The following is a 57,671-nucleotide window of genomic DNA, read 5'->3' as shown; positions in this document are numbered from 1 at the left end:
CGGGGGGCTGGCGGCGGCTCCGACACCCGGTTCCGGTCCGCCGGCACCAGGCGGCAATACCGCGACATCCCGCAACACGGTGTACACGCGCGACTCGATACATGGATGAGCTGACGGCAGCAAAGCGAACGCAAGGCCCCGGTTACCGATTCGACCCATACCGATTCGACCCAGGTCTCGACGAAGACCCGCTTCACCGGCAACACGCAACAGGCAAGACGCGGCACGCACGACCCTGACAGACACCGGCTTCAGACAGACCCCGGTTACCACGTACAAAAAGAAACCACCGATGGCGGGCGCAACCGAACGGCCCGCCGTCAAGATTCAGGAGACGAAACAGGCATGAGCACGGTGCGCCTCGAGGCGGTCAAGAACGCGGTGGCAGATAAAGACATCGCCCTGCAACCCGCGTCCCAGGACATCTGGGACAAGAAATACCGCCTCAAGACCAAGAGCGGCGAAGCGGTCGATAGCGATATCGACGCCACCTACCAGCGCGTGGCACGCGCCCTGGCCGACGCCGAGCCCAGCGCCGAGAAGCAGCAGTACTGGTACGAACGCTTCGTCTGGGCGCTGCGCCGCGGCGCCATCCCGGCCGGCCGCATCACCTCCAACGCCGGCGCGCTGGAGCACAAGCCCGCCACCTCGACGATCAACTGCACCGTCTCGGGCACCATCGAAGACTCGATGGACGGCATCCTGGAGAAGGTCCACGAAGCCGGCCTGACCCTCAAGGCCGGCTGCGGCATCGGCTACGAGTTCAGCACCCTGCGACCGCGCGGCGCGTTCGTCGCCGGCGCCGGGGCCTACACCTCCGGTCCGATGTCCTTCATGGATATCTACGACAAGATGTGTTTCACCGTGTCCTCGGCCGGCGGCCGCCGCGGCGCCCAGATGGGCACCTTCGACGTCAGCCACCCGGACGTGAAGGACTTCATCCGCGCCAAGCGCGAAGACGGCCGCCTGCGCCAGTTCAACCTGTCGCTGCTGATCACCGACGGCTTCATGGACGCGGTCAAGACCGACGCCGACTGGCCGCTGGTGTTCCCGGTCAACATCAAGGAACAGGGCGACGTCGACCTCGACGACCCGAACCAGGTGGTCTGGCGCGACTGGCCGACCACCCGCAACTACGTGGTCCGCGAGGACGGCCTGGTCGCCTGCAAGATCTACGGTCACATCCGCGCCCGCCACCTGTGGGACATGATCATGGTCTCGACGTACGACTACGCCGAGCCCGGGTTCATCCTGGTGGACCGCGTCAACGAGATGAACAACAACTGGTGGTGCGAGACGATCCGCGCGACCAACCCCTGCGGCGAGCAGCCGCTGCCCCCGTACGGCGCCTGCCTGCTGGGTTCGGTCAACCTGACCAAGTTCGTCCGCAACGCCTTCACCGACCGGGCCGAGTTCGACTGGGAGGAATACAAGGAAGTCGTGCGCGTGTTCACCCGCATGCTCGACAACGTGGTCGAGGTCAACGGCCTGCCGCTGGAACAGCAGCGCGCCGAGATCATGCGCAAGCGCCGCCACGGCATGGGCTTCCTCGGCCTGGGCAGCACCGTGACCATGCTGCGGATGAAGTACGGCTCGGCCGAGTCCTGCGAGTTCACCGAGCGGATCGCCCGCGAAATGGCCGTGGCCGGCTGGGAAATGGGCCTGGCCCTGTCCAAGGAGAAGGGCCCGGCCCCGATCATGGAAGAGCGCTTCGCCGTCACCGCCGAAATGCTGCGCAAGCGCCCGGAGATGAAGGCCGACGGCTGGAAGATCGGCCAGGAGATCCCCGGCAAGGTCCTGCACGCCAGGTACTCGCGCTACATGCAGCGGGTGGCCGGGGTGGCCCCGGAGCTGGTCGAGGAGCTGGCCGACATCGGCGCGCGCTTCACCCACCACAGCTCGATCGCCCCGACCGGCACCATTTCCCTGTCGCTGGCCAACAACGCCTCCAACGGCATCGAGCCCTCGTTCGCCCACCACTACAGCCGCAACGTGATCCGCGAAGGCAAGAAGTCTAAGGAAAAGGTCGACGTCTATTCCTTCGAGCTGCTGGCCTACCGCGAGCTGATCAACGCCAAGGCGATGCCGTTCAGCGAGGAAGCCGAGGCCAAGCTGCCCGACTACTTCATTTCCGCCGACGACATCAGCCCGAAGGAGCACGTGGACGTGCAGGCGGCCGCGCAGAAGTGGGTCGACAGCTCGATTTCCAAGACCGCGAACGTCCCCACGGACTACCCGTACGAGGACTTCAAGGACATCTACCGCTACGCCCACGAGCAGGGCCTCAAGGGCTGCACCACCTTCCGCTTCAACCCGGCCGCCTTCCAGGGCGTGCTGGTCAAGGAAGCCGACCTGGAAAACACCACCTACCGCTTCGAGCTCGAGGACGGCAGCGTGCTGGAGGTCAAGGGCAACGAACAGATCGAGTACGACGGCGAAATGCACACCGCCGCGAACCTGTTCGACGCCCTCAAGGAAGGGTATTACGGCAAGTTCTGATTGGCGCACCGAAGCGCCCGCCCGGTCCGCCGGGCGCGCGCGGCAGGTGGGTACGATCGCGCAGTACGGGCACGGCGGCCGTTACGCCGGACGCGGAATTCAGGCCGATTCCGCGTTCATCCGCCAGCTTTCGCCGCTACGGCCTCGGGCGCTGAAGACCGACCCCTGTCTACGCCCGCGCAGCAGGTATAGCATCGCTCCGGCAAGACCCCGGTTACACGTACCGCGAACGTACCGCCCATTAGAAAAAACGCCCACGAGGAGGGCACCATGAGCAACGGTAATGGAGTGACGGCGACCCTGACCCAGGCCGCCGAGAACGTCAAGGAAACGGCGTCCAACATCGGCAGCGCCATCGCCAACCGCGCCGAGGGCGCCGTGGCTTCGGTCAAGAAGACCGCGACCAAGGCCCGCAAGGCCGCCAAGAAGGCCGTCGGCACGGCCAAGAAGAAGCTCGCGACCGCCAGCGCCAAGGCCAAGAAGGAAGCGACCGCCCTGAAGGCCAAGGCCACCGGCAAGAAGACCGCGAAGAAGGCTACGAAGAAGACCGCCAAGAAAGCGACCAAGAAAGCCACGGCCAAGAAAACCGTGAAGAAGGCCGCGAAGAAGGCGACCAAGGCCGTCAAGAAGGTCGCGAAGAAGGCGACCGCCAAGAAGGCCGCCAAGAAGGCTCCGGCGAAGAAGGCCGCCAGCAAGAAGGCGACGGCCCGCAAAGCCCCCGCCAAGAAGGCTGCGGTGAAGAAGGCCGCGAAGAAGGCGACCAAGAAGGCGCCGGCGAAGAAGGCCGCCAAGAAGGCCGCGAAGAAGCGTTGATCGATAGGCGCCTCGCGTTTCCGCCCTCTCCCGCGCTGCGGGAGAGGGTCGGGGCGAAGGCCGCCGGCCGGCGCTGTCCGGTCCCCAGCTGGGTATCCGCGTCACCCGTTCGGCGCCACCACACAAGAACAAGCACGAAGCACCAGGAGTCGGGCCCATGGCCGTCAAGATCGAAAAGAAAATCAAGGGCTACAGCGTCGTCAGCCAGGAAGACAAGACCAAGGAAGCCGCAAAGGCCTCCGCGGCCAGCGCCGCCGCGGCCGCCAAGGCCGACGAACTGCCGGTCGCCGACGTCATCCAGATGCACGAGCGCATCGAGCGCCCCGAGATCCTGATCGGCTCCACCTACAAGATCAAATCGCCGCTGTTCGAGCACGCCTTGTACGTGACCATCAACGACATCGTCCTCAACGCCGGCACCGAGCACGAGTCGCGCCGTCCCTTCGAGATCTTCATCAACTCGAAGAACATGGACCACTTCCAGTGGATCGTCGCGCTGACCCGGATCATGTCCGCGGTGTTCCGCAAGGGCGGCGACGTGACCTTCCTGGTCGACGAAATGAAGGCCGTGTTCGACCCGCGCGGCGGCTACTTCAAGGCCGGCGGCGTCTACATGCCGTCCCTGGTCGCCGAGATGGGCGCCATCGTCGAGGACCACCTCAAGTCGATCGGCATGATCCACGACCCGGACATGAGCGACGCCCAGCGCGCCCTCATCGCCGAGAAGCGCGCCGCCTACGAGCAGCGCGGCTCAAAAAAAAACTCTGACGTAACCGCGGCCGCCGCGCTCGGCGCCGCCGAACCGCGCAGCGAAGACGTCGCCGTGACCGGCGAGGGCGCCTCCTTCCCGCCGACCGCGACCCTGTGCCACAAGTGCAGCACCAAGGCCCTGGTCCTGATGGACGGGTGTGCGACGTGCTTGAATTGTGGGTATTCGAAGTGCGGCTGAGGTTGATCGGGTCCGCGGCGAAGTGCATCTGATGCGCGCGCGCCTGAAGGCCGCCAATTGGAGACCTGCAGGTCGCTAGTACGTATGCCTAGAAATTGCTAATGCCTATGGGGCTCTTCGGAGCCCCATTTTATCTTTGACGAACTGATTTTGCCCAAAGCGGGCTGCGGAACTACGAAAAACATGGGGTTCGGTGCTACCAAGCGTAGGTGGCCAAAGTCTCCGGAACGTCTCAACGACGGAGATTCGCCTTGGGCACAATTAGCAGAGGGAGGGATGCTGAGTATCCGAGCAGCACCTGGGGCCTGCTCACCATTGCACGCATAAGCATGTCCTGGACCGGCAAACAGGGCGACGGGTGACCTGTTCCGGTACGTGGGCGACTGCGGCAACGGACCGTCAGCGCGATGGAGCCACCCGCACGCAGCGCGATTACTTGCGCGGTATCTGTAATCAAGCACGGATATCGTCGGCAAGCGACGCCGCCCCGCAACAGCAGCCTTCGAAATCTTGCCCACTCGGCGCATCGCCGCTGCACAGCAAACGGCGGTGTGGGGTGAGCCAAGAATGGATTCAATCGCAGTCAACAAGGAGAGTCAGCAATGATCAGCGACACGATGAAGATATCGTTTGGCAGCGCCCTCAGCGCCCTCAGCGCCCTCAGCGCCCTCAGCGCCCTCAGCGCCCTCGGCGCACTCGCAACGCCCGCACAGGCCGCATCGCTGGACCCCACGTTCGGTTCGGCCGGCATCACCGCCACCGCATTCGGCAACTACGGCGCCGCCGCCCGGGTGGTCGTCCAGCCGGACGGACGGATCGTCGCCGCCGGCCAGACCGCACTCGGTGAGTTCGCACTGGCGCGTTATACGGCCGCGGGTGCGCTCGATACGAGCTTCAACGGTACCGGCAAAGTCGCCACCATGCCGTCCGGCAGCTGCCCGGGGCAGGCGCGCGCACTCGCCTTGCAGGCGGACGGCAAGATCGTCGTCGCAGGCACTTCGTGTCCGAACTTCACCTCCACCCGCAACTTCACCGTTTATCGCTACAACGCGGATGGCTCGCTGGACACCAGCTTCGGCAGCTCAGGCAAGGCGACCGTCAATTTCTACGCGGGGGCTTCGGAAGCCCATGCCGTCGCCGTACAGGGCAGCGCGATCTGGGTTGCGGGCTATGCCGGTTCCGGTTTTGCGCTGGCGCGGCTTACCAGCAGCGGAACCTTGGATTACAGCTTCGGCAGCGGTTCCGGTACCGTGACTTCGACGGTCGGCACCGGCGCCGCCTTCGCCAACAGCCTGGTCGTCCAGGCGGATGGCAAACCCGTGCTGGCCGGCTACGCGTCGAGCGGCGGCACCGTGTTCGCGTTGACGCGCTACACCACGAATGGCGCGCTGGACACCACGTTCGGCACCGGCGGTAAAGTCCTGACCAATGTGGCCGGCACGTCCAGCGGCAACTCCGCCATCGCCACTTCGCTGGCGATTCAAAGCGACGGCAACATCGTCGTCGCCGGCTACGCGAAAAGCACGAGCGCCGACTACTACCGAGTTGCCGCGGTTCGTTACACGAGCGCCGGCGCGCTGGACAGCTACTTCGGGTCCGGCACCGGCAAGGTCCTTACCGCCATCGGCAGCGGCGATGCGATCGGCAGCGATGTCGCCATCGACGCCAATGGAGGCATCGTTGTCGGCGGCTACTCCAAGGCGGGCAGCTACCGCCAGTTGACCTTGAATCGCTACGACCCGTACGGCAACCAGGACGCCAGCTTCGGGCCTGTCGCCACCGCCGTCGGCAGCGCGAATGCCGCTGTTCAAGGGCTCACCCTGCAAGGCGACGGCAAAATCGTCGTGGCGGGCTACGGCAACTCGCCAGCGACCTTCGTGGTTGCGCGCTATCGATAACTGCCGTTCTAAATCGACGGCTTCAACGGCAGCATGAGGGCCGGCCCCTCTCGTCCGGTGCGGCGGAGGTGTCTCCCGGGAAGACCTCGATCTGCGTGGGGTAGTTGGGCGCACGGCCGTGGTCGGCAACCGATGGGGCTCTATGGAGCCCCATTTTCTTTTCCGGCAGATCGCTTGCGACCGAAAGCAGCTTCACAAGCCTCGGTTTTCCCGCTATGTCGAGGCATCATCCGGCAACCGAAGCCGATCCCGGATTGATCGGATCCCGATAGGCTCGAGCGTGGTTGAGGCGTGCGCGGACCGGCGACGCCTGGCTTCAAGCAGATGCATCGGCCCAGCGACGTATCATGGCCGTTACGTGTCGGGGCATCGGCCCAGCCACGACCGCCCACGACCTGAGTGGACATAATGCGAGACCCTGCACTGCCTCCGGCAATGATCCTGACGACGCCGGTTCGCTCCCTGGAAATCGACCCGGCCTCGCATCCCCGGGGGCAGCCGCACATCAGCTCGGCCAGCGGCCTGGCGATCGTGGGCGATTGGTTCTATATCGTGGCCGACGACGAGAACCACCTGATCGCTTTGCGTAGCGACGATGTAGAAGTCGGAGCATTGCGGATGCTGCCCCTGCTGGAGGCGCCGCTGCCGGCAGATCCCGCGGAGCGGAAACGCCGGAAGAGGGACCTGGAGGCGCTGTTCCCTGTGCCGGGGGACGAAGACCGTTCGCCGATGTTGGTCGCCTGGGGTTCCGGCTCGCGGGCGCAACGCGACTTCGCCTACGTGGTCGGCCTCAGCGCCAACGGCAGCCTTGCCGGCGCCGCGCGAGCGGTTTCCCTGACCCGATTGCACGACGTGCTGCGCCGTCATGTCGGAGAACTCAACATCGAGGCCGGGTTGGTAAAGGGCGAGGACTTGTACTTGTTCAGCCGGGCCAACCGCAGCGCGCCGGTAAACGGATGCTTTCGCCTCGACCTGGACCTGGCGATCGGTTTTCTGTTGGCCGGTGAGAGCGCTGCAGAGGTGCCCCCGGTGCGCTTCACCGAACTCGATCTGGGCCGAATCGGCGAAGTGCCTCTCGGCATCACCGATGCGACTGCTCTCGAGGACGGCGGTTGGCTGCTCAGCGCCGTGGCGGAAGATGCCTCGAACGCCTACGACGACGGCCGGTGCGCCGGGGCCGTGTTGGCGGCCTGCGACCCGAGCGGCAAGGTGATATGGACGGGACAGTTGGACGGCGGCGTCAAGGTGGAGGGCATTGCTTTCGATGAGCAGGGCGCGCTCTGGCTGACGACCGATGCCGACGACCCCGGCGTGCCGTCGGGGCTCCGTCGTCTGCGATGGCCTCCGCCCGGGTACGGCCCGCAGGCTGGTTAGTCGACCGACGAGATCGCGGATGCCTGGCAGGATGGCGCCATGCGCGGCTTACCCTGGCCCAAGGTGCAATGGAATGTTCAAGGTCCTCCTCGCCACGCTCTTCTACTTGGCCAGCTGCGCCGTCGTGTTCGCGGTACACGTGGTCGCCTCCGGTGTGCTGGCCAGCTACGGCTCGGCCTATCCAGCGTCTCTCCGGAGCCAGATACCTGTGTTCTCGGTCGCGGCCGTCTCGCTGATGCAGAACAGCGCCCTGCTGTGCTTCGGCGCGCTGTTCGTGTCGGGCGCGCTGGCGCTATCGGCCCTGCTTCGCGCGCCGTCGCGCGAGTCGAAGTTGTATTGGGTTTCTTCCCTGGCCATCGTCAACTACCACGTCGGCATTTTCCTGCTTGGGGCCGTGGCGGTCGGTTTCTTCTGGTTGCCGAAGCTCGCCAGTAGCCTCTGACGGATCGTCCGTATCGATGCCGTCGCGGTTCGACTCGCCGGGAACCGGCTTGCCTGGCGTCGACTGTTTCGCTATCCGATGCTCACCGAAACTCACGCTTCCTCACTGCCGCAATACGTGGTCGAGGAAGGCGTCACTGCCGCTTGCGACTTGGCCGTTCTCGGGTGTAGAACCTCGCCAAGGGGTCGATAGTGCATGCATTGGGGAGCGGCGCTATTTCAGTGTCGAAATCAGATGCGAGTCCCGAGGCCGAACTGCTCTGTCTTGTTCGCCGCGCGTCGCTTCCGGTCGGCGCACGCAATTAGCCGCAATCAGCCGTATTGGACCGCCTCCTTGCACAGCCCGCGACCGCTTTATCCAGCACCTCGGCATTGCCTGCATCCGAAGAGTCATCACCGACGTATCCCAAAGGCTTCGCCGTCAGGCATGCGCGACTTCACACGGAGAAACACATGAATCGCATTTTCCGCATCCTCTGGTCGCAGGCGCTGAACTCGTGGGTGGTCGTTTCCGAACTCGCCACCTCGCGCGGCAAAGGCGGCGGCGGGGTCGACAAGCGAAAGGGTGCGAGCACGCTGGCGTTGACGCTCGACCGAGACCAGGTCGAAGGCACGCCGCCGGCCTGCAGCTGGCCGTTGCGACTGGGCATGTTCTTCGCGTTGCTGTCGCCGTATGCGACGACACAGGCGGCGGACCGGCACTGGGACGTCAACCGTACCTCGATCGGCCTGGGCGGCACCGGCATCTGGGATGCGGGGAATGCTTTCTGGAGTACCAACAACGATGGCGTGAGCGGCCCCTACAGCGTGTGGAACAACGCGGCCCTGGACGACGCTTTCTTCGGCGGCACCGCCGGCACCGTCACCCTGGGCGGGCCCATCACCGTCCACAACATGACGTTCCAGACCAGCGGCTACACAATCACCGGTAACACCCTGACCCTGGGCGGGGTCAACCCGACCATCTCGGTCTCGGGTACGGCCACCATCGCCTCGACGATCAACAGCACCAGCGGACTGACCAAGGCCGGTACCGGCACGCTGATCCTGTCGGGCAACAACAGTTTCGGCGGCGGCATGACCGTCAACGCAGGCGCGCTCAACGTGAGCGGCACCAACAGCTTCGTCGGCGACATCAATATCAATGGCGCGCTGACCGCCACGGGCGCCGCCGGTCTCGGGGCCGCGACCAACAACATCAACGTCACCGGGTCGTTGAACATCGGTACCGTCGGAGGCACCCTCGCGGGGCGCACGGTGACGCTCACCGGAGCCACGAGCATTCAGGGCGGCGGCGTCGGCGGCGCCTTCTATACCGGCACCGGCAGCCTCTTCGTGGCCGACGTCAATACACTCAATAACGACGCCAACAACTACACCGGCACGACCGGCGCCAATCGCGGCCTGTCGTTCACGTCCGTGCGCAACTTGGGAGAGGCGAGTGCCCTGGGCGCGCCCACCACGGTCGCCAACGGCACCATCTCCCTGTCGAATCCGCTCAATTCGAGCGCCACCCACTCGTATATCGGCGACGGCGATACGTCGAATCGCAACTGGCTCATCAACTCCATCGACAACCGCTCGGCGGGGCTCGCCAACGCCGGCACCGGCACGCTGACCCTGACCGGCAATATCCAGTCCGCAGGCGGTACGGCGGGGCTCTCCGCGCAAACGGCCGACCTGGAGCTGCTGGGCGTCATCTCCGGCGGTCGAGTCGCACTCGCGGCGAATGCCGGGCGGACCATCACTCTCGGTACCGCCAACACGAACGCCGGCGTCAACATCGCCGGCGCGGGGACCGTCAGGGCCAGCACGATCGGGAATACCGGCGTCGCCAGTTCGCTGGGCATTGGTGCCACCAGCATCGGCAGCAACGGCACGCTGAGCTATACCGGCGCCGCCGCCAGCAGCGACCGTGCCTGGACCATCACCCAAGGCACCCTGGCCAACAACGGCAACGGCGCCTTGACGCTCACGGGCCCGACGACCATCGGCGGCACCGCCACCCTGGGCGGCGCCTTCACAGGCGGCGCCAACGTACTCGCCGGGGTCGTGTCCGGTGGCGGCAACCTGCGCAGCGCCGGTGCCGGCACATGGGTGCTCACCGGCGCCAATACCTATACCGGCAGCACCATCGTCGACAGCGGCGTACTGCGCGCGGGTTCGGCCGGGGCCTTCGGCGCGTCCACCAGCTTCGTCGTCAACGGCGGCACGCTCGACATGAACGGGTTCGACAAGACGCTGCCCAACCTCACCGGCAGCGGCGGCACGGTGGCACTGGGCAGCGCCATCCTGACCTTGCAGGGCGCGAGCGGGGGCACCGGCACCTACGCCGGCAGCATCACCGGCAACGGCGGCCTGACCAAGCTGGGCGCCAGCACCCAGACCCTGACCGGCGCCAGCACCTACACCGGCGACACCACCATCGGCGGCGGCATCCTCGCTCTGGACTTCAGCCCTGCCGGCGGCCCCGGCAGCGGCATCATCGGCAGCGGTTCCACCCTCAACCTGGGCGGCGGCCGGCTCAACATCATCGGCGCCAACGGCGAAAGCAACAGCCAAACCTTCGACGGCCTGAACATCACCGGCAGCAACAACACCATCGATGCCAGGTCCGGTGTCGGCGGCAGTCTCACCGTCAACCTGGGCGCCATCACCCGCACCGGGGGACTGATCAACTTCAACCTGCCCACCAGCGGCAACATCACCACCACCAACACCGTGCTGGGCGGCTGGGCCACGGTCAACGGCACCGACTATGCCAAGGTGGTCGGCGGCAACATCGCCGCCTTCGTCGATGCCGACTACACCGACAAGGACAACGCCGCCAATTGGCTGGCCAACGAATACATCACCGACGTGAACGGCTTCTTCGGCGCGGTGAGCGGCAGCGTCCAACTGGCCGGCCTGCGCTACACCGCGCCGACCTCGACCACCGTGACGGTGAACCCGGGCGAGACCCTGGGCGTGGACGGCACCATCATCGTGGCGCCCACGGTGGTGAACACCAATCAGCTGATCACCGGCGGGATGATCACAGGCCCGGTCGGCGGCGCATTGGGCGTGCAGCAGAACAGCACCGGCAACTTCACCATCGCCTCGCAGATCGTCGACAACGGCGGCAGCATCGGCTTCATCAAGGCAGGCACCGGCCTGGTCACCCTGGCCGGCACCGACAATACCTACACCGGCGCCACCCAGGTGGTGCAGGGCACGCTGGCGGTCGCCGACATCGGCAACGGCGGCGCCGCCAGCGGCATCGGCGCCTCGTCGGCCGATCCGGCCAACCTGCGCCTGGAAGGCGCCACCTTGCGCTACACGGGCCCAGGCGATAGCAGCGATCGCGGTTTCACCTTCACCAGATCCGGCGCGATCGTCGGCTCCGGGGTCGAAGTCACCAATGCCGGCGCCAATCTGATCTTCGGCGGGCTGGTCACCAGCCCCGACGCCGCCAACTTCACCAAGAGCGGCGCCGGCACTCTGACCCTGTCCAACGACAGCAACGACTTCACCGGCATCACCACCGTCAGCGGAGGCCTGCTGTCGGTCGACACGCTGGCCAACGGCGGCGTGGCCAGCGGCATCGGCGCGGCCGCCAGTGCATCGGCCAACCTCGTCCTCGCCGGCGGCGGCCTGCAGTACACCGGCGGCACGGTGAGCATCGACCGCGGTTTCACCGTAGGCGCCGGCAACGGCTCCGTCGAGGTCGGCAACGGCGCGACGACCCTGACCGTCAGCGGCGCGGTAGTCGGCAGCGGTCGGCTGACCAAGAACGGCGACGGCACCCTGGTGCTGTCCGGCGCCAACACCTACGGCGGAGGCAACACGGTCAACCGCGGCATTCTGCGTGCCGGCTCGACCCAGGCGTTCGGCGCGGCCAACGGACCGATGACCCTGACCAACACGGCAGGCGTGCTGCTAGATCTGGACGGATTCAACAACGGCATCGGTCCGCTGAGCGGCGGCGGCGCCAACGGCGGCAACATCACCCTCGACGCCGGCACCCTGACGATCAACGGCGACGGCGGCAACTACTCGGGCACCATCAGCGGCACCGGCGGCCTCACCCGCGCCGGCGGCGGCAGCCAGACTTTCAATGGCTGCAACAACACCTACACCGGCCCCACCAGCCTGCAGGGCGCCACCTTAAGCGTGGACTGCCTGGCCAACGGCGGGATCGTCAGCGGCATCGGCGCCTCGGGCAGCGCTCCCACCAACCTGGTCTTCAACAGCGGCGGTTTGAGCTACACCGGTGGCAGCGTCACCACCGATCGCGGCTTTCAGCTTGCCGGCGGCAACAGCTCGATCAACGTGACCAACGCCGCCACCACGCTGCAGTTCACCGGCCAGATCATCGGCGCAGGCGCCATGACGAAAGCCGGCGCGGGCACCCTGGTCCTGTCCGGCACAAACACCTCCACCGGCAATACCCAGGTCACGGGGGGAATACTGCGCGCGGCCACGAACAATGCCTTTGGCCCCCAAGGGTTCATGACCTTGAGCAACACCGCGGGGGTGCTGCTGGATCTGGCCGGCTTCGACACGACGGTGACCGCGCTCAACGGCGGCGGCACCACCGGCGGAAACATCATCCTGGGCGACGCCGTGCTGACCCTCACCAACGGCGGCAGCAGCTACGCCGGAGCCATCAGCGGCACCGGCAGCTTGATCAAGAACGGCGGCGGCGAACAGGCGCTCACCGGCTGCAACAGCAGCTACACCGGCCCCACGGTCATCAACGCCGGCACCCTGACCGTCACTTGCCTGGGCAATGGCGGCGTCGCCAGTTCGATCGGCGCCTCCGGTTCCGCGCCCACCAATCTGACGATCAACGGTACCTTGCGTTACGTCGGCACCGGCGCCAGCACCGATCGCCAATTCACCCTGGGGACAAGCGGCGGCGCCATCGACTCGTCCGGCACCGGCACCGTCACCTTCGCCCATACCGGTCCGGTGACCCTGGCCGGCGCCAACACCGCGCGCACCCTGACCCTGACCGGCGCCAACACCGGCGACAACGTGTTCTCCGCGCAACTGGACAACAACGGCACCGGCGCCACCTCGCTGACCAAGGCCGGCACCGGCACCTGGCGCCTGACCAACAACAACAGCACCTACACCGGCGTCACCACCATCAATGGCGGCGTGCTCAGCGTCGACCAGATGGCCAACGGCGGCGTCGCCAGCAGCATGGGCGCCTCGTCCAATGCCGCCTCCAACCTGGTGATCGGCAACAGCTCGACCTTGCGCTACACCGGTGCGGGCGACAGCACCGACCGATTGTTCACGCTCACCTCCGGTGTCAGCTTCATCGAGTCTTCGGGCACCGGCGCGATCCAGTTCACCAACACCGGCGCGGTCGTGCTGTCGGGCACCAACACCGCGCGCACCCTCGCGCTCGGCGGCACCAACACCGGCGCCAACACCTTCGGCGGCACGATCGGCGACAACGGCACCGGTCGGACCACCTTGGCCAAGAACGACAGCGGCAACTGGATACTCACCGGCAACAACACCTTCACCGGCAATACCGTCATCAACGACGGCAACCTGACGGTCGGCAACGGCGGCACCACCGGCAATGTCGGCGCGGGCGATGTGATCGTGGATTCGCCCACCTCCACGCTGACGCTCAATCGCAGCGACACCCTTACTCTCACCGGTACGCTGAGCGGTCCCGGCACGCTGGCGCAGATCGGCACCGGCACCAGCGTATTGACCTCGCCGTTCAACAGCATCGGTGCGACCACGATCAGCGCCGGCACGCTGCAGCTGACGGGCGGGCTGACGACGCCGACCGTCGCGATGACCGGAACCTCCGCATTGGCGGTAACCGGAGCCGGTTCGCTGACAGGGCCCAATGGAACCCGGACCGCGATCACCGGCGATTCGGGCAACCAGACCATCACGATGGCCGGCACCGGTGTGTTCACGGCCCAGGGCGATCTCGGCGACGGCAGCGATACCTTCAACCTGAGCGGCGGATACAGCGGCGGCGTCCTGGGCCTGGGGGCCGGCGACGATACCCTGGTCATGAACGACGGCGCGGTGATCGGCTCCGGCGCCAGCATCGATGCCGGCACCGGCAGCGCCGACAATCTGGTCTTCAACAATGCCGTCGCCCGCAGCTTCGACGGTTCGGGCACGGCCGGTTTCGAAATGCTGACCAAGCAGAACACCGGCGTGCTGACCCTGACCGGCAGCCAGGCCTTCAGTGCAGGCACCGCCATCCAGGGCGGCACCCTGGATGTCGATGGCGTGCTGGATACGCCGAGCATGGCGATGTCCGCGGGCACCACCTTGAATGTGGGCGGCACCGTGCAGGCGGCCGGTGGCGCTGCGACGGCGATCACCGGCGACGCCGGCGTCAATACCGTGCTGATCGGTGCCGGCGCGATATTGAACGGCAACGGCGACCTCGGAGCGGGCAGCGATGTCGTGATGCTGGGCGGCACCTTGAACTCCGGCGCGACCGCATTGAGCCTGGGCGGCGACGACGATACCTTCACCCTGACCGACGGCGCGGTGCTCGGCGGCGCAGGCATCGAAGGCGGTGTCGGCGGCAGCGATCTGTTGGTGATCGACAATGCTCTGGACCTGACCTTCGACGGCGGCACCACGGCCGGGTTCGAACGTCTGTCCAAGCAAAATGCCGGCACCGCCACCATGACCGGCAGCCAGAGCTTCAGCGACGGCGCCGCCATCGACGGCGGTACGCTCAACGTGGCCGGCGCGCTGGAAACCCCGACCGTGGCCTTGGCCGACGGGACGACGCTGTCGGTCGAAGGCTCGGTGCAGGCGGCGTTCGGGACGACCACGGCGATCACCGGCAGCGCCGGCGCGAACACCGTGCTCGTGGCCGCGGGCGGCGCCTTGCTCGCCGGCGGCAGTCTGGGCGACGGCGGCGATGTACTCGATGTGGCCGGCAGTCTGGATACGGGCGCGGGCGCGTTCGACCTGGGCGCCGGCGACGACACCTTGACCATCCACGACGGCACCAACATCGTCGGTACGGTCGTGGCCGGCGCGGGCAACGACACCTTCAACACCGACATCGCGACCGTCGCCGACCTCGGCGCGGTGCAGGGCTTCGAGACCCTGAGCAAGTCCGGCGCCGGCGTGCTCAACGTCAACGGCCCCTTGAGTTCCGACTTCACCGCGGTCGACGTATCGGCCGGCATCTTGAACATCGGTGCGGGCGGCAGCGTCAACGCGGCCCCGGGTAATGTCCTCACCACTACGGTCGGCGCGGGCGCGACCTTGAACGTCGACGGAAGTTACGGCTGCGGCGCCGACAACGACAGCATGACCGTGTCCGGCACCGTATCGGGCAGCGGCACCATCGATCTATGCGGCGGCGACGATACCTTGACCCTCAACGACGGCGCGGTGCTGAACGCGGTCGTCAGCGGCGGCACCGGCGCCGGCGACACCCTGGTGCTGAACAACGCCGGTGCATTGTCCTTCGACGGCGGCGACACGAGCAACTTCGAAGTGCTGCAAAAAACCAACTCCGGTGTGGCGACCGTGACCGGAGCGTCGAGCTTCGTCGCCGGAACCGCCATTCTGGGCGGCACCCTGGACGTGGACGGTTCCCTGGAAACGCCGGTGGTCAGCCTGGCCGACAGCACCGTGCTCAACATCGACGGCTCGTTGCAAGCGGCCGGCGCGACGACCGCAACCCTCACCGGCAGCACCGGCACGAACACCGTCAGTGTCGGCGCCGGCGGCAGTCTGCTGGCGAGCGGCGATCTCGGCGACGGCAACGACATCCTCGATGTGGCCGGCCGCCTGGACACCGGCCCCGGCGTGTTCGATCTCGGCGCCGGCGACGACATCCTGACCATCCACGACGGCACCCGCATCGTCGGGACGGTCGTGGCCGGCGCGGGCAACGACACCTTCAACACCCATATCGCCACCGTCGCCGACCTCGGCGCGGTGCAAGGCTTCGAGACCCTCGCCAAGAGCGGAGCCGGCGTGCTCAACCTCAACGGCCCGCTGAGCTCGGACTTCACCGCCGTCGATGTGCAGGCCGGCGTCTTGAACGTGACCGCATCGGGCAGCGTCACTCCGGCACCGGGCGGCAGCCTGGCCACCAACGTAGCCAGCGGCGCGACCTTGAACGTCGACGGCAGCTATAACGGCGGCAGCAACGCCGATACCTTCACCGTCGCAGGCACGGTCAGCGGCAGCGGCGCCATCGACCTGGGCGACGGCGACGACACCCTGACCTTGAACGACGGTGCGGTGCTGGCCAACGCGATCAGCGGTGGAGCAGGGTCGGGCGACGCCCTGCTGCTCAACAACGCCGGTGCCTTCACTTTAGACGCCGCCGACACCAGCGACTTCGAACTGCTGCAAAAGAACAATACCGGCGAGGCGACCCTGACCGGCACGCAGAGCTTCGCCGGCGGCACCGCCTTGAACGGCGGCACGCTCACCGTTGCCGGCAGTCTGGACACGCCGACCCTGACGATGGCCGATGCGACCACGCTCAACGTCGTCGGCAGCGTGCAAGGCGCAGGAGGCGTCGCGGCGGCCATCGCCGGCAGCGCCGGCAGCAACACCGTCACCATCGCCGCGGGCGCGAGCCTGCTCGCCGAAGGCGGCCTGGGCGACGGCAGCGATGTTCTCGATGTCGCCGGCCGCCTCGACACCGGGGCGGGGATATTCGACCTGGGCGCGGGCGACGACACCCTGGGCATTCACGACGGCACCAACCTCGTCGGCACGGTCGCGGCCGGTGCCGGCACCGATCTGTTGAACGCAAACATCGCGACGAGCGCCGATCTCGGCGCGGTGCAGGGCTTCGAGACCCTCAGCAAGACCGGCGCCGGCGCCCTCAACGTCAACGGACCGGCGGGTTCCGATTTCGTCACCGTCGATGTGCTCGCCGGCAGCTTGAACGTCGGCGCCGCCGGCAGCGTGGTCGCACAGAACACCAGCATCGCTGGCGGTGCGGCCCTGAACCTGGACGGCAGCTACTCGGGCACCGCCGGCAACGACCGCTTCACCGTCGCCGGTACGGTCGCCGGCAACGGCGCGCTGCACCTGCTCGACGGCGACGACACGTTCACGATCCAGGACGGCGCCGATCTGTCCGGATTGAGCAATGCCGTCGACGGCGGCACCGGTGCCGACACCTTCGTCGCCGATCTGGCCGGCACGGCGACCCTGGGCGGGGCGATCAACTTCGAGACCCTGACCAAGACCAATACCGGCACCCTGCACGTCGAGGGCCCGGCCGCATCGGCCTTCACCACCGTCAACGTCGATGGCGGCACGCTCGACATCGGTACCGGCGGCAGCATCAGCGGCGTCAACACCGCCACCGTAGCCGCTGGCGCGAGCCTGATCGTCGACGGCACCTTCGGTTTCACCGCGGGCGCGGACAGTTTCACCGTGGCCGGCCACATCAGCGGCTCGAGCGTCATCGACATGCTCGACGGCGACGACCATCTGACCCTGCAGGACGGCGCCGACATGAGCGGCCTGGCCACGCCGATCGACGGCGGTGCCGGCATCGACACGCTGACCGCCGACTTCGCCGGCAACGCGACCCTGGGCGGTGCGATCAACTTCGAGACCCTGACCAAGACCAACATCGGCACCTTGAACATCGATGGCCCGGCCGCATCGGCCTTCACCACCGTCAACGTCGGCGGCGGCGCCCTCGACATCGGCGCCGCCGGCCGCATCGACGGTGCAGTCGCCACCACCGTGGCCAACGGCGCCACCTTGAACGTCGACGGCAGCTACACCGGTTCGGCCGGCGCCGACACGATGAACGTCTCCGGCACGGTCGCCGGCGGCGGTACGATCGACCTGGCCGTGGGCGACGATACGCTCACGCTCAACGACGGCGCGGTATTGAACAACGTCATCGACGGCGGCGGTCACGGCACCGGCGATACGGTCGTGCTCAATAACGCCAGCGCGCTGAGCTTCGATGCCGGCAACACGGTCAATTTCGAGTTCCTGCAGAAGGACAACGCCGGCACCGCGACCCTGACCGGCACTCAGAGCTTCAGCGGCGGCACCACGCTCAACGGCGGCGAGCTGGCCATCGCCGGCGCGCTGAGCACGCCGACCGTGGCGATGAGCGACGGCACCACCCTGAGCGTCGACGGCAGCCTGAACGCAGGGGCGGGCATCGCCGCCGCGATCACCGGCAGCGGCGGCGTCAACACGGTGACCATCAACGGTTCGGCTTTGGCCAGCGGCAACCTCGGCGCGGGCGAGGACGTGCTCGACGTGGCCGGCACCCTGGACACGTTGGGCGGCACGTTCGTCCTCGGCGACGGCGACGACAGCTTCGTCGTCCACGACGGCACCAGCGTGCTCGGCACCATCGACGGCGGCGCCGGTCTGGACACGCGCGTCTACGACATCAACCTGAGCGCGAATCTGGGCTCGCTGGCCAGTTTCGAAGGCGTCACCAAGACCGGCACCGGCGTGCTCAACGTCACCGGCCCCGGCGCGACCGACCTGCAGGAAGTCAGCGTGCTCGGCGGCACCCTGAACATCGGTCCGGCCGGCAGCGTGGTCGCGACCGCGGGCAGTTCGCTGGCCACGGTGGTCGGCACCGGCGCGACCTTGAACGTCGACGGCAGTTTCGGCTGCGGCGCCGCCAACGACACGATGAGCGTGTCGGGCACCGTGTCCGGCAGCGGCACCATCGATCTGTGCGGCGGCGAAGACGTGCTGACCCTCGGCGACGGCGCCGTGCTCAACGCCGTCGTCAGCGGCGGCGCGCACGGCAGCGGCGACACGGTGGTGCTCGACACCGCCAATGCCTTCAGCTTCGATGCCGGCAACACGATCAATTTCGAGTTCCTGCAGAAGGACAACGCCGGCGAGGCGACCCTGACCGGCACCCAGAGCTTCAGCGGCGGCACCGCCCTCAACGGCGGCACCCTGAGCGTGGCCGGCACCCTGCAGACGCCGACCTTGGCGATGGCCGACGGCACCACCTTGGCGATCGACGGCCGCGTGCAAGGCCTCGCCGCGGGCCAGGCCGTGTTGACCGGCAGCGCCGGCACCAACACCGTCGAAGTGGCCGCTGGCGCGAGCTTGCTCGCTTCCGGCGACCTCGGCGACGGCGACGATGTGTTCGACCTCGCCGGCACGCTCGACACCGGCAGCGGCGCGTTCGCGCTCGGCGCCGGCGACGATCGCTTCATCGTCCACGAAACCACCATCGCGACCGGCACGGTCGAGGGCGGCCTCGGCAACGACACGCTCGAGGCCAATATCGGCGGCGGCTTCAACGTGCCGCTCGGCAGCATGCTCGGCTTCGAATCGCTGGCCAAGTCCGGCGCCGGTGCGCTGCAGATCAACGGGCCGTCGGCGTTCATCGACGTCGAGGTGATCGGCGGCCTGCTCGAAGTCACCGCCGCCGGCAGCGTGTCCGCGCAGAACACTACAGTGGCCGCCGGCGCGACCCTGAAGGCCACCGGCCTCTACAGCGGCACCGCCGGCAACGACCGCTTCGGCTCCGCGGGCACCGTGATCGGCCGCTTCGAATTCGGCGCCGGCAACGACAGCGCCGATTTCCGCGGCGGCGACCTTAGCGGCCTGACCCGTTTCGACGGCGGCGCCGGCGGCGAGGATCGGGTGAACTTCCACGGCATGACCCTGGACCAGAGCGACGTGGGCGCACTGTCCAACTGGGAGCGCGTGGACCTGCTCACCGGTACGCGCCTGACCCTGAGCGCGCCGTTGAACCTGACCGGCGGCTTGCTGTCGATCGACGGCACTTCGCAACTGATCGGCATGAACGGCGCGGCCCTGACCGGCAGCGTGGCCAATTCGGGGCTGATCAGCGTCGGCGGCGCCCGTTTCGGCATCAGCGGCAACTACACCGGTGGCGGCGCGCTGGCGCTGACGGTATCGCCGGGCGGCCAGAGCTCGGGCGGTTTGGACATCGGCGGCGACGTCGTGGGCAACACCGCGGTGACCTTCCTCGGCGACGGCAGCGAGACCCCGCAACAGCCGGCCTCGATCCGGGTGATTTCGGCGCCGAACGACAGCGCCGCGACCGCAGGCGACTTCACCGCCGCCGGCGCGAGCGACGGCGTGGTGCGCTTGAACGGCAGCGTGTTTCCGTGGACCTTCGACCGCCAGGGCGATGGCTGGTATCTCAACACCGAGGCCAGCGACATCCTGCCGGAGATCGGCGGCTACGCGGTATTGCCGAGCATCGGTGCCGCGCTGGTCCAGGAGAACAACCGCCTGCTGTTCGAACGCATGGCCGGCGTGCGCGGCGACACCCCGCGCTGCGGCTCGCACGACGACGAGATGGAGCGCGCTTACTGGTCGCTGGAGGGGGATTGCCACGGCTTCTGGGTGGCGGCCACCGGCAGCGAGCTGGAGACGGGCGCCAATCCGGGCTTCGCCTTCAGCGGCGACACGCTCGGCCTGTACGTCGGCGTCGACGCGCAGCTGCAGGATCGCGAAACCCGCACCCTGCGCGGCGGCGTGTTCGTTGCGTTCCAGCACGGCAACTACTGGGCCAGCGGCGCCAATTCGACCGATCTGCAAGGCATCGGCGAGGCCAACGTGCGCGTCGATACGCCGATGGTCGGTATGTACGGCAGCGTCAGCTGGAAGCGCGGTACCTACCTCGACATGACCCTGGTCGGCCAATTGCCGGAGGCGACCATCGCTGTCGCCGACGGCTTCAAGGAAAAGATCGGCGGCAACAGCCTGACCGCGAGCGCGCAGCTCGGCCATCGCTTTCACTTGAGCAACGGCTGGACCGTCGAGCCGCAAGTCAACCTTAGCGCCAGCGCGATGCAGTGGGAGGACGAGCTCGACAGCGGCGGCAAGCAGTTGGCGATGGACGACGATTTGTTGGGCACGGCGCGAGTGGCCGTCCGCGCCGACAGGCTGTTCGAGACCGCGAGCGGTGCGCAAATACGTCCGTGGGCGACGCTTGGCGTGCAGGACACCGTGGGTGAGAAGGAGAACGCTCTGGTCGTCATGCCGCCCACGGCCGCCGGCGAGGCCCAAGCGTTTCCGAACCACGAGCTGGGTGTGATGGCGACCGTCGATGTGGGCGTTGAAGCCGAGTTGGGCGAATCCGTCAGCTTGTTCGGCGTGTTGTCCTACGGCGAGAGCCTGGACGGCAGCGATGCCAGGCAGCGCCAGGCCAACCTGGGCGTGAGGGTGCGTTGGTGAGATAGGCGAGCGCGTCGGGGTCCGTGCCGGGCACGGAAGCAACCCCAGCCCGGCCGGCCAGCCGACCGTCGGTGGCGGCTTGAGTGACTGGACGCGCATGGCCGCCGGTGTCGACATGGTCCGACCGCGCCGGCACTGCGGTGGAAGTCCGGCCGGGCGGCGCCGTGTTGTCGGCCCGGGGCAGGATGCCGGGACGCAGGCACGGTAGCCTAGGCCGATGGACTCCCTGATCGCCGCCTGCGCTCGTGCCCTCGCCGCCGGCGATGCGCTAGGTGCGCTCAAGCGCGTGGCGTTGCGCGAGGACCCGCCGGCGCTGGCGTTGCGCGGCATCGCCATGGCCCAGCTCGGGGAGCATCCGCGCGCGCGCGAACTGTTGCGGCGCGCGGTGCGCGGTTTCGGCCGGCATGAGGAATTGGCCCGGGCGCGCTGCGTCGTGGCCGAGGCCGAGGTGGCGCTGGCGATGCGCGATCTCGGCGGGACGCCGCGGGCCTTGATCGCCGCGGCGGCGACCCTGGAGGCGCGCGCCGATCGCGCCAATGCCTGGCAAGCGTGGTTGATCGCGGCGCGCCGTTGGCTGCTGCTCGGGCGGCTCGACGAGGCCGCGGCCGCGCTGGCCAGGCTCGACGCGCAGCCGCTGCCGCCGTCGCTGACGGCGATGGCCGAGCTGACCTCGGCCGAGCTGTCCCTGCGTTCGCTGCACACCGAGGTCGCGCGCGCGGCGCTCGATCGCGCCCAGACGGCGGCCATTCGCGCCGGCGTGCCGGCCTTGCTGGCCGAGGTGACCGAGGCGAGGCGGGCACTGGATCGTCCCGCCGCGCGTCGGCTTGGCGTCGACGGCGAGCAAGCGCTGCGCCTCGACGAAGTCGCGGCGCTGTTGCAGTCGAACACGCTGGTGGTCGACGCCTGCCGCCGCGGCATCCGCGCCGGCGGCGCGTGGCAAGCGCTGACGCGGCGGCCGGTGTTGTTCGGCTTGGCGCTGGCGCTCGCCGAAGCCTGGCCGGGGGACGTCGAGCGAGAAGTGTTGATCGAACGCGTATTCCATACCCGCCGTCCCGACGAGACTCACCGCGCGCGGCTGCGGGTCGAGATCGGCCGGCTGCGTTCGCTGGTTCGCGGTTTTGCGCAGATCGAGGCGAGCGCGCGCGGCTTCGTGCTCAAGCCGCTGGAGAAACGCGACGTGGCGGTGCTGGCGCCGCCGATCGACGGCGAGCAGGCTTCGCTGCTGGCGCTGCTCTCGGACGGCGCGGCCTGGTCGACTTCGGCTTTGTCGCTGGCGTTGGCGGCGAGCCAACGCACGGTCCAGCGCGCGCTCGCCGAGCTAGAAGCCGACGGGCGGGTGCGCTCGATCGGCCGCGCGCGGGCGCAGCGCTGGCTGGCGCCGCCGCTGGCCGGATTCACGACGATCTTGTTACTCCCCGCTGCGTTGCCGATTGAATAGAGTCGTTTCACGGCGCCGATCCGGGTTGCGCCAAGAGGAGTCAGGCATGAACAGCAAGACCCACCCAGACCATTCCAAGATCGCCACGCATACCGCCGAGATCGTGCGCGAATACGGCCCGTTCGGCGGTTCCGACCGCGTCGGCGGCGTGACCCACGACGGCCGCCGGGTGTGGGCGGCCACCGGGCGCAAACTGGTCGCATTCGACCCCGCGAGCGGCGAGCCGATGGATTCGCTCGACCTCGCCTGCGATGCCGGCACCGCCTTCGACGGCACCTATCTGTACCAGATCGCCGAAGCGCGCATCGACAAGATCGAGCCCGCCACCGGCAAGGTCGTCGCTTCGATTCCGGCGCCGGGCAACGGCGGCGATTCCGGGCTCACCTGGGCCGAAGGCAGCCTGTGGGTGGGGCAGTACCGCGATCGCAAGATCCACCAGGTCGATCCGCAAACCGGCGCGGTGATCCGCTCGATCGAGTCCAATCGTTTCGTCACCGGCGTGACCTGGGTCGACGGCGAGCTGTGGCACGCCACCTGGGAAGGCGACGACAGCGAACTCCGCCGCATCGATCCCGCCGACGGCACGGTGCTGGAGCGCCTGGAAATGCCGCCGGGCATCAACGTCAGCGGGCTCGAATCCGATGGCGCCGACCTGTTCTATTGCGGCGGCGGGGGCAGCGGAAAAGTCCGCGCGGTGCGCCGTCCGAGACGCGCCGCGGCCTGATCGCAGGCCAAGGCCGCCGTCGCTAGCGGCGGCGGATCGCGGCGGCATCGTTCGCTCGGTCGGTCTTGATTGGCCGACCGCGGCCGAGCCGATGGTATTGCGGCCTCGCGCCGCGAACTCGGCGCTGCGAACGCAACGAACGAACCAACAAAACGAACTCTACGAGCAGGGCGGACGCGCGCCGCTGTCGGCGGACGCTTTCGCCTCGGCCACCGAGTACTGAATGCACCCATCGCCTTGAGGCGAGCGGTGCCTCGACCGAAACCAATGGCCCTTCGAGCCTGGGAGCACAGCATGAATACCCTCACTGCCGAACTGAACGCCCTGCATCATCCCGTCGTGTCCAGGGACCGCTGGATAGCCGAGCGCCTGAAATTGCTGGCGCGCGAAAAGGAGCTGACCCGCCTCGGCGACGAGATCGCCAGCGCACGCCGCGCATTGCCCTGGGTACGCATCGACAAGGACTATGTGTTCGATACCCTGCAAGGCCCGCGCCGACTGGCCGAACTGTTCGACGGCCGCCGCCAATTGCTGGTACAGCACTTCATGTTCGCACCCGGTTGGGAGCAGGGTTGCAAGAGCTGTTCCTACATGGCCGATCACAACGACGGCGCCAACCCGCACTTGGCGCAACGCGATGTCACCCTGCTGGTGGTGTCGCGCGCGCCGCTGGCCGATATCGAACGTTTCCGCCAACGCATGGGCTGGCGTTTCAACTGGGTGTCGTCGCATGGCAGCGACTTCAACCGCGATTTCGGCGTCGGTTTCTCCGCCGACGAAATCGCCCGCGGCGAAGTGCCCTACAACTACACCGTGCAGCCGTTCCCGCACGTGGAAGCGCCCGGCATCAGCGTGTTCTACCAGGACGAGGCGGGCGCGGTCTTCCACACTTATTCGCGATTCGGGCGCGGCGTGGAAGTGATGATGGGCGCGTATCCGCTGATCGATCTCACGCCCAAGGGCCGCAACGAAGACGCGTTGAGCTACCCGATGGAATGGGTGCGGCATCACGACCGCTACGAGCCGGCGACGATGCCGGCGACCGGCTCGTGCTGCCAGAGCCACGACTGAGCCCGGTCCGACCGAACCCGGTTCGGCTGGTCAGGTCCGCTCCGCTTCGAGGAAAGCCCCATGACGAGTCTATGGCCGTGGTTCGCGGTGGCCGGTCTCGGCGCCCTGCACGGGCTGAGCCCGGCGACCGGCTGGATGTTCGCCGCCGCTTGCGGGGTGCGCGACCGGACCCAGGTCTGGCGTACGCTGCTGCCGATCGCGATCGGACACGTCCTGTCGATCGCGATCGTGGCCTATGCATTCGCGCAAGGCCTGCAGATGGCGCGTGCGCAAGTGCAGGGCGTCGCCGGCGCCTTGCTGATGGGCGTGGCCGCTTACCGGTGCTTGCGTGGCGCCAGGCCGTCCGCAATGCAGCGCGCGGACACCGGCCGCGCCGGCATCACGCTGTGGTCGTTCCTGATGGCGAGCGCGCACGGCAGCGGCTTGATGCTGGTGCCGGCCTTGGTGCCGATGTGCCTGTCCGGCAGCCCGGCGCGTGAGATCACCGCGTCGGGCTCGTTGCTCCTGGCATTCGCCGCCGTCGCCGTGCACATGGCGGCGACCTTGGCCACTACCGGGGTAATCGCCGCGGCCGTATCGCGCGGCATCGCCGCGCAGGTCCATCGCTTGAGCGGCGCCGCGGCGAGGAGGGTATGGACCGCCGTGTTGGCCCTTACCGGCTTGGTGTTGATGGCATTGCGCTGATGCGCGCACCGCGCGCGTCGCCTCTGATGTAGCGGCCGTTGCGCCGCATCGATTTCACAGCGCGACGGAGCCGGCGTTCTACCAAGCGAGCCCGTGCCGTCGTACGACTCCGTATTCCAGTCCTTGCGAGGGCACGGTGCGATGGCGGCCGCTTCGGACCGCCGCGTACCGCCCAAAGCGATGCGTCCTGTGCGGCATCCGGTTTCGATCCCGATTCCACGACCCGACAGGTAGCCATCATGAGCAGAATCGTCTATACCGGCGCGCCGAACAATCCGCGCTGGAGCACCAACCAGCCGATCTTCCTGGGCGCGCAGTACCAGGCCGGGCCGGTCGCGGTCCGGCAGATCGCCAATTTCGGCGCATCGGCCGTGGCCGCCATCCTCGGCCCCGACCTGATCATGCCGGGGCAGCAGGGCAACAACGTACCGAACGCGGTCGGTGCGCCCTGGGATCAGTTGCTGGTCGGCGGGCCGGCGTTGACCTTCACCCAGGACAATACCAACACCTGGATCCGCGGCCACATGGTCAACGGCCGTTGGGGCGGCCCCGGCAACGCCTGGCAGAACCTGGTGCCGCTCACCACCGGAGCGAACGCCAACCACGCTACGGTCGAGGCCTACATGGAAGCTTTCCTGGCCGCCAGCTACGCGTACGAAACCAGCGGCAACGGTCAGCACGATGCCTGGTACGGCCTGTACTACTGCGTGCAGAGTTCGGCGAATCCGTTCTCGGACGCCGCCACGACCAACAACCAGAACCTGTACTCGTACGCGCCTGAGTTCATCCGCATCCTCTGGCGTGCGGTGAGGATCCTGAAGCCGGTCAATGTATCGACGGCGACTGCCGCGGCGAACATCGGTACCTATCCGATGAACGCGGTCGCGGCGTTTCCCCCGGGCTTCGTGGTGCCGCCGTTGCCGAATGCGATGAACGGCACGGCGACGCTGCCGCCCGGTAACGCCGCCGGCGGCGCGGTGCTCGGCGCGCTCCCGGGCAATTTCCCCGCCGCGCAGGCGAACGGATTCGATGGCGGCATCGAAGTCCACCAGAACTGAGTCCATCGGCGTGCGAAGGCGGCGATCGCTGCGTGCGCGGGCGATCCCGCAAACGTGAAACACAGCCGGTCAGGACGGCGCATGCGATGCGATGCCATGCGCTGCACCGCGGGCAAGTTTCCGTTCGCGCAAGCGAAGGTCTGCGATGGCGGGATAGGAGCCGCCAAGCCTGCTCTGCCGAGATTGGTCTGCCGAGATTGATCTGCCGGGACGATCAGCCGAGACCGTCGCCGCGGCGGAGCGGGCGCGGACGATCGACTCGGAGATGCCGCAGGTGGCAGCGAAACCCGAACGGCGCCGTGACCCGCGAACGTCGGCAACGCGGAGCGCGGAACCGGTAGCGCCGCGCAGGCCGCCTGCGATCGACGCCGGCGGCCCAGGCGCGGCGGCCCGTACCCGGTCCGCTCACTTCTTCTTTTTCTTCTTCGCCTTCGTCTTGCCCTTGGCGGCCTTGGCCTTCTTCTGCGCCGCCTGCTTGGCGCGCACGCTTTCGATCTCGGCCGGCAGCTCGCGCTGCAGCAGGGCGAGAAACTCGGTCACCGGCGGACTGTCGATCGGCTTGCCGTCGAGCGTCGTCGCAGTGACCCGGGTGGTGGTGCGCTTGATCGTGTCCGACAACAGCACCGACTTGGTCAGCGCCATGAACGCGACCCCGCGATAGCGCAGGCTGTACAGATCCATCATCTGCGCCCGGCCGTCGTATTCGACGCCCTGCGTGCGGACCGCGATCTGGCCGAGCGCGTTCCAGGTATCGAGCTTGTCGGCCTCGATCAGGAACTCGCCGGGCGTGACGCTCGGCGGCAACGGCGCTTCGATCGGCAGGGTCTTCTCCGGCGCGCGTTGCTCGGGGCCCGTGCGGCAGCCGGCCAGCAGCAACGCGAGCAGGCACAGGCAGGCGAATTTTCTCGACATGGCGTGGTACCCATGGAAGCAGGGATCCTGTTTACGCCTTTCTGTGTGAATGCGAAGACATTCGTTGGCAGGCCGGGCAGGGGCGATGCGAGCCTAATCGATCGGCGGCCGCGGTGCCGCAGGGCGTATGGGCGATGGCGATCTCGACGGCTGTGTGGCGCCTCGCCGGCGCACGACCGGCTGTTATGATCCGCGCGGGGATGCGGGCGTTTGCAACGAGGATGCACGGGCGTGAGCCCGGCCTGCAGCATGGCCGCCCCGGGCCGGGATTCCTCCAACGAGAGACGGTATGAGCAGGGATGTTCTGTTTTGTTTGATCTGGTTCGTTGCCGCCACGGTGTCCCCGTGCGCGTTGGCGCAGGACCTTACCGATGCCGAGGGCCCCGAGGCGGCCGCTGCCGCCGCTGCCGCCGCCGAGTCGGCGCGGAACGCCGCGATCGCCGCGGCCGAAGCGGCCGTCGCCGCGTCTTACCCGAGCGTGCCCAAGTTGGACATCCGTTGGGATTGCGGCGAGTGCGAGCACAACGACAAGGTGCCGCCGTTGATCGAGCAGGCCTACGCCGCGCAGGCGGCCGGACATTCGATGAGCGTGTCGAAGACCGACGTGGCCGAGGTCGCGATCGTCGACATCCGTCAGCGTCCGCCCGGCGTGCGGGTGATGTTCGGCGTGATGGCCGGACGCGACCGGCTCGGGCTGCGGGTGCGGCACGACGGCGAGGAGTTCGAGGTCTCCGATACGTCGGCCAACATCGTCATGGGCCTCAATCACCTCTCGGCTTCGGTCGGCGAGAGCGTGTTCAAGAAACTGGCGAAGATCGCGGACGAGTAAGTCGCGGGCGCGGACACCGGTCGCCGAGTTTAGATCCCGATTCCCGAGTCCCCGAGTCCCCGAGTCCCCGAGTCCCGAGTCCCCGAGCCGACTCTTGTGCGAAGGGCTCCCTGGGGAGCCCTTCCATTCCGGCAGCATCCGGTAGTTGGGCGTTCCCGCAGCGGGCGCGCTCAGAAATTTCGCGACAGGCCCATGAATACGCTGCCGACGCCCTCGGTGCCGTCCTCGACCAGCGGGCTGTCCTGGATTTCGTCGGGCAGCACCTGATAGCTCAGGTTGGCGATGAATCGCCATTTCGTCGCGAAGGGCTTGGCGATCATGAGGCCGGCGTGCGGAATCGCGACGCTGCCGGGGCGGTAGCTGACCACGCCGCGGGCGATTTCTTCGTCGAGCGTGCCGTAGTAGTAATTGGCCAGGTCCTTGGACCAGACCGAGACGCCCACGCTGGGCGTGAACAGCATGCCGCCGGCCTGGAAGGGGTAGTTGTAGCTGACGTCGGCTTCGTAGCCGCCGCTCTTGTCGGCGATGTCGGCCTTCAGCGCCAGGGTGACTTCGCCCGCCGTGCCGCGCCAACTGGCCGCAAGGCCCGCATCGATGCTGTCGTCGCGGTCTTCGAGCAGGTCGCGGTCGATGCCGCGCTGCGCCAATGCCGCGGCGCCGAAGTCGTCGGCGTCCATCGCGTCGAGGCGGCCGGCGATGAAGCCGTCGAGGACGAAGCCGTCGCGCTTGAGCAAGTGGTAGCCGGCGTCGAGGCCGCGCCAGTAGAAACGTTCGCCTTCATAGCCGGCGAACGGGACCACCCGGCTGTGATTGCCTTCGCCGGCATAGATCTCGGTGCGGGCGCCGGCGGCGATGCCGACGCTCCAGCGCGAAGGCGGCACGTCGGCGCGTTCTTCGCCGTCTAGCGGGGATACCTGGGCGTACAGTCCGAACGGAAGCAGCAGCACGAGCGACGAAGCGATCCGGGCGATGCGCATGCGAGAAATCCTGGAGAGGAGTGGGGGGAGGCGCGGCGCGACAGGCCGAGCGCCGAGACCGTAGCGGCCCAGGGTTAAGACTTGTTTAAGCGCACCGCCTGGATACGCCGCAGTGTGGTCCGTGGGCGCGCAAACATTGCTCGGCGCGTACGCGATGCGGCTTCGCTGACGCATTGCTGCGCATGCCCTCGACGGCGCGTCGGGCACGCGCCAGGTGGCTCTGCGCTCGGCAGCCGTCGGAAACTTCGCGGTCGCGGCGGACCGGATGCAGCCGGCCCGATCCGAGGACGCGTCAGGCCGGCGCATTCGCGCAAGCCCGGCGAAACCAGGCGCGGCTGTGGCCGTCCCGAGTGCCCGGCGGTCGCGTGGTCAGTGCCCGGTTTCGAAGACGCCGGCGCCGACCAGGTCGCGGACGATCGATTCGATCGCCTGCTGGCCCTTGACCGAGTTGCCGGCGGCGTCGAGCGGCGGGGCGAAGGTGGCGATGGCGAACTTGCCCGGAGCGACCGCGACGATGCCGCCGCCGACGCCGGACTTGGCCGGCAGGCCGACGTTCCAGGTCCACGCGCCACTGGTTTCGTACAGGCCGGTGGTGGCCATGACCGCGAGCGTGCGCTCGGCGGTGTCGGCGCCGACGATGCGCTTGCCGGTGACTGGGTTGCGGCCGCCGCTGGCGAGGGTCGCGCCCATCACCGCGAGGTCCCGGGCGGTGACGTTGATCGAGCACTGGCGGGTGTAGAGGTCGAGCGCGACTTCCGGGTCGCCGTCGAGCGTGCCGTAGCCCTTGAGCAGGCGCGCGATCGCGCGATTGTGTTCGTTGCTGCTGGCTTCGGATTGATAGACGACGTCGTTGAGGCTGAGCTGGCGGCCGGCGTAGTCGTTCATCAGTTGCGAGATTGTCGCCCAGCGCCCCGCCGGTTCAGCCGGTTCGATCCAACTGTCGACGGCGATCGCCCCGGCGTTGACCAGCGGGTTCATTGCCGGCTTGGTCTGGGCGTGGGTTTCCAGAGCCAGGATGGAATTGAACGGCATGCCGGTCTGGTTGACGCCGATCTTGTCTTCGAGCCACTGCTCGCCTTTCTTCTCGATCACCCACGAGGCAGCGAAGGGCTTGGACACCGATTCGATCGCGAACTCGACGCCGGCGTCGCCGATCGTATAGACCTTGCCTTCCACCGTGACCACGGCGATGCCGAACAGGCCCGAAGGCACCTCGGCCAGGGCCGGAATGTAGTCGGCGTTCTTGCCCGCGGTGTTGTCCTTGGCCGCCGCATAGGCCTTGTCGACCGCGGCCTTGATCCGCGCCTGCGAGGGGATATCGCTCGCCGCCTGCGCCGACCACGGCACGGTCAGCAGGGCCAGCGCGCAGACGAGCGCGGTGCGGGTGCGGCGGGCGCGCGTGGCGGGACGGACGTAAGCGGTCATGCGGCTTCCTAGGGTTGAACGGGGGCATGCGGCAACCCGGCGCCGGCGGCTCGGTCGGTGCCTGGGCGGTGCGGAACGATGCGCCTCGAGCGGGCGGGGACGAACCAGGCCGCGCGGGTCCGGCACAGGGTAGTCGAAGCGGGCGGCGTTGGTGCGGCCGCCGATGAGGTCTCAGCGCGGCCGCGCTGGGCCGATCGCGGCGGCGCGCTCGCCCCGCCTCGTCGGGTCGGAGCGTTGTCGGCAGGTCGGCTCCCGTCTACGCGATCGCCGCCGCCGCGCGGCCCTGCTCCGGCGTCGACAGCATTTCCTTCTCGTAGCGCTGCCTCAGCCGATACAGGGGTTCGGCGATGTCGACGATTCGCGCATCGGTGTAGTGCGACGGCAGCAGCGGAATCGGGGTCGGAAAACGGGCGTCGGTGACCAGCAGGTGTCACCCATCGATACCGTCGACTATCGCAGGGTAGGACCGACGCGAGTCGCGACCGCGGGACGGATAGAAGCGCAACGCCGACGCCGCTCATCGAAGCGGCGTGCTTTCGCGAGAGTAGGAGCGATGCAAGTCGCGACCGCGCCGTCCGCTGTTGCGGTGTCTTTTACCGCAGAGCTGTAGAGCGACATCTAAAGCTTCCGTCCGCTGGCGCGGCCGGGTTACTTTCTTTCGCTGGCCCAAAAGAAACTAGCCAAAGAAAAGGCCTTCCTTGCAAGGGCACCAGCCCGCGCGATCGGTGCCGACGCAGGGATGCTCCAGACAGGCCCTCCATGGCCTGCTTGCGCACCGCCCGCATCCGTGCGGGCCGCCCTCCGGGTCTCGACCGGCAAAGCGACAAAGCAAAATCGACGGCGACGGCAACGCTGGGCACCCGGCATGCTCTTGGGTAGGAGCGGCGCAAGCCGCGCCCGCGAACTGCGGCGTGCCGCGCAGGCGATGCCGGGGAGATGAATGCGACCAGCGATGCGTACTTCCGCTCCTGGCCATCGCCCTCCACGAACACACCCGATACAAATCTAGGTCGAGAGTCATGCCCGTGCCGGGCGATCCGGCATGGGATGATGCCGCCACGCGACACGACGCATGCTGGACTGCCCATCTGCGTCGCGGCTTCGACCATGGCGCCCGCATCGGCAGGCCACCGCCTGCGCGAGCGCCACCGCCCCGGCTTTCGACAGGATTCCCCGCGATGTTGCGACCGCTCGCCCTTTGCCTTGCGCTGTCTTCCCTGCTCGCGTTGCCGGCGACCGCGCGCGCCGCGGACGCGAGCCTGGTCGATTCCTTCGACCTCACGGTGCCGCAGGCGCCGACGCCGGTGACGCAGGACGGCCGGCAGCGGCTGTATTACGAACTGCACCTGACCAGTTTCAACGAGGCCGAACTGGCGGTGGACGAACTGCGGGTGATCGACGACGCCAGCGGCGCGCTGATCCAGCGTTTCGGCGGCAAGGACCTGGCCGCCCGCTCCCGCGTCATCGGCCGGCCCGGCGCCAGCCTCGCCGCGTTGCGGCCGGGCGAGCGCGGCGTGGTCTATCTCGAACTCGACGTCGGCACTCGCGCGCCGCGCAAGCTGCGGCATGCGCTGGGGTTCCGCAGGCTCGCGGCGGAGGCGGCGAATTCGGTCGAAGGCGCGCGCGTCGAGGTCGGGCAGCCGGCCCCGCTATTGCTCGGTCCGCCCCTGCGCGGCGGCCCCTGGGTCGCGATCCATTCGCCGGACTGGCCGCGCGGCCATCGCCGCGTGTTCTACACCATGGACGGACGCGCGCGGCTGCCGGGCCGGCACGCGATCGATTGGGTGAAGGTCGACCCGTCCGGAAAAACCGTCGACGGCGATCCGGAACTGGTGGCGAGCAGCCTGGGCTACGGCGCCGAGGTGCTCGCGGTCGCCGACGCGCGGGTCGCGGCGGTGCGCGACGATGCGGTCGAGACCGCGCGCGTGGCCGACAACCCCAAGCACGATTTCGACGAGGCGCCCGGCAACTACGTCGTGCTGGCGCTCGCCGACGGCCGCTACGTCGCCTACGAACACTTGCAGCCGGGCAGCCTCAAGGTGCGCGTGGGCGACCCGGTGCGCCGCGGCCAGACCATCGCCGCGCTCGGTTTCACCGGCGACTCGACCGGCCCGCACCTGCATTTCCACGTCGCCGACGGCACCACGCCCTTGTCGTCGGAAGGCCTGCCCTACGGCCTGACCGGCTTTCGCCTGCTCGGGCGTTACGAAAGCCTCGACCGGCTCGGCAAGGCGCCCTGGCAGCCGCTCGCCGAAGGCGTCGCCGCCGAGCGCAAGGGCGAGCAGCCGGGCTCGAACACGGTGCTCGAATTCCCGCGTTGAAGCCTGTTCGCCCGTCGCGGGCGGTATCCTGACCGGCCTCGATCGGCGCCGGGCATCCCAAAGTCGGCGCGTCGATCGTTCCCAGGCGGGACCGCGTCCAGGCAGGCATGTCCGAATTCACCGTAGCGCCGCTGTTGCAGACGCCGACCGTCGCGGTCTGGGACCTGTGCTGTCCCGGCAGCGGCGAGCATGCGCATGCCGAAGCCTGCGCGGGCGCGACTCACCTGGTGTTTCCCTACCGCGGCCTGTACGTACGCCAGGTCGGCGAGGATGCCGCGGTGGCCGAGGCTGGGCAGGTGTTGTTCTTCAACGCCGGCGAAGCCGGGCGCATCGCCCATCCGGTGCCCGGCGGCGACGCCAGCCTGGCGGTGTGGGTCGAGGAGGACATGCTGCGCGAACTCGCGCCCCCGGCCTTGTTGCGCGAAGGCGCCGCGCTGGCGTTCCGGCGACCGCGCCTGCGCATCGACCCGCGCGCGCAGGCGCTGGTGGCGCTGCTGCGCCACAGCCTGCGCGAGGACATCGCCGAGCCGCTGGAGGCCGAAAGCCTGGCCCTGACCCTAGTCCAGCGCTCGCTCGGGCCGCGCACCTCGCACGCGGCCGGCGCCAGCCTCGGGCGGCAGCGCCTGATCGACCGCACCAAGCTGGTTCTCGCCAGCGATCTGTCGCGGCGCTGGGCGCTGGACGAGATCGCCGCCGAGGTCGGGGTGTCGCCGGTGTATCTGACCCAGGTGTTCAAGCAGGTCGAAGGCCTGCCGCTGTACCGCTATCAGCTGCGCCTGCGGCTGGCGCGCGCGCTGGACCTGCTGGCGCAGTACGACGATCTGACCCAGCTCAGCCTGGAACTGGGATTCTCCAGTCATAGCCATTTCAGCGCGGCCTTCCAGCAGGCCTACGGCCGCAGCCCGACCGAATTCCGCCAGTCGGCCCTGCAGCGCTGAGGGCTCGGCGAGCGGGCGGCGGCAACTCGCTAAAGATTCTGACAGCGCCCCTGCGACGTCGATGGCCTACTGACATCGCCCGGCGTTCGGGCGATTCGGAGAAGCTGTCATGACGGAAAAAACCTGCGCGGCCTGCGACTGCCCGCTCGACGAGAACACCTACCAGGTCAAGATCGGCGGCAAGGCGGTGGAAGTCTGCTGCGACGATTGCGCACGCAAGCTCAAGGAGGCCTACGGTTCCGCCGCTGCGCCGGGTCAGGGCTGAACATGGACGGCGATCTTTCCTTCCCCACCCAGGCCAGCGTGCAGACACCGTCGGGCCGCATCGCCTACCGCGAGCAAGGCAGCGGTCCGGTCGCGCTGTTCGTCCATGGCGTATTGCTCAACGGGCATCTGTGGCGGCACCAGCTCGCGCATCTGTCCGCCCTGCGCCGTTGCATCGCGGTCGACCTGCTGGCGCACGGCGACACCGAGATCGCGCCCGACCAGGACGTGTCGGTCACCGCCAACGCGCGAATGCTCGCCGAATTCCTCGACGCCCTCGGCATCGACCAGGTCGACCTGGTCGGCAACGACAGCGGCGGCGGCATCGCCCAGATCTTCGCCGCCCTGCATCCGCAGCGCGTGCGCAGTTTCGCCCTGACCAACTGCGATACGCACGACAACTGGCCGCCGGAAGCGTTCAAGCCGTTCCTGGCGATGGCGGCCGGCGGCGGACTCGGCGATGCGCTCAAGGCCATGCTTGCCGACAAGAGCGTCTACCGTTCGCCGCAGGCATTGGGCCTGGCCTATGAAGACCCGCAGTCGCTGTCGGACGAGAGCATCGAGACCTATCTGCGGCCCTTGCTGCGCAGCGAGCAGCGCACCCGCGATCTGCAGCGTTTCCTGGCCGCGTTCGATAACGCGCACACGCTCGCCATCGAGCGCGAGCTCAGGCGTCTGCAGGCGCCGACCCTGATCGCCTGGGGCACCGACGACGTGTTCTTCCCGACCCGTTGGTCGCAATGGCTGGCCGATGCGATACCCGGCACCCGCAAGCGCGTGGAGTTCGAAGGCGCGCGGATCTTCTTCCCGGAAGAGCGTTGGGCCGAGTTCAACGACGAACTGCGCGCGCATTGGCAGGCCAGCGCCTGAGGATGCGCGATTCCGCGTCGCCTGCCGTCGCGCTGGGTGGCGCGGCGGCAGGCAGAGCTCTATCCGGGTGAAGGGTTTATCGCGGTTCGACCGGGCCGAGCAGCAGCCGCGCGACCGAGGCATGGATCGCATCGCGCCCGGCGCCGTCGAGGGTCGAGCCGGTCAGATAACAGGTGAGCAGAATCGGCGCGCGCTCCGGCAGCCAGACGATCGCCAGGTCGTTGCTGGTGGTGTCGGCGGTGCCGGTCTTGTCGCCGACCCGCGCGCCCTTCGGTACGCCGGCCCGCAGGCGCTTGTCGCCGGTACGGTTGGCGACCAGCCAGGCGGTGAGCTGGCGCTGCGAAGCCGGCTTGAGCCCGTCGTGCAGCAACAGTTTGCGCATCGTCGCGACCATCGCCAACGGCGAGGTGGTGTCGCGCGGATCGCCGGGGATGGCGCTATTGAGTTCCGGCTCCTTTCGGTCCAGGCGCGTGGTCGGGTCGCCGATGCCGCGCAGGAAGGCAGTCAGGCCGGCGGGGCCGCCGACCAGCGGCAGCAACAGATTCGCCGCGGTGTTGTCGCTCAGCGTCATCGTCGCCTCGCACAACTGGGCGACGCTGGCGCTGGAACCGGCCAACGGCGCGGTCATCGGCGAATAGGCGATCAGGTCGCTCTTGGCGATGGCTATCTTCTTTTGCAGATCCAACTTGCCGCGTTCGACCTCGCGCAGCACCGCCGCGGCGAGCAGAAACTTGAAGGTGCTGCACATCGGGAAGCGCTCGCGGCCGCGCCAGTCGAACTGCCGGCCGCTGCCGGTGTCGAGCATGGCGACGCCGAGGCGGCCGCCGCTGTTCTTTTCCAATGCGCGCAATTGCGCGCTCCAGTGGCTGGTGGACGCGGCAACCGCGGTCGCGGCGAATGCGTTCAGATGAGGGCCGAGGCCGGCGGTCAGCAGCAAGCCGCTGGCGCAGTGCAGGAAGTCGCGTCGATGCATGGGGGTCTCCTGTGGGTCACCGATTATTGAAAGCGCGGGGCCTGCCGACAAACGAAGTTTTCTAAGGGCTGCTACAAGATTTTCTTGCGGCGCCGTGGCGCCGTGGTGAGCGTGTGGATATGCGGCCGATTCATATCGCGCGGCGAGACCGGGCTGGGTGGCTGCGGCTAGCGCCGGTCCTGACCCGGCGAGGGACCGGCGTGGCGCGTCGCCCCGTTCATGCAACCGGCCGCGCATCGGTCGTATCTACAACCGCTGGCACCGGAACCCGTTCGCATGAGCCCCTACGCCCAACCCATCCTCATTACCTCCCTGGCCACCACGATCGCCGCTCCGATCCTGCTGGGACTGATCGGCCTGTGGCGCAGCCGCACCGCCTCGAGCGAGCCAGCAAGTCCGGCCGGTCCCTGGCGCTGGCAGCGCACGCTGCACTCCGGCCTGTTGTACGCGCTGTGCTTCAGCCTGATCTTCTTCATCCAGGAACTGTTCCTGGTGGTGCCCAAGGCATTGACGCCCGGGTTGCGCGCGACGCTGTACCACAACAATCACAACTGGACCGGCGACAATCCCCTGGCGCATCTGTTTCAGGGCACCGGCGCCTTGGCGATCGCGCTGACCGCGCTGGGCTTCGTCGTCTGGCTCAGGTCGCGCCCGCCGCGTACGGCCACCTGGCGTTTGTTCGCGATCTGGATGGCCTTCCACGGTTTCTTTCAGTCGCTGCCGCAGATCGTGGTCGGCGCGGTACTGCCGCAGAACGACGTCGGCATGGCCTTCGGCTATCTGCAGCTGACCGACGCCAGCAAATTCGTCGCCGGCCTGATCGCACTGGTGGTCATCGCCGCCATCGCGATCCGCTTCGTCGCGCCCCTGCTGGCCCTGGCGCAGGACCCGGCCGAAATCGCCACCCCCGGGCGGCGCAGCGGCTTCATCTTCCGCATCGCCACTTTGCCGGCGTTGCTCGCCTTGCCGTTGATCATCGCGATGCGCGTGCCCGGCAGCGTCGATCAGGTCGCGATCGTGCCGGTTGCCGAGTTCGTGATCGGTTTGTTCTGGATCCAGGCCAGCGCCTGGTGCGCGAGCTACCGCCTGCACGAGACCGTGACGGCGCCGCGTTCGTCGTGGGGGCCGCTGATCGCGGTAGCGGCGTTGCTGTTGATCTTCCAGACGGTGCTGCGGCCGGGCATCGCGTTCTTCTGAATGCCGCGGCCGCGCTCGCTGGTTGGGCACGCAACGGGGGGCTTTGCCGGTTAGTGCCTGCAATGTCGGCTTCGCCGGTTAGCGCTTGCAGCGGCCGGCTTTGCCCGGCCTAGCCTCCGCAGGCCTCGGCCGGCGTCGCCGATGCGCCGGCCGTGCGCAGCGGTGCGAACAGGAAGAAACTCAGCACGGCGAGCACGCACACGCCGAGGCCGCCGTACCACAGCACCCAGCCGAAGCCGTGCACGAGGGCCTCGCGCGCCACCGTCTGTGCATCGCCCGACAGCGCCAGGCCACCGGGCAGCGCGCCGACATCGCCGGCCGCGACGCGTCCGGCCAGGCTGCGCAGCTGCGTTCCGGCGAGCCCCGAACCATAGGCCGAACGCAGATGCGCGGCGATGCCGGCGACCAGGATCGAACCCATCAGCGCGATGTTGATCGCCAGGGTGATCAGGCGTGCGCTCATGTCGATGCCCGAGGCCATGCCGGTGCGCGAGGCCGGCACCGAGGCGGTGGTGGTATTGCTGACCGGCGTATTGGTCAGGCCGAGACCGCAGCCGGCCAACAACGCGCCCGGCAGCATCGTCATCCAGCTCGCGCCGGCCACCGCGCTGCCGTAACGCATCGCGATGAAGCCCAGGCCGATCGCCAAAAGGCCCAGCGGAATGATCCAGGCCGGCCGATAACGCGCCGACCAGCGCTCGGCCAGCGGCGGCATCGCCAGGGTCGGCAGGGTGTAGGCGAGCAAAGCCAGACCGGCGGCGACCGCGTCGTATCCCAGCGCACTCTGGAAGTAGATCGGCAGATAGATCATCAACGGCCAGAAGCTGAAGTTCATTCCGATCGAGCCCATGATCGCGCCGGAAAACGCACGGATGCGGAACACGCCGAAATCGAACATCGGATGCGGGTGGCGCCTTTCCACCCACGCGAACGCGATCAGGCTCGCTGCGGCGAACGCGAGCACGCCCAGCAGGCTCGCATCGGCGTAGCCCGCTTCCGGCGCCTGGGTGATGTAGTAGGTGAGCGCCAACACGCCCAGCGACAGGGTCGACAGGCCGCCGAGGTCCAGCCGATGCGACTGCGCCTCGCGCGATTCCTGTGCGCCCGCGGCGACCAGCGACCAGGTCAGCAGCGCCAGCGGCGCGTGCACCAGGAACACCCAGTGCCAGTTCGACAGCGCGACGATCGCGCCGCCGATGATCGGGCCGAAGCCCAGGCCGAAGCCGAACACGATGCCGAACACCGCGAATGCGCGGCTGCGTTCGCGGCCTTCGCGAAACTGGTGCGAGAGAATCGCGAACTGGCTGGTCAGCATGGCGCCGCCGGCCAGTCCCTGCAGGAAGCGTCCGCCGATCAGCACCGGCATGCTCTGGGCGAGGCCGCACAGCAGCGAGGTCAGGCCGAACGCGATCACGCTGATCACGAACACCCGCCGGCGCCCATAACGGTCGGCCAGAGTGCCGGCGGCCATCAACACGGTGGTGCAGGCAAGCGTGTAGGCGTTCATCACCCACTGCATGTCGCGCAGGTCGCCGTACAACTGGCGTTCCAAGGTCGGCAGGATCACCGGCACGCTGGAGATTTCCAGGCCGAACATCAACGCGGCCAGGCTGATCGCGGCGAGGGCGAGACGGTTCTTGGCGGAGGGGGACAGATTCATGGCGGCAGACTCACGACGGCGACGCGCTCGAAGATGGAAAGGAGAGACGATCGGAAGCCAATCGCGGCGTCGAAACTTCGGCGCGAGCGGATCCGCCGCGATGCCGCGCAGGCGTCGCGTGATCGTCGATGGGTGCGCAGGTGCGACCGCGCCTGTTTCGCGGCGATCGCAGGCATCGGGTTCAGCGCCGGCGGTTTCCCGCGATCGCTAGGCCGGATGCGATGGCGACCATTCTGGTCAAGCCGGACTCATGATGGAAATGATTTAATTTTGTAGAATTCATTAAAGGCCGTCATCAATCGGCCGAGCCCCAAACGGCCATGGACTTCGATCCGACCCTGCTGCGCACCTTCGTCGCGGTCAACGATGCCGGCGGCTTCACCCGCGCGGCCGAACGCCTGCATCTGACCCAGTCCGCGGTCAGCCACCAGATCCGCCGCCTCGAAGAGCAAGTCGGCCGCGCGCTGCTCCATCGCACCACCCGGCGCTTGACCCTGACCGAAGACGGCGAAGACTTCCTGCGTCACGCCGAGCAGATCCTGCAATCGCTCGACGCCCTGTCGCGGCGCTTCCAGCCGTCGCCGATCACCGGCGCGGTGCGGTTCGGCGTGCCGGAAAACTTCATCGGCGACCGGCTGCCCAATCTGCTGTGCCAGTTCACCCGCGCTTTCCCGAACGTGCGCATGGACGTCAGCGTGAGCATGAGCATGGACCTGCGGCAGATGGTCGATGCCGACGAACTCGATCTCGCCGTGGTCATCGCCTTGCCCGGCGAGAATGCGGACACGGTGCTGCGGCGCACCCGCTTCGTCTGGGTCGCGTCCGACAGCTTCGACATCGCCGCCGGCCGCTCGCTGCCGTTCGCGTTCTTCCCTTCGCCCTGCATCAATCGCCTGGTCGGCGTGTCCGCGCTCGACGGCACCGAGGTCGAGTGGCACGTCATGTTCACCTCGCCGAGCCAGCAAGGCTTGAACGCTGCGATCTCGGCCGGCCTGGGAATCACCGTGATGGTGGAGGACGACGTCCTGCCCGGCATGCGCATCGTCGACGGCGAATACGGCCTGCCGCCGCTGCCGCCGGCGGACTTCGTGCTGCTGCGCCGCCCCGGCGCCTGCACCCCCGCAGTGGCCGAGTTCGGGAAACTGGTGCTGGCCCTGCCGTAGGCGAGGGCGTGACCGCACGAACCCGGCGTAGCCGCGACCGCGCCCTCGCACTTGCGTTGCAACCGTCCCCTCGCACGGTGGTCACCGCCCCTCGGGCGGCGCCCCGGTCGGTCCGGGACGCGCCGGCAAGATGCCGTATGGCCGATGGACCCGCCCCGGGGGGATGGCTAGTATCGGGCGACCTACCAAGGGGCCCCCTATGAAACTGCTGACCGCCACTCCCCTGGCCGTGCTTTGCGCGGCTGCCCTGTCCCTGCCGGCGATCGCCGCGAAGCCGGCCAAGCCGCCGAAAGCGCCGGCGTTCGACGCCAAGCGCCTGTCCGAGCAGGTCAAGACCTTGTCCTCGGACGAATTCGAAGGCCGCGGTCCGGCCACCGCCGGCGAAACCAAGACCATCGACTACGTGGTCGCCCAGATGAAGGCGGCCGGCATCCAGCCCGGCGGCGACGTGCAGGGCAACAAGCGTCTGTGGACCCAGGCCGTGCCGCTGCTGCGCTCGGACATCGAGGGCGCGCCGAAGCTGTCGGTCACGGTGAAGAAGAAGGCCCGCGTCCTGACCCAGGGCAACGAGATCGCCGTGCGCGCCGCGCTCGACGGCTCCAAGGCCGTGGCGATCAAGAATGCGCCGCTGGTGTTCGCCGGTTACGGCGTCACCGCGCCCGAGCGCAACTGGGACGATTTCAAGAATGTCGACCTCAAGGGCAAGATCGCGGTCGTGCTGATCAACGACCCGGACTTCGAGACCGGCGAGGGCGAGTTCGGCGGCAAGGCCATGACCTACTACGGCCGCTGGACCTACAAGTTCGAGGAAGCCGCGCGCCGCGGCGCGGTCGGCCTGCTGATCGTGCACGAGACCGCGCCGGCGTCCTACGGCTGGGCCACGGTCAAGAACTCCAACACCAACACCATGTTCGACGTGGTCCGCGACGAACCCGGCAGCGCCCACCCGACCATGGAAGGCTGGATCCAGCGCGACTTCGCCGTCGATCTGTTCAAGCGCGCCGGCCTCGACTTCGACAAGCTCAAGAAGCAGGCGCAGACCCGCGACTTCAAGCCGGTCGTGCTCAAGGGCGTGACCCTGTCGGCCAATTACGCGGTCAAGAGCGAAGTCATCACCTCGCAGAACATCGTCGGCCGCGTCGAGGGCAGCAAGAAGCCCGACGAGACCGTCATCTACAGCGCGCACTGGGATCACCTCGGCGTCGGCGCGCCCGACGCCAAGGGCGACACCATCTACAACGGCGCCGTCGACAACGCCACCGGCACCGCCGCGTTGATCGAGATGGGCCGCGCCTTCGCCAAGGGCAAGCGCCCGCAGCGTTCGGTGGTGTTCCTCGCGGTGACCGCCGAGGAAAAGGGCCTGCTCGGTTCGGAGTTCTACTCGTCCAAGCCGCTGTACCCGCTGGCCAAGACCGTCGCGGTGATCAACATGGACGCGCTCGACCCGAGCGGCCCGGCGCGCGACTTCACCACCTCCGGCAGCGCCAAGCAGGAACTGCTGGACGAGCTGATCGCCACCGGCCAACGCTGGAACCTCAGCTACGTCACCGATCCCAAGCCCGAGGCCGGCCACTTCTTCCGTTCCGATCATTTCCCCTTCGCCAAGCGCGGCGTCCCGGCGATCTCGTTCGGTTCGGGCGAAGACAAGATCGACGGCGGCGCCGCCGCCGGCAAAGCCGAAAGCGACGCCTACACCCGCGACCGTTACCACCAGCCCGCCGACCACTGGGAAGCCAGTTGGACTTTCGGCGGCATGGTCCGCGACCTGCAGGTCCTGTACACCCTCGGCAACGACCTCGCCAACTCCAGGCGCTGGCCGAACTGGAGCGAGGATTCCGAGTTCCGCGGCCAGCGCGACGAAACGGCGGATCAGCGTCCGGCGAAGTAACCCCCGGCGACAGTCTGCACTGCTCGCGCGGTGTCGATAAAGAAACGGCCGCGGTGGAGCTCAAGCTCCCCGCGGCCGTTTTATTTGAGGTGGGCGTTTCGCGCGATTACCGCAACTTTCGTGTGCTCTTGTGCGGGGCCTGATTTGCGGTGAGCATGGCGATGAAGGCCTGAGTCGATAGTGTGATATTCCGGGGCTGTCGGAGGATGCGAAAAATCCCGGCTGCGATAGGAATGGAGTGCGATGAGCGCGCTATGGAGGCGTGAATGAGCCGCCAAAAAGCAAGCTGGGTGTCCTGTTTGCCGGATTTTCGGCGCGACGCCCTGCGGCCGGTCAGCCTCGCCGTGTCGTTGCTTTCGATCGCGTGCAACGGAAATGCAGAGAGCGAGACTGGTAACAGAGCCGCGTCAAGGCGGTTCGAATCGATTGCGGTTGGCTCCGGCTCGGTTCCTGCGCTTCCTGAAAAGAAGGAAAGTCCCCCGGCTGATACTTCTAAATCCACGCCTGTACCCGCATGTCCGTCGCATGAATTCAAGGCTTTCCTTCAAGCCTACGCCAACAGCGGTGATCTGCAAGCGGCCTATACGTCTGAGTCTTCCAGACACAAGTATCCCTATTACTGGAGACACAACACGGAGCCGGGCGATCCGGCGCGCCCTAAGTGGGTGACGGACGCAGATCGGAGCGTGGGGCGGGTCAAGTATCGCTACGATCCGGAGACCAGAAAATTTATCTGGGTCGGGAAGAGGCTGAAAGCCGGGCAGACGTGGAAGAGTGCCCGGGAAGATGAGACGCCCGTGTCTTTTGCGCAACTTCTCGACTTCAAAATTCGCAGAGTCTCTGCGGACCGGTACGACGTCCACTCTGACAGGGGCGAGATCGACACTTACGAGCTGAAATCGGGCTGCTGGCAATTTACTCAATATCTGGAGTTCGATCGAATCATGTCTTGCCGTTGGCCAGATCAGTGCAGGGTATGTCGGGAGTGGGAAGGCGGGGATGACAAGGGAAATTTGTGCGGCGACATGTGGTGGTAGGGCGGCAAGGGCTGTTGATACTGTTTGATATCGCAGATAGATCAGTGCTACGCCATTGTTCATTGATCTTGCTGGAAGCTGGGTTGTGCAGGACGGGATCTTTGGTCCTGTCCACGAAGGAGTGACGGATGAGCAGACGAGTGCAAGTCAGGAGCCATAGCAATAGCCTGGAAGTACGCCAGCTAATGGAGAAGGCTCTGCGGATGCCGTTAGGCAAGAGAAGGCTGGCACGATCGCTGCTGCATCTGCACGCATTGGTGGCGCTTATCCCGCTGACTGCTTGCGGCGGCGAGAGCCCTGCAGGTCAAGAAGCGAGTCGGAGTGGCTCCAGTCCACCTAGACCGGTCCAAGTCACACCAGTCGCTTCCATCAAGTCTCAGAAGCCGCTTGCATGTCCGTCTAAGAACTTCAATGCGTTTTTGAAGGAATTCGCCAATCGGATCGAAGTGCAGCGTGCCTTTACCTTGCGTCCAATCAAGGTGAAGACCCCGTACTACTGGCGGCATAACACCGAGCCAGGCGATCCCCGCTATCCGAAATGGCTAACGGAGACGAGCAAGGCCGTAATGCCGGACATAAAGTATAGATATGACGCAGAGAAGAAAGTTTACGTCTGGGATGAGGTGAAACTCGCGGAGGGAACGACGTGGTCTAGCCGTGGTGCAGATGGCAAGGCGCGTCGTGTTTCTCCATTGCCTTACTTCAAGGTTCGGGAAGTATCCGGTGATCGTTATGAAGTGGATTACATACGAAGTGGGACTGACTCGTTTGTCATGCGTTCGGGCTGCTGGCATTTCGAAGGGCACTGGGAAAGAGAGGCCATTGTCGATTGCAAATGGCCGGACGAATGCCGTAAGAAGCGTGAGCAAGGGGGTTAGCTAACGGCTGAGGATTAAGGCCCTTCGGTTGGATTGCTGCATCGGAAGGAAGCGCGATGGAAGATCAACTCAGGACCGCTTATAAGGTCACACAGCTAGGCGCTCCCAGGGGAGCTAACAATCTCCAGGTTAATGAGGTCGTCGAAGACTTCGATGGGCTCGTGACCCATCATCCCAAGGATAATCGTAGTGCTCATCTGAGGGGTGGGCTGGTTGTCGGTGGGCAGCCTGGTCGAGTTCACGCCTTTATCGACAGCGAAATCCAGGAAGTGGAGTTCGCGCGAAACGGCAACGATTACTTCGGGCTGAAACCCCACCAAGTTTTACTCAAAAAGGATCTGATGTTGGAAGATCCCGGCTTCCCGACGGGCAGTCTGAAAGCGCGTCAGGTTCCTGTGCCTTCCCCAGTGTCAGGCTATGTCGGACGCGTGAGCCACAGCCAGGGGCTGGTGGATATCTACGACCGAGAAGGAGGCGACCTCATCGCTCGAATTAGGCATATGGAACCCTTGGCCGTTTCGGAGAGAGAGGCGGTCGTTTACGGGCAGCAGATCGGAACCCAGGGAAATGCTCAAACCGGTGGGATCCATCTCCATATCGAAATGGACACTCGCTATTACCGCCAGTTCGAGAATTACGTAGCCGATCTGGTCGACGGCCGCCTGCCGATCGAGCCCGAGGGACGGGTAGGGGTGCAGCCTCGCCCGATCGCCGACGACGGCACGCTCCGCCTGGGCGAATCCAGCCTGCGCATCCGCGACTTGCAGAAGCACCTCAACGATCAGGGCTATGTCGGGGCCGATGATCGGCCGTTGCTGGAGGACGGTGTATATCGGCTGACGATGCAGCGCGCGGTCTTGGACTTCCAGCGCGACCAATGTTTGCCGCAGACCGGCGATATCGACCCGGCGTTGCTGAAGCGAATGCCGGCCTTGCCGCCACCGCCGATGGACCAGGCGATCGAAGGCCTGCGGGGCCGTGGGTCGTCCGACTCCGTACCGTCGTCTTCGCCCATTCCGGCGGGCGGACCGTGTTCGCCGCCATCCGGCACCCAGATCGATGAGGCCGGGCAACGGCGGCGGCCGTTGGAGCCGTTCTTTTCCAGCGCGCCGGAGGCAGGTTCGCCCAGTCCGGCAGACGTTCCGCTGGTGCAGACGATCCGCGACAGGCTCCCGGTGGCGTTCGCGCAGCACGGTCCGGTGCCGCCGGCCCGGGACCTGGATCGCATCGCCGCTTGTCTCGCGGTCGAGTGCCGGCAACGCGGGATCGGCAAGCCGGACCACGTCGTGGTCGGGCATCCCGCGCCGGACGGTTCGGGCCGGCACGTGTTTGTAGTCGCGGGTGCGCTGAACGACCCGGCGCATCTGCGGGCGCAGGTGGCCGGGCAGCAAGCGGCGACGACGCCGGTGCAGGACTCGCTGTCGAAGCTCGACGCCCTGCAGGTCCAGCGCAGCGAGGGTCAAGGCCTGGCGCAGCAGCAGGCCGAACAGCAGCGCCCGCTGTCGATGAAGGTGTAGCGCCCACTGGCCGTTTCCCACGGCCGATGAACGAGCGCGACCTGCATCGCGCTTCAGATTCGTCGTAGCGCACGTTGTCCCGGAAGCGTTCCCGCCGGCGCCCGATTCGTTCCCACATTCTTCCTCGAAACGTCGCGGGCGACTGCCTAGCGTGGTCGAGCCGGCGCGGTGTGCGCCGACGTGGCGGTCTCGGGTTCGAACGGCGCGCCCCGCGCGCCGGTGTCGGCGCAAGCCGGCCGTCGGGCCGCCATTCGGGCGTGTCGTCCGTTGCGTTTCGATCGGGCGCCGTCGCCGGCTTGGCTCGCCATGCTCCATCAACTCAAAGGAATGTCATGAACAAGAAAGTGCTGGTCACCGCGCTGTGCGCCCTGGTCGTGGGCCTGCCGCTGTCGTCCTGGGCGGAAGAGTCCGAGCAGGAAAGCCCCAAGGAAGAATGGGAACTGGCCGCGGCGACCGATCCGACGCCGCCGCAGGTGAAGAAGTTCGTTTCGATCCTCGAAGACCTGGATCGGCGCTACCCCGACAGCGGCCAGGTGGATGTCGAGAAATTCATGGAAGCCGAAGGCGAGGGCGTGGCGCTGAGCTATTGCGCCGTGCTCGGCTTCGACGGCGCCTGCGTGATCGAGGAAAAAGAGGGCGAAGAATTCTTCGTGCCCTACGTTCCGGCCCAGGCGACCGCCAAGGGCCTGCTGCGCTGGTGGGGCTGGCTGGAACCGCGTTTGTTCAGCGTCGGCGTGATTCCGCAGAGCAACTATTGTCCGAGCGGCTATTCCTGGTCGCAGATCCACATGGACGACGAAGACCGCCGCAACGCCAACAACCGCGGCGGCTGGATCGGCGCGACCGCTTCGGGCGGCAACACCACCTGGCGCTTCTGCAAGGTCGACACCGTGCGCGCCTTGTCGTTCCGTCCGCTGCCTTACACCGGCAACCACCACGACTACGCCGTCCTCAACATGGGCGTGTTCTGCCCCTCGGGCGCGCGCCGCTACACCCGCGTGCAGGAGAACGAGATCTGGCGCAACGCCAACAGTTCCTCGGGCGTGATCTTCCCGAACTTCCGCGTCTACAACACCTGGTTCACCAGCTACTGCCATTTCGACGGCGGCGCCTCGTCCTGGCTCGGCCACATGTCGAGCTTCCCGAAACTCGGCTTCGCCTACGGCGTGTTCGGCCCGCAGTCGATGCCGAGCAAGTACGCGCTGGCGCGCGGCTGGGTCCACCAGGACGACGAAGACATCCTCAACTGGAACGGCTGGTGGTTCGGTACCGGCGACGACGTCATGCACGGCGGCCGCAACACCTGGCGCGGTCTGGTCAAGGTCGAGTGAGTTCCGGCCGCACCGCGGCCGTCGCCGGTTTCCCTGTAGGCCGGCGGCGGCTGCGGCGCGGTTTTGGCCGACGGCACGATGTCGCAGGCCCGTCCGTCGCGCCGTCTGGGCCAGCTCGGCGGGAATCCACCCGGACGACGAGCGGGAGCGATTGCAAGCCAAGCCGTAAACGCGCATTTTTGGCGGCATGGAAGCGGCCCCGACGGTCCTTCCCACCATGCCGGTCGAGGGGGCGACTCATGCAGGCTTCGATTGCTTTGAATGCCGGTTCCGGACCCAGTCTGGCGCGAGCCGTGGTCATTGCCGGCGTCGTCGCCGTACATGCGGCTTTGCTGGTGTTGCTGTCGTTGCCGGTAACCGCCCCCCTGCGTTCCGCGATGGGCGGCAGCGACGACGAAATCGTCGAGGTTGCGATGCCGCCTATCGCTCCGCTCATCATCGGCTGCGGTTTCGGTTGGGAGCGCATGCAGGCGCGCGAGCGCGAACGCAGACTCATGACGATCCAGGGTGCCATCCGTTCGTCGGTCAGCCCCGTTCCCGCTTCCGATCCGATCGTGCCGAATGTGTTCGGCCGCGTCGTATCGCCCGAAACCGCCGCCATGCCCGCATTCGCCGACACAGTGCTGCGGATACTGGCCGCGCCGGCGCCGGCTTACCCGCTGCAAGCGCGGCGCGACCGTCTCAGCGGCGTGGTCGAGATCGAGGTCCTGGTCGGCGTCGACGGCAAAGCGCTGTCGGTATCGATCGTGCACAGCAGCGGCCATCGGGTGCTCGACCTGGCTGCCCGCGAGGTCGTCATGAAGCGCTGGCTGTTCGAGCCGGCGACGCGCGGCGGCGTGCCTGCGCAGGCCTTGACCCGGGTGCCTATCGAGTTCGTGCTCGAAGGCTGAGCGTCCTTAAAGGGCCCGCCATTACGGTCGGGGTGGTCGAGCCATCGGCATAGAGCCCGATTCGCCCATCCATCGCTCTATCGCGCCGCTTGCCGCAGCGCGCAGCAGGCGGACAATGGCGGGCCGCCCGCCCTCAATGCCACTCTCCATGGATGCCTTCACCCTGATGCGTTCGTTCCGCCGCATCGTCGAACTCGGCGGTCTGGCCAAGGCGGCGAAGGACCTCGGGGTGTCGCCGGCCGGGCTCAGCAAGCAGCTGCGCGCGCTGGAGGCGCATCTGGGCGCGGTGTTGATCCAGCGCACCACCCGGCGCATGAGCCTGACCGAGACCGGGCAGGCCTACTATCGCGAATGCGTGCGCCTGCTCGACGACCTCGAGACGCTGGAGGCCTCGGTGCGCCAGCAGTCGCAGCAGGTCGGCGGGCGCTTGCGGGTCAACGCGCCGATGTCGTTCGCCTTGAACACCTTGTCGCCCTTGCTGGCGGAGTTCCTGCAGCGCTATCCGGCCTTGGTCCTCGACCTGACCCTGGAAGACCGGTTGCTCGACGCGGTCGGCGAAGGCTTCGACGTCTCGATCCGCTTGCGCGCGCAGTTGCAGGATTCGTCCCTGATCGCGCGCCAGCTCGGCTCGGTCCGTCAGATGCTGTGCGCGGCGCCGTCTTATCTTGCCCAGCATCCTCCGTTATCGTCGACCGACGACCTGCAGCGGCATTCGCTGCTGCACTACAGCCTGGCCGAACCGCCGGGGGAATGGCCCCTGCACGGGCCGCAGGGGCCGGTGTCGGTGCAGGGACCCGCGCGGGCCACGGTCGGCAATAGCCTGGTGTTGCGCGATCTGCTCGTCGCCGGCCTCGGCATCGGTGCTTTGCCGTCGTTCCTGGCGGCGCCGGCGATCGCCCACGGCGCCCTGGTCGAAGTCTTGCCCGAGTACCGGTTCGCGCCGCGACACGTGTTCGCGGTGTATCCGACTTCGCGCCATCTGCAGCCGAAGGTGCGCGCCTTCGTCGACTTCCTGGCCGAGCGCCTGCCGGCCGCGCTCGCCGCGCATTCCTGAGCCGCAGCGAAAACTGTCGCAACGCCGTGGCGCTGTTTCCGCCGTCGCCGCCTGCGCATCCTGGGGCTTGTTCCGAACCGCCGCGCTCGCCGAGCGCCGGCTTCGGCGCTTCCCTTCATGCGTCGGCATCGGCCGGCGCGCCTCAGGAGTCGAGATGAAACTGCGTAACGTACTGCCGCGCCTGGGCCTGTCGGCCCTCGCCGCGATCGCCTGGTCCGCCCCGGCCTCCGAGGGCGTCGGCACCAGCCCTTGGGGGCCGTCCGACGAGATCGGCCGTCTCAACCTGATCACCCCGCAGTCGCGTGCGGCGATCCTGTCGAGGGTCGACGGCCGCAAGGCTTACGACCTGGCTACGGAGTACTACATCGGCATGCCGAGCTGGCAGGCCGCGGGCGACCCGCACTATCAGTTCTGGATGACCCACACCCCGCGCGGCACCGTGGTCGACGACCCGATGGGCGTGGGCCGCGAGATGAATCACAAGGTCAGCTACACCGGCGCGGCATTCTCGATGTACAGCCACAGCGGCACCCATATCGATGCACTCAACCACTTCGGCCTGGACGGCAAGATCTGGAACGGCTTCCGCGCCGACGAGCACCTCGGCGACCGCGGCTGGACCAAGACCGGCATCGAGAAATTCCCGCCGCTGATCGCGCGCGGGGTGATGATCGACGTGGCCGCGGCGCAGGGGCTGCCGATGCTGCCGGAGAACTACCGCATCACCCGCCAGGACCTGCAGAACGCGCTGGCCAGGCAGAAGGTCCGCCTGCAGCGCGGCGACATCGTGTTGATCCGCACCGGGCGCATGCAGCGCTTCGGCGACGCGAGCGGCTACATGGCCAACCCGCCCGGACTGGGCCTGGATGCGGCCAAGTTCCTGGTCGAGGACGGCGGGGCGATGATCGTCGGCGCCGACAACCTCAGCCTGGAGACCTTTCCCTCGGAGGTCGCCGGCGACTACATCCCGGTGCATACCTATCTGCTGGCCCAGCACGGCGTGCCGATCATGGAATTGGTCGCGCTGGAGGAGCTGTCGCGCGACCAGGTCTACGAGTTCGCCTTCATCGGCGGGCCGCTGAAGATCCGCGGCGGCGATGCCGCGCCGTTGCGGCCGATCGCCCTGCCGTTGCGCTGAGGGCTCAATGGGCGGCGGCCGGCTCGTGCAGCAACAGCGCGAGCCGGTCGAGCCCGAGTCCGGTGCCGCGGATGCGTTCCTCGCGGTCTTGGTGGCCGTCGAGGAACACGAGCTGCTCGGTGAAGCGCATGCGCGTGCCGGCGCCGCCGGCCTCGAACTCGACCGTCGCCAGGGAGATCGACAGGTGGCGGTCGTCGAGGTGCATGTCGTAGGCGTAGACGATGCGCTGGTCGGGCACGATGTCGAAGTATCGGGCCTGGAACAGGTGCACGGTGCCGGCCGGCGTGACGACGCGGTTGAGTTCGTTGCCGCCGGGGCGGAAATCGAGCTCGTAACCGCTGTTGACCATTTCGTCGTGACAGACGAACCAGCGGCGTTTGGCCTCCGGGGTCGACCAGGCGCGGAAAGTGCGTGCCGGCGATGCCGGGAATTCGCGTTCGATGACGAACTGGGTGTGGAGGGTCGAACGCTGTTTCATCGCAAATCTCCTGAGCCGGTTTCGTCTTCGAGCAGATAACGTGCCAGCGCGTCGAACTGGCGATTGAGTTGCGCCTTGCGCGCGGCGACCCAGGCCTCGACCTCGGCCAGGGCGTCCGGGGCGATGCGGTAGGTGCGCACGCGCCCGACCTTTTCCGACATCACGATGCCGCCGGATTCGAGCACCGCCAGGTGCTTGACCACCGACGGCAGCGCCATCGCCAATGGACGTGCGAGTTCCGACACCGAAGCCGGGCCTTCGCTCAGGCGGTCGACCATGCCGCGCCGGCTGGCATCGGCGAGCGCATGGAACATGCGGTCGAGCCGCGCCGGGTCGACGAAGGGCCGGGCCTTCATGGCGCACCGCCTCGCAGGAAGCGCTCGGGCATCGCATCGACGAACGGGAACATCGAGAAGTAAGGGCGCGCCTCGGCGAGGGTGCGCTGGACCGACGGGCGCGCGACCAGGCGTTCGAAGTAGGCGGCGAGATGGGTGTGGCCCGGCGGAAACGGCGCGACGATGCCGGCATAGAACAAGGCCGGCGCCGCGGCGCAATCGGCCAGGCTGAAGTCTTCGCCGCAGGCCCAACGGCGTTCGCCCAGGCGCGGTTCCAGCATGTCGTAGGCGGTCGCGAGCGTGGCCCGGGCTTCGGCGACACCATGAGGGTCGCGCGAGGCTGGCGGGCGGATCCGGTCGATCACGATCTTCTGCACCGGCGCCTGCACGTACAGGTCGAAGAAGCGATCCCACAGGCGCACGTCGAGGCATTCGTCCTGATCGTGCGGCAACAGCGGCCGCGCCCCGGGGTAGTGCTGCTGCAGGTATTCGATGACGACCGTGGTCTCGGGGACGGTGCGGCCGCGCGCGTGGTCGTGCAGCACCGGCATCTTGCCGAGCGGCCACAGTTCGCAGAACCCGGCCCTGGCGTCGGGGTCGCCGAGGTCGACCAGATGCGACTCGAAGGCGGTGCCGTTTTCGTACAGGGCGATCAGCACCTTGTGGCAGAACGAGGCGAGGGGATGCTGGTACAGGGTCAGGGACATGGCGGATTCCTGGGGGGCGGGCCGGGGAACGGTGTGGGGGGGGGCGTCGTCGTTTGCCGTCACCCCAGCCCTCTCCCGCACGCGGGAGAGGGGGCTGAAAGCGGAGCGGGACGAAAGGTTTCTATTTTGGCTAAGTATTAGCGCAGGTGCCCGAACTTCGCAAGGATTGTTTCCGGGTTGGCTTAGTGTTGGGGCGGCAAGCCTCCCTCGCATACCGAACGTCGACTGGCCGACAATCGCGGCTGTCGAACGGAAGGACCCGTGCATGAATCTCGCTCTCGTCGAAGGTGCCTTCGCGATTCTCAGCGCGCCGATAGGCGTCGCGATTTACGTCTTCGATTTCGAGTTGTATTTCCGCTGCACTCATCCGCCTCAGTTCGAGGCCGAGACGCCGGCGATCTTGCGCATCGGCGCCATCGAGGACTACCAGGCTCAGTACCGCGAAGCGCTCGACTGGGGTTTGCGACTGGTCAATTCGCCCGAGGAATATCGGCGCTCCAGCGAGTTGGAGGCTTGGTATCCGCTGCTGGCCGACATGACGCCGCGCACAGTGTTGTTTGACTCGCTGCCGGCGGTGGAGGTCGTCGAACGCGAGTTTTCCTGGCCGATCTTCCTCAAGGGGTCGCGGCAAACCAACCGACACAGCGCCGATATGTCGGTGATCCGCGACCCCGCGCAGTACCGCTGAGCGGCCGAACGCTATCGCAAGGACCCGGTGCTGCACTGGCAGAAGGCAGCGATACGCGAGTTCGTCGACCTGGTCCCGGTGGACGGCAGCATGCCAGGCAAGGTGCGGGCTTCGTTCGAGTTCCGTTCGTTCTGGTGGCAGGGCCGATGCGTCGGCTGGGGGCGTTATTGGTATCAAGCCGCCGACTACGGTTGCGACGATATCGAGGCCGGACTTGAGTTGGCGCAAGAAGCCGCGGCGCGACTGGCCGTCCCATTCCTGGTAGTCGATTTCGCCAAGACGATGGACGGGCGTTGGATCGTCATCGAATGCAACGATGCGCAGGAGTCGGGTTACGCGGCAGCAAGGCCGCGTGAGTTGTGGACGAATTTGCTGGAATGCATGCGCGAGTTATGAGTTCGCGCGTGTTCGAGCGGATTGCGCACGACCGGAGACTAGGCCTTGCCCGCCGCCGCCATCGCCCGCGACCCCGCCAGGATGATCCGCACCATCGTGCTCATCTGCTCGATGAGTTCGTGGTCCTTCTCGCGCGGCATGTCCATCGCGGTGGCGCCCATCGCGAACACCAGGCGGGTGATCGAGCGCGCCACCAGGGCCGGTTCGTGCAGGGTGATCTTGTCGATCGCGGCCAGCCGGATCAGGTCGACGCGCAGTTCTTCCTCGAAGAACGACAGCTCGCGGTCGACCGCGCGCTTGAAGGCGTCCGAGCCGACCGTGCCCTCGCGCAACAACACGTGCAGCAGTTTGTCGTCGGCCCGTAACTGTTCCATGAAAGCCTCGATGGAACTGCGCACGATGCTGCGCCGGGTCGCGGCGCGGTGACGGGCCTCGCCGACGATCTTGCGCAGCGACTGGCCGGCCAGGTCGATCAGGGCCACGGCGAGTTCGTCGGTGTCGCGGAACTGGCGATAGAAGCTGTTCGGAGCGATGCCGGCCTCGCGGGCGACCTCGCGCAGACTCAGGCTCGACACGCTGCGGTGCGGGCCGATCAGCTTGAGCGCGGCGGCGATGAGGTCCTCGCGCGAAATCGTCGCCTTGCGGCCCGGGTGCGAATCGACATCTATGTCTGAATGGAAGCGTTGGCTCACGGGGCTGGCACCAGGACGATGGCGAACATGATACTCCCGGCACGGAATTAATATACGGTTGTGCACACATTTGTGCTCATATGTGTATAGTGCCGCCATGAACGCTGCTCTTCGTCCCTCCCGCGCCCGCCCGCACAGCCGCCTGAAACGGCTGATCGCACCGTTGGTTGCGCCGCAAGTCTTTGATTTCTGGGCCTCCCGCTTCCATCCGACCTGGACCTGGGAGCGCCCGCTGGCGCGCATCGTCGCCCGCGAGCCGGCTTCGGCCGACGCGGTGACCCTGCTGCTGGCGCCGAACCGGCACTGGGCCGGCTGCCGCCCCGGCCAACATCTGATGATCGGCGCGCGCATAAACGGCGCCCTGGTCTCGCGCAGCTACAGCGCGGCGCAGGCGCATCGCGCCGACGGCCGCATCGCGATCACGGTCAAGGCGATCGAAGGCGGCAAGCTCAGTCGTCACCTGCACGATCACGCGCAAGTGGGCGACGTGCTGGAAATCGGCGCGGCCTTCGGCGAGATGACCCTGCCCGAGCGCGCCGACGGCGCGTGGTTGTTCCTGGCCGCCGGCAGCGGCGTCACCCCGTTGATGTCGATGGTGCGCGAACTGGCGGCCAAGGGCATGCCGGCCGAACTGACCCTGCTGTATTGGGCGCGCCGCCGCGAAGAACTGTGTTTCGTCGACGAATTGCGCGCGATCGCCGCGGCGCATCCCGGCTTCCGCGTGCGCTTCCTGCTGACGCGGCAAGAGGCCGGACAGGCCGACGAGACGACCGGCCGCATCGATGCGGCACAGTTGTCCGAACTGGTTCCCGACCTGGCCTCGCGCCAGGTCTATGCCTGCGGCCCCGGCGGTTTCGTCGATGCCGCGCGTGCGCACACGCAGGCCCAGGCGCGTTCGTTCGCGGCCGAGGCCTTCACCCCGCCGCCGCGCACGCTCGACGAAACCGGCACGGTCGAAGTGACCCTGGCGCGCAGCGGCCGCACCCTGCAGCTGCCGCGCGGGCAATCGCTGCTGACCGCGCTCGAAGCCGAAGGCCTCAAGCTTGCTTCCGGCTGCCGCATGGGCCTGTGCAACACCTGCTCCTGCGGCAAGAGCTCCGGCAGCACCCGGCACCTGCACACCGGCGAGGTCCAGGCCGAACCGGTTTCCGCGCTGCGCCTGTGCGTGAACAGCGCCGGCAGCGACCTCGTCCTCGATCTGTGATCCGCCCATGACCCGTACCTTCCGCAATCGCGCACTGACCCCGCAGGAACTCGACCGCTTCGGGGAAGAGCTCGACGCGCTGCGCGCGCGCACCGTCGCCCAGATAGGCGGCGTCGATGCCGCCTACATCCGTCGCGTCGTCGCCGCGGTGCGCTACACCGGCCTGCTCGGCCGCCTGTTGCTGTACGTCGGTGCGCTGGGCCTGGCGCTCGGCGGCGCGTTCGTCACCTGGATGATGGTGCCGGCATGGATTCTCGGCACCTTGTCGCTGGGCCTGTCGAAGATTCTCGAGAACATGGAGGTCGGCCACAACGTCATGCACGGCCAGTACGACTGGATGCGCGACCCGCACCTGGACGGCAAGACCTACGAGTGGGACATCGTCGCCACCGGCGACAACTGGCGCAGGACCCACAACTACCAGCACCACACCTGGACCAACGTGCGCGGCATGGACGACGACATCGGCTACGGCCTGCTGCGTCTGTTCCCCGAGCAGCGCTGGCGCCCGTTCTACCTCGTGCAGCCGTTCATCGCGGTGGTGTTCGCGCTGCTGTTCGAGTGGGGCGTGGCGATACAGGACCTGCGCCTGGGCCGTTGGCTGACCGGCAAGACCAAGCACAAGGCGATGTGGCGCAAGTTCGTCCCGGTCGGCCGCAAGATGGGCAGGCAGATGCTCAAGGACTACGTGCTGTTTCCGCTGCTGGCGGGCCCGTTCTTCCTGCCGGTGCTGCTCGGCAATCTGGTCGCCAACGTGATGCGCAACCTGTGGACGTATACGGTGATCTTCTGCGGCCACTTCACCCACGACGCGGAAGTGTTCCCGAAGGAATCGGTGCGCAACGAGTCGCGCGGGCATTGGTACCTGCGCCAGCTGCGCGGTTCCTCGAACCTCAGCGGCGGCAAGTGGATGGACCTGATGACCGGCAACCTGAGCCATCAGATCGAGCACCATTTCTATCCCGATATCCCGGCCTGGCGTTACGCCGCGATCGCGGTGGAAGTGCGCGAGATCTGCGGCCGTTACGGCCAGCATTACGACACCGGCTCGCTGCCGCGCCAGTTCGGCGAAGTGGTCTGGCGCATCCTGCGCCACGCTTGGCCGAGCCGTCCGCGCGGCCGCCGGTCCTTGGTGCGGGCCGAGGCGCAGGCTTGAGGCCATAGGTGGGCTGATCGCCGCGCTTCGGATGCGTAACCGCTGCGAAGCAACAGCAGCCCTAGCGACAACGCAACAGCAACAGCAAATCCCCGCGTCCGCTACGCGGTCGCGCCCCCTTTCCAAAGGGGGCCGCCTGCCCACCGCCGACGTATTTCCCGTCTCTGGCGGCGAGCCTGCTCCTCGATGGTTTCCGGCTCCGACCGCCGGCTCCTGGCTGAAGCTCGCAACGACTCCCCGACGAACTTCGTTTGCGACGGATCGCTGAAGGCCTATTCCCCCTTTGAGAAAAGGGGAGGGATTTGCTCTGCTTTCGCCTCGAAAGCGGCAACGACGTCATCGCCGTTGCCGCCCGTCCGCTGCATCAAGCCGCGCGCTTCGACTCGCTCGCCGCTTCCAGGCCGATTTCGCCCTGGAACCCGCCGCTGCTCTTGGCCGGGCGTTGATCCTCGATGGCATGGGCGAAGATCACCGCCGGGTCGGCTTCCAGCTTGTCGTACAGGCGCTGCAGGTTCGGGTAGTTGCGGCGGTCGACGACCGAGTGGTACTTGGTCCAGCGCGCGATACCGATGAAATAGGCGTCGGCCAGAGTGCGCTGTTCGCCGAGCAGCCACGGCTTGTCGCCGAGCATCCGCTCCAGCTCCGCATGCGCGCGTTCGACCTTGGCACGGCCGTACTCGGTCAGCGCGGCCTTGGTCGCCGCATCCACTTCGTGTTCCAGCACATGCCACAGCGGGCTGAAGGCGTTGAAGAAGGTGGTGTTGAGGAAGGCCAGCATGCGGTTGAGCTCGTCGAACTCGCGGCTGCCCTGCTCGAAGGCGATGCCGCTGGCGACGGCGCGGGCGCCGATGTGGTTGAGGATCGCCATGCTCTCGACGACCACGTCGCCGTTCGCGGTCATCAGCGAGGGCGTCTCGCCGACCGGGTTGATCGCGCGGTAGGCATCGGTGTGGATCATCTCGGGCATTTCGACCCGGACCAGGCGATAAGGCTGGCCGGACCATTCGAGGGCGACGATGGAGCCGAACGAACAGCCGGACGGGACGCCGTAATAAAGGATCGGGGACATGAGTTTTCTCCAGGTGAGGGGTGGGCCCGTCTTGCGGGGTGAGCTCACTGTATTGGTGTGGACTTTGGCTGTGTAGTCGGCAAAAAATGGACTCAAAGTCTCTGTGTGTGTACTTTGCATCCGGATCGGCGCCAAGCCGGATACGGACAGGGCCGCAGTCATGCTCAACCTCAACGATCTGGTCCTATTCGCCGCCGCGGTCGAGCACGGCGGGTTCGCCGCGGCCTCGCGCCGGCTCGGGGTGCCCAAGTCGACGGTCAGCAAGCGCGTCGCCGCGCTCGAAGACGAACTCGGCGTACGCCTGATCCATCGCACCTCGCGCAGCTTCACCCTCACCGACGCCGGCCGCGCCTTCCACGAACATGCGCACGCGGCCTTGATCGAGACCGAAGCGGCCGAGGCGGTGGTGCGCAGCCGCGTCGCCGAGCCCAGCGGCCGGGTGCGCATCACCGCCGGCGTGCCGACCGCGCAGGATTACCTCGCCCCGCACCTGCCCGCGCTCGCGCGCACCTATCCCCGCCTGCACCTGCAGCTCGACGTCACCGACCGGTTCGTCGATCTGGTGCAGGAGGGCTACGACATCGCCGTGCGCAGCCATTTCGCGCCGTTGCCGGATTCGGGCCTGATCCAGCGTCAGGCGCTGGTCGAATCGATCGTGCTGGTCGCCGCGCCGGCTTATCTGGCCGAGCGCGGTTGCCCGACGACGCCGCAGGAACTGGCCGCGCACGACGGGCTGCTGACCGGGCAGTCCTCGGCCACGACCTGGAGCCTGGCGAATGCCGCCGGCCATCGCATCGAGGTCGCGCCGGTCGCGCGCATGACCGCCAACGAGGGCCGGGTGCTGTCGACCGCAGCGCAGGGCGGGCTCGGCATCGCCTGCCTGCCGGAGCGGATGTGCCGCGACGAGCTCGACCACGGCCGGTTGGCGCGGGTGCTGCCCGAATGGATCGCCGGCCGCGTCACCACCACCTTGGTGATGCCGCATCGGCGCGGGCAACTGCCCGGGGTGCGGGCGACGGTCGAGTTCCTGATCGACTGCCTGAAGAACTGATCGATCCCGCGATGCAGCGCTAGCCGAGCGATGCAGCGTCGCCTTCGCTGATCACCAGCAACACCCGGCTGTCGCCGCCGAGGGCATGCGCCGCGCGCAGCCTGGGATCGGCCGATACGCGCAACAAGCCGGCGAGCCCGGCGGCGCCGGAGGCGGTGCTGCGCGGGCCGCCGCCGGCGCGCAAGGCGTCCACGGCGAGTCGCAGCATCGATTCATCGACGCCGACGCCGCGCGCACCGTGAGCCCGCAGTACCGCCAGCGCCGGCGCCGACGCCAGTCCGCAGGACAGCATTCCGGCGGCGGTCTCCAGGTCGCCGTCGATCGGCACCGGTACGCCGGTTTCCAAAGCGCGTGTCACGCACGCGGCCGAGTCGGGTTCTACGACGACGATGCGGGCGGAGGCGTGCAACTCGGTGCGCAGGCCGACGGCGAGCGCCGCGGCCAGCCCGCCGACGCCGGCCTGGACGAACGCGTGGCTCGGCGGGCCGCCCGCGTCGCC

The 57,671-nt window shown here is 67.5% G+C and carries 43 protein-coding genes; 32 read left to right on the top strand and 11 right to left on the bottom strand.

What is annotated here, in order from left to right:
• Nucleotides 1-345 precede the first annotated feature (345 nt).
• From ACSAMQ_RS04935 to ACSAMQ_RS04880, 12 genes are all read left to right on the top strand, one after another.
• On the top strand, nt 346-2,499 hold the full coding sequence (locus tag ACSAMQ_RS04935) for an adenosylcobalamin-dependent ribonucleoside-diphosphate reductase (protein ID WP_435394581.1): 2,154 nt from the start codon (nt 346-348) through the stop codon (nt 2,497-2,499).
• 270 nt (nt 2,500-2,769) lie between these two features.
• Nucleotides 2,770-3,312, top strand: coding sequence for a hypothetical protein (locus tag ACSAMQ_RS04930; RefSeq protein ID WP_435394580.1), 543 nt, complete (start codon nt 2,770-2,772; stop codon nt 3,310-3,312).
• A 157-nt stretch (nt 3,313-3,469) separates the two neighbouring features.
• Nucleotides 3,470-4,261, top strand: a complete 792-nt coding sequence (locus ACSAMQ_RS04925; RefSeq protein ID WP_435394579.1) for a TSCPD domain-containing protein — start codon at nt 3,470-3,472, stop codon at nt 4,259-4,261.
• Nucleotides 4,262-4,863: 602 nt separating this feature from the next.
• The gene (locus ACSAMQ_RS04920; RefSeq protein ID WP_435394578.1) at nt 4,864-6,159 is read left to right on the top strand and encodes a delta-60 repeat domain-containing protein; all 1,296 of its coding nucleotides are present in this window, start codon (nt 4,864-4,866) and stop codon (nt 6,157-6,159) included.
• A gap of 435 nt (nt 6,160-6,594) precedes the next feature.
• Nucleotides 6,595-7,533, top strand: coding sequence for a DUF6929 family protein (locus ACSAMQ_RS04915; RefSeq protein WP_435394577.1), 939 nt, complete (start codon nt 6,595-6,597; stop codon nt 7,531-7,533).
• 73 nt (nt 7,534-7,606) lie between these two features.
• Nucleotides 7,607-7,975, top strand: coding sequence for a hypothetical protein (locus tag ACSAMQ_RS04910; protein WP_435394576.1), 369 nt, complete (start codon nt 7,607-7,609; stop codon nt 7,973-7,975).
• A gap of 452 nt (nt 7,976-8,427) precedes the next feature.
• Nucleotides 8,428-21,159, top strand: a complete 12,732-nt coding sequence (locus tag ACSAMQ_RS04905; RefSeq protein ID WP_435394575.1) for an autotransporter-associated beta strand repeat-containing protein — start codon at nt 8,428-8,430, stop codon at nt 21,157-21,159.
• 217 nt (nt 21,160-21,376) lie between these two features.
• Nucleotides 21,377-22,597 carry a helix-turn-helix domain-containing protein gene (locus ACSAMQ_RS04900; RefSeq protein WP_435394574.1) on the top strand — a complete coding sequence of 407 codons (1,221 nt, stop codon included), beginning with the start codon at nt 21,377-21,379 and terminating at the stop codon, nt 22,595-22,597.
• 46 nt (nt 22,598-22,643) lie between these two features.
• Nucleotides 22,644-23,321 (top strand): Vgb family protein, encoded by a 678-nt coding sequence (locus tag ACSAMQ_RS04895; protein ID WP_435394573.1) that lies wholly within the window; start codon nt 22,644-22,646, stop codon nt 23,319-23,321.
• A 294-nt stretch (nt 23,322-23,615) separates the two neighbouring features.
• On the top strand, nt 23,616-24,392 hold the full coding sequence (locus ACSAMQ_RS04890) for a DUF899 domain-containing protein (RefSeq protein ID WP_435394572.1): 777 nt from the start codon (nt 23,616-23,618) through the stop codon (nt 24,390-24,392).
• A 60-nt stretch (nt 24,393-24,452) separates the two neighbouring features.
• On the top strand, nt 24,453-25,076 hold the full coding sequence (locus ACSAMQ_RS04885; protein WP_435394571.1) for a hypothetical protein: 624 nt from the start codon (nt 24,453-24,455) through the stop codon (nt 25,074-25,076).
• A 239-nt stretch (nt 25,077-25,315) separates the two neighbouring features.
• Nucleotides 25,316-26,134, top strand: coding sequence for a hypothetical protein (locus ACSAMQ_RS04880; protein WP_435394570.1), 819 nt, complete (start codon nt 25,316-25,318; stop codon nt 26,132-26,134).
• A 405-nt stretch (nt 26,135-26,539) separates the two neighbouring features.
• Here the strand turns inward: ACSAMQ_RS04880 and ACSAMQ_RS04875 are convergent, their stop codons facing one another.
• Nucleotides 26,540-27,046, bottom strand: coding sequence for a hypothetical protein (locus ACSAMQ_RS04875; RefSeq protein WP_435394569.1), 507 nt, complete (start codon nt 27,044-27,046; stop codon nt 26,540-26,542).
• A gap of 289 nt (nt 27,047-27,335) precedes the next feature.
• On the opposite strand from ACSAMQ_RS04875, the gene ACSAMQ_RS04870 reads away from it, so the two are divergent.
• Entirely contained in the window at nt 27,336-27,875 is a 540-nt protein-coding gene (locus ACSAMQ_RS04870) for a hypothetical protein (RefSeq protein ID WP_435394568.1), read from the top strand.
• Between the two features lie 170 nt (nt 27,876-28,045).
• Here the strand turns inward: ACSAMQ_RS04870 and ACSAMQ_RS04865 are convergent, their stop codons facing one another.
• Nucleotides 28,046-28,852 carry a MipA/OmpV family protein gene (locus ACSAMQ_RS04865; protein ID WP_435394567.1) on the bottom strand — a complete coding sequence of 269 codons (807 nt, stop codon included), beginning with the start codon at nt 28,850-28,852 and terminating at the stop codon, nt 28,046-28,048.
• 369 nt (nt 28,853-29,221) lie between these two features.
• Nucleotides 29,222-30,277, bottom strand: a complete 1,056-nt coding sequence (glsA, locus tag ACSAMQ_RS04860) for a glutaminase A (protein WP_435394566.1) — start codon at nt 30,275-30,277, stop codon at nt 29,222-29,224.
• 1,178 nt (nt 30,278-31,455) lie between these two features.
• On the opposite strand from glsA, the gene ACSAMQ_RS04855 reads away from it, so the two are divergent.
• The 4 genes from ACSAMQ_RS04855 to ACSAMQ_RS04840 all read left to right on the top strand — a co-directional run bounded on the left by ACSAMQ_RS04855 (nt 31,456) and on the right by ACSAMQ_RS04840 (nt 34,670).
• Nucleotides 31,456-32,598, top strand: a complete 1,143-nt coding sequence (locus ACSAMQ_RS04855) for a M23 family metallopeptidase (protein WP_435394565.1) — start codon at nt 31,456-31,458, stop codon at nt 32,596-32,598.
• A 107-nt stretch (nt 32,599-32,705) separates the two neighbouring features.
• Nucleotides 32,706-33,536 (top strand): helix-turn-helix transcriptional regulator, encoded by an 831-nt coding sequence (locus ACSAMQ_RS04850; protein WP_435394564.1) that lies wholly within the window; start codon nt 32,706-32,708, stop codon nt 33,534-33,536.
• A 109-nt stretch (nt 33,537-33,645) separates the two neighbouring features.
• A complete protein-coding gene (locus tag ACSAMQ_RS04845; protein WP_435394563.1) occupies nt 33,646-33,801 on the top strand; it encodes a hypothetical protein in 156 nt (51 codons plus the stop codon).
• Between the two features lie 2 nt (nt 33,802-33,803).
• A complete protein-coding gene (locus ACSAMQ_RS04840) occupies nt 33,804-34,670 on the top strand; it encodes an alpha/beta fold hydrolase (protein ID WP_435394562.1) in 867 nt (288 codons plus the stop codon).
• Between the two features lie 76 nt (nt 34,671-34,746).
• Here the strand turns inward: ACSAMQ_RS04840 and bla are convergent, their stop codons facing one another.
• Nucleotides 34,747-35,643 carry a class A beta-lactamase gene (gene bla / locus ACSAMQ_RS04835; RefSeq protein WP_435394561.1) on the bottom strand — a complete coding sequence of 299 codons (897 nt, stop codon included), beginning with the start codon at nt 35,641-35,643 and terminating at the stop codon, nt 34,747-34,749.
• Between the two features lie 276 nt (nt 35,644-35,919).
• On the opposite strand from bla, the gene ACSAMQ_RS04830 reads away from it, so the two are divergent.
• Nucleotides 35,920-36,840 carry a hypothetical protein gene (locus ACSAMQ_RS04830; protein WP_435394560.1) on the top strand — a complete coding sequence of 307 codons (921 nt, stop codon included), beginning with the start codon at nt 35,920-35,922 and terminating at the stop codon, nt 36,838-36,840.
• Nucleotides 36,841-36,949: 109 nt separating this feature from the next.
• Here ACSAMQ_RS04830 and ACSAMQ_RS04825 read toward each other — a convergent pair whose 3' ends face one another.
• Nucleotides 36,950-38,500 carry an MFS transporter gene (locus tag ACSAMQ_RS04825; RefSeq protein ID WP_435394559.1) on the bottom strand — a complete coding sequence of 517 codons (1,551 nt, stop codon included), beginning with the start codon at nt 38,498-38,500 and terminating at the stop codon, nt 36,950-36,952.
• Between the two features lie 320 nt (nt 38,501-38,820).
• Here ACSAMQ_RS04825 and ACSAMQ_RS04820 point away from each other — a divergent pair, with 320 nt between their 5' ends.
• From ACSAMQ_RS04820 to ACSAMQ_RS04780, 9 genes are all read left to right on the top strand, one after another.
• Nucleotides 38,821-39,663 carry a LysR family transcriptional regulator gene (locus ACSAMQ_RS04820; RefSeq protein ID WP_435394558.1) on the top strand — a complete coding sequence of 281 codons (843 nt, stop codon included), beginning with the start codon at nt 38,821-38,823 and terminating at the stop codon, nt 39,661-39,663.
• Between the two features lie 199 nt (nt 39,664-39,862).
• Nucleotides 39,863-41,551 carry a M28 family metallopeptidase gene (locus tag ACSAMQ_RS04815; protein WP_435394557.1) on the top strand — a complete coding sequence of 563 codons (1,689 nt, stop codon included), beginning with the start codon at nt 39,863-39,865 and terminating at the stop codon, nt 41,549-41,551.
• 266 nt (nt 41,552-41,817) lie between these two features.
• On the top strand, nt 41,818-42,588 hold the full coding sequence (locus ACSAMQ_RS04810) for a hypothetical protein (protein WP_435394556.1): 771 nt from the start codon (nt 41,818-41,820) through the stop codon (nt 42,586-42,588).
• A 128-nt stretch (nt 42,589-42,716) separates the two neighbouring features.
• Nucleotides 42,717-43,466, top strand: a complete 750-nt coding sequence (locus tag ACSAMQ_RS04805; RefSeq protein WP_435394555.1) for a hypothetical protein — start codon at nt 42,717-42,719, stop codon at nt 43,464-43,466.
• 56 nt (nt 43,467-43,522) lie between these two features.
• Nucleotides 43,523-44,983, top strand: a complete 1,461-nt coding sequence (locus ACSAMQ_RS04800; protein WP_435394554.1) for an XVIPCD domain-containing protein — start codon at nt 43,523-43,525, stop codon at nt 44,981-44,983.
• Between the two features lie 332 nt (nt 44,984-45,315).
• On the top strand, nt 45,316-46,314 hold the full coding sequence (locus ACSAMQ_RS04795) for a hypothetical protein (RefSeq protein ID WP_435394553.1): 999 nt from the start codon (nt 45,316-45,318) through the stop codon (nt 46,312-46,314).
• A gap of 179 nt (nt 46,315-46,493) precedes the next feature.
• On the top strand, nt 46,494-47,204 hold the full coding sequence (locus tag ACSAMQ_RS04790; protein ID WP_435394552.1) for an energy transducer TonB: 711 nt from the start codon (nt 46,494-46,496) through the stop codon (nt 47,202-47,204).
• A 148-nt stretch (nt 47,205-47,352) separates the two neighbouring features.
• Complete coding sequence (locus ACSAMQ_RS04785; RefSeq protein ID WP_435394551.1) at nt 47,353-48,258, top strand: LysR family transcriptional regulator; 906 nt, start codon at nt 47,353-47,355, stop codon at nt 48,256-48,258.
• 154 nt (nt 48,259-48,412) lie between these two features.
• Nucleotides 48,413-49,396 (top strand): cyclase family protein, encoded by a 984-nt coding sequence (locus tag ACSAMQ_RS04780; RefSeq protein ID WP_435394550.1) that lies wholly within the window; start codon nt 48,413-48,415, stop codon nt 49,394-49,396.
• Between the two features lie 4 nt (nt 49,397-49,400).
• Here the strand turns inward: ACSAMQ_RS04780 and ACSAMQ_RS04775 are convergent, their stop codons facing one another.
• From ACSAMQ_RS04775 to ACSAMQ_RS04765, 3 genes are read right to left on the bottom strand one after another with little or no spacing between them, the layout of a single operon-like run.
• Entirely contained in the window at nt 49,401-49,874 is a 474-nt protein-coding gene (locus ACSAMQ_RS04775) for an SRPBCC family protein (protein ID WP_435394549.1), read from the bottom strand.
• Nucleotides 49,871-50,230 (bottom strand): ArsR/SmtB family transcription factor, encoded by a 360-nt coding sequence (locus ACSAMQ_RS04770; RefSeq protein ID WP_435394548.1) that lies wholly within the window; start codon nt 50,228-50,230, stop codon nt 49,871-49,873. The genes ACSAMQ_RS04775 and ACSAMQ_RS04770 overlap by 4 nt, the downstream gene beginning before the upstream one ends.
• Entirely contained in the window at nt 50,227-50,916 is a 690-nt protein-coding gene (locus ACSAMQ_RS04765) for a glutathione S-transferase family protein (protein WP_435394547.1), read from the bottom strand. The genes ACSAMQ_RS04770 and ACSAMQ_RS04765 overlap by 4 nt, the downstream gene beginning before the upstream one ends.
• A gap of 265 nt (nt 50,917-51,181) precedes the next feature.
• On the opposite strand from ACSAMQ_RS04765, the gene ACSAMQ_RS04760 reads away from it, so the two are divergent.
• Both ACSAMQ_RS04760 and ACSAMQ_RS04755 read left to right on the top strand, forming a co-directional pair.
• The gene (locus ACSAMQ_RS04760) at nt 51,182-51,604 is read left to right on the top strand and encodes a hypothetical protein (protein ID WP_435394546.1); all 423 of its coding nucleotides are present in this window, start codon (nt 51,182-51,184) and stop codon (nt 51,602-51,604) included.
• Between the two features lie 27 nt (nt 51,605-51,631).
• Nucleotides 51,632-52,000, top strand: coding sequence for an ATP-grasp domain-containing protein (locus tag ACSAMQ_RS04755; RefSeq protein WP_435394545.1), 369 nt, complete (start codon nt 51,632-51,634; stop codon nt 51,998-52,000).
• A gap of 38 nt (nt 52,001-52,038) precedes the next feature.
• On the opposite strand, the gene fabR is transcribed toward ACSAMQ_RS04755, so the two are convergent.
• Nucleotides 52,039-52,692 carry an HTH-type transcriptional repressor FabR gene (fabR, locus tag ACSAMQ_RS04750; RefSeq protein ID WP_435394544.1) on the bottom strand — a complete coding sequence of 218 codons (654 nt, stop codon included), beginning with the start codon at nt 52,690-52,692 and terminating at the stop codon, nt 52,039-52,041.
• A 97-nt stretch (nt 52,693-52,789) separates the two neighbouring features.
• Between fabR and ACSAMQ_RS04745 the strand changes: the two genes are divergently transcribed.
• Both ACSAMQ_RS04745 and ACSAMQ_RS04740 read left to right on the top strand, forming a co-directional pair.
• Nucleotides 52,790-53,896, top strand: a complete 1,107-nt coding sequence (locus ACSAMQ_RS04745) for a ferredoxin reductase (protein ID WP_435394543.1) — start codon at nt 52,790-52,792, stop codon at nt 53,894-53,896.
• 7 nt (nt 53,897-53,903) lie between these two features.
• Entirely contained in the window at nt 53,904-55,052 is a 1,149-nt protein-coding gene (locus ACSAMQ_RS04740; protein ID WP_435394542.1) for a fatty acid desaturase family protein, read from the top strand.
• Nucleotides 55,053-55,416: 364 nt separating this feature from the next.
• On the opposite strand, the gene ACSAMQ_RS04735 is transcribed toward ACSAMQ_RS04740, so the two are convergent.
• A complete protein-coding gene (locus ACSAMQ_RS04735; RefSeq protein ID WP_435394541.1) occupies nt 55,417-56,121 on the bottom strand; it encodes a glutathione S-transferase family protein in 705 nt (234 codons plus the stop codon).
• A gap of 160 nt (nt 56,122-56,281) precedes the next feature.
• On the opposite strand from ACSAMQ_RS04735, the gene ACSAMQ_RS04730 reads away from it, so the two are divergent.
• Entirely contained in the window at nt 56,282-57,172 is an 891-nt protein-coding gene (locus tag ACSAMQ_RS04730; RefSeq protein ID WP_435394540.1) for a LysR substrate-binding domain-containing protein, read from the top strand.
• Nucleotides 57,173-57,191: 19 nt separating this feature from the next.
• On the opposite strand, the gene ACSAMQ_RS04725 is transcribed toward ACSAMQ_RS04730, so the two are convergent.
• A partial coding sequence (locus ACSAMQ_RS04725) for a pyridoxal-phosphate dependent enzyme (RefSeq protein WP_435394539.1) occupies nt 57,192-57,671 on the bottom strand: 480 nt, incomplete at its 5' end.

The sequence above is a fragment of the Lysobacter sp. 1R34A genome, assembly GCF_051217035.1.
In the GTDB taxonomy this organism is placed as follows: Bacteria; Pseudomonadota; Gammaproteobacteria; order Xanthomonadales; family Xanthomonadaceae; genus Lysobacter.
The sequence above is the reverse complement of the archived record's forward strand: the minus strand, read 5'-3'. Positions and strand labels throughout refer to the sequence as shown.

Excerpts from the sequence above, each read along its gene's own strand:
- ACSAMQ_RS04935 (WP_435394581.1), top strand. The coding sequence starts at position 346 with ATGAGCACGGTGCGCCTCGAGGCGGTCAAGAACGCGGTGGCAGATAAA.
- ACSAMQ_RS04930 (WP_435394580.1), top strand. The coding sequence starts at position 2,770 with ATGAGCAACGGTAATGGAGTGACGGCGACCCTGACCCAGGCCGCCGAG.
- ACSAMQ_RS04925 (WP_435394579.1), top strand. The coding sequence starts at position 3,470 with ATGGCCGTCAAGATCGAAAAGAAAATCAAGGGCTACAGCGTCGTCAGC.
- ACSAMQ_RS04920 (WP_435394578.1), top strand. The coding sequence starts at position 4,864 with ATGATCAGCGACACGATGAAGATATCGTTTGGCAGCGCCCTCAGCGCC.
- ACSAMQ_RS04915 (WP_435394577.1), top strand. The coding sequence starts at position 6,595 with ATGATCCTGACGACGCCGGTTCGCTCCCTGGAAATCGACCCGGCCTCG.
- ACSAMQ_RS04910 (WP_435394576.1), top strand. The coding sequence starts at position 7,607 with ATGTTCAAGGTCCTCCTCGCCACGCTCTTCTACTTGGCCAGCTGCGCC.
- ACSAMQ_RS04905 (WP_435394575.1), top strand. The coding sequence starts at position 8,428 with ATGAATCGCATTTTCCGCATCCTCTGGTCGCAGGCGCTGAACTCGTGG.
- ACSAMQ_RS04900 (WP_435394574.1), top strand. The coding sequence starts at position 21,377 with ATGGACTCCCTGATCGCCGCCTGCGCTCGTGCCCTCGCCGCCGGCGAT.
- ACSAMQ_RS04895 (WP_435394573.1), top strand. The coding sequence starts at position 22,644 with ATGAACAGCAAGACCCACCCAGACCATTCCAAGATCGCCACGCATACC.
- ACSAMQ_RS04890 (WP_435394572.1), top strand. The coding sequence starts at position 23,616 with ATGAATACCCTCACTGCCGAACTGAACGCCCTGCATCATCCCGTCGTG.
- ACSAMQ_RS04885 (WP_435394571.1), top strand. The coding sequence starts at position 24,453 with ATGACGAGTCTATGGCCGTGGTTCGCGGTGGCCGGTCTCGGCGCCCTG.
- ACSAMQ_RS04880 (WP_435394570.1), top strand. The coding sequence starts at position 25,316 with ATGAGCAGAATCGTCTATACCGGCGCGCCGAACAATCCGCGCTGGAGC.
- ACSAMQ_RS04875 (WP_435394569.1), bottom strand. The coding sequence starts at position 27,046 with ATGTCGAGAAAATTCGCCTGCCTGTGCCTGCTCGCGTTGCTGCTGGCC.
- ACSAMQ_RS04870 (WP_435394568.1), top strand. The coding sequence starts at position 27,336 with ATGAGCAGGGATGTTCTGTTTTGTTTGATCTGGTTCGTTGCCGCCACG.
- ACSAMQ_RS04865 (WP_435394567.1), bottom strand. The coding sequence starts at position 28,852 with ATGCGCATCGCCCGGATCGCTTCGTCGCTCGTGCTGCTGCTTCCGTTC.
- glsA (WP_435394566.1), bottom strand. The coding sequence starts at position 30,277 with ATGACCGCTTACGTCCGTCCCGCCACGCGCGCCCGCCGCACCCGCACC.
- ACSAMQ_RS04855 (WP_435394565.1), top strand. The coding sequence starts at position 31,456 with ATGTTGCGACCGCTCGCCCTTTGCCTTGCGCTGTCTTCCCTGCTCGCG.
- ACSAMQ_RS04850 (WP_435394564.1), top strand. The coding sequence starts at position 32,706 with ATGTCCGAATTCACCGTAGCGCCGCTGTTGCAGACGCCGACCGTCGCG.
- ACSAMQ_RS04845 (WP_435394563.1), top strand. The coding sequence starts at position 33,646 with ATGACGGAAAAAACCTGCGCGGCCTGCGACTGCCCGCTCGACGAGAAC.
- ACSAMQ_RS04840 (WP_435394562.1), top strand. The coding sequence starts at position 33,804 with ATGGACGGCGATCTTTCCTTCCCCACCCAGGCCAGCGTGCAGACACCG.
- bla (WP_435394561.1), bottom strand. The coding sequence starts at position 35,643 with ATGCATCGACGCGACTTCCTGCACTGCGCCAGCGGCTTGCTGCTGACC.
- ACSAMQ_RS04830 (WP_435394560.1), top strand. The coding sequence starts at position 35,920 with ATGAGCCCCTACGCCCAACCCATCCTCATTACCTCCCTGGCCACCACG.
- ACSAMQ_RS04825 (WP_435394559.1), bottom strand. The coding sequence starts at position 38,500 with ATGAATCTGTCCCCCTCCGCCAAGAACCGTCTCGCCCTCGCCGCGATC.
- ACSAMQ_RS04820 (WP_435394558.1), top strand. The coding sequence starts at position 38,821 with ATGGACTTCGATCCGACCCTGCTGCGCACCTTCGTCGCGGTCAACGAT.
- ACSAMQ_RS04815 (WP_435394557.1), top strand. The coding sequence starts at position 39,863 with ATGAAACTGCTGACCGCCACTCCCCTGGCCGTGCTTTGCGCGGCTGCC.
- ACSAMQ_RS04810 (WP_435394556.1), top strand. The coding sequence starts at position 41,818 with ATGAGCCGCCAAAAAGCAAGCTGGGTGTCCTGTTTGCCGGATTTTCGG.
- ACSAMQ_RS04805 (WP_435394555.1), top strand. The coding sequence starts at position 42,717 with ATGAGCAGACGAGTGCAAGTCAGGAGCCATAGCAATAGCCTGGAAGTA.
- ACSAMQ_RS04800 (WP_435394554.1), top strand. The coding sequence starts at position 43,523 with ATGGAAGATCAACTCAGGACCGCTTATAAGGTCACACAGCTAGGCGCT.
- ACSAMQ_RS04795 (WP_435394553.1), top strand. The coding sequence starts at position 45,316 with ATGAACAAGAAAGTGCTGGTCACCGCGCTGTGCGCCCTGGTCGTGGGC.
- ACSAMQ_RS04785 (WP_435394551.1), top strand. The coding sequence starts at position 47,353 with ATGGATGCCTTCACCCTGATGCGTTCGTTCCGCCGCATCGTCGAACTC.
- ACSAMQ_RS04780 (WP_435394550.1), top strand. The coding sequence starts at position 48,413 with ATGAAACTGCGTAACGTACTGCCGCGCCTGGGCCTGTCGGCCCTCGCC.
- ACSAMQ_RS04775 (WP_435394549.1), bottom strand. The coding sequence starts at position 49,874 with ATGAAACAGCGTTCGACCCTCCACACCCAGTTCGTCATCGAACGCGAA.
- ACSAMQ_RS04770 (WP_435394548.1), bottom strand. The coding sequence starts at position 50,230 with ATGAAGGCCCGGCCCTTCGTCGACCCGGCGCGGCTCGACCGCATGTTC.
- ACSAMQ_RS04765 (WP_435394547.1), bottom strand. The coding sequence starts at position 50,916 with ATGTCCCTGACCCTGTACCAGCATCCCCTCGCCTCGTTCTGCCACAAG.
- ACSAMQ_RS04760 (WP_435394546.1), top strand. The coding sequence starts at position 51,182 with ATGAATCTCGCTCTCGTCGAAGGTGCCTTCGCGATTCTCAGCGCGCCG.
- ACSAMQ_RS04745 (WP_435394543.1), top strand. The coding sequence starts at position 52,790 with ATGAACGCTGCTCTTCGTCCCTCCCGCGCCCGCCCGCACAGCCGCCTG.
- ACSAMQ_RS04740 (WP_435394542.1), top strand. The coding sequence starts at position 53,904 with ATGACCCGTACCTTCCGCAATCGCGCACTGACCCCGCAGGAACTCGAC.
- ACSAMQ_RS04735 (WP_435394541.1), bottom strand. The coding sequence starts at position 56,121 with ATGTCCCCGATCCTTTATTACGGCGTCCCGTCCGGCTGTTCGTTCGGC.
- ACSAMQ_RS04730 (WP_435394540.1), top strand. The coding sequence starts at position 56,282 with ATGCTCAACCTCAACGATCTGGTCCTATTCGCCGCCGCGGTCGAGCAC.